Here is a 55,039-nt window from a genome sequence, read left to right as displayed (position 1 = left end):
AGGTCTACGTTTCGCGATCCGCGAAGGTGGCCGTACAGTTGGTGCTGGTGTTGTTGCTAAGATCTTCGCTTAATTCTTATAGAATTATCTGAAGATTTGCACACTTCTTCATTTTTGAAGAACGCACATCTGAGAAAGGGAAGCTTAGGCTTCCCTTTTTCTGTTTTGGTTATAAGCCAATATCTCTCGGCTCTGTTTCTAATCTATTGATAGAATTCAGGAAAGATTTTACGTTTGATGTTTGGCTTAGTGGCTCATCTGTAACGCTTTGAATTGTTGCTTGAGTGGTACCAGCGTTATAACGAAATGATCTTATTATTGTGCCAATACAACTGGTAACGATAACAATTCTTGTTTATATTTATCTTCTGTTAACGGTACTGGAAAGTTTAGATATGTATGTTTGTCTTTGTCATGGTGTTTCGGACAAGAAAATTAGACAGTTAGCCATTGATGAAGGGATCACTGATATCAAGGGGATAAAAAAATGTACGGCGCTGGGTTCGCAATGCGGTAAGTGCATCAAACCAGCCAAAGAAATCCTAGCAGAAACAGAATACCTACAACTCAAACAAGCCAGCTAAGCTATCGCTGAGGCTTTTTTGACAGTTTGCCATTTGGTTCTACATTTAAAAGAGCCAAAGAGGAGGGCTTATGTCATGAAAGGCGATCCAATCATTATCCAGCATCTCAACAAAGTTCTCGGTAACGAGCTCATAGCGATCAATCAGTATTTTCTCCACGCTCGTATGTATAAAGACTGGGGACTCAAACATCTCGCGGAAAAGGAATACCACGAATCTATCGATGAAATGAAACATGCAGATCATCTGATAGAGCGCATTCTATTTTTAGAAGGTCTGCCTAACCTTCAGGATTTAGGCAAGCTTATGATCGGTGAAGATACTAAGGAAATGCTTGAATGCGACCTCAAACTTGAGATGGCCGCGATTCCAGACCTTAAAAACGCTATCGCCTACGCAGAAGATGTCCATGACTATGTTTCTAGAGATCTATTCCAAGATATTCTTGAAGATGAAGAAGAACATGTCGACTGGCTGGAAACTCAATTAGGTCTAATTGATATGTCGGGTATTCAGAATTACCTGCAAGCTCAATATGTTGATGAAGATGACTAGACTCTAACTCGACCTTTTCGGTAGCGAAATGTCACTCCTGAGGTGTGGTGAATTTCGTTGCCGATCCCTATCATATTTCTCTTGCTTAAACTGCTTTCTTTCTGTACTATTCGTGCTCCTTAAACTCGGTCAATTATCTTTAGTTCCTTGCTTCCTCTGGACGACCGGGCCATTTGTGGAAGCTGAATAATCCGTAAGGAGCAACCCATGCGTCATTACGAAATCGTATTCATGGTGCACCCAGATCAAAGCGAGCAAGTTGCTGGCATGATCGAGCGTTACACTGGTTCAATCACTGAAGCTGGCGGTACTATCCACCGTCTAGAAGACTGGGGCCGTCGTCAACTGGCTTACCCAATCAACAAGCTTCACAAAGCTCACTACGTTCTAATGAACGTTGAAGCTGACCAAGCTGTAATCGATGAGCTAGAAACTGCTTTCCGTTTCAACGATGCAGTTCTACGTAACATGATCATGCGTACTAAATCAGCGATCACTGAGCAATCTATCATGCTTAAGCAGAAAGAAGAGCGTGCTCCTCGTCGCGAAGAGCGTGCTGAATTCAAGCCAGAATCAGCTGCTGAGTAATTCAACTTATGACCAATCGAATGGAGCTATCTGGCACCATTGCCAAACCGCCCATTCGTTCTAAAAGCCCTAGTGGTATTGAACACTGTCGATTTTGGTTAGAGCATCGCTCTACCGTTATCGAAGCTGACTTACCGAGACAAGTTTATTGTCGTATGCCGGTAGTAGTCAGCGGGCAAAGGTCACAAGCAGACACTCAGAATTTAGTACAAGGCAGTAGCATTAAGGTAAGTGGTTTTGTCGCTTACCAAACCAGCCGAAATGGCATTGGTAAATTAGTGCTTCATGCCGACAACATTACTCAAATTTAAGATCAGGAGATAGCCCATGGCTCGTTTCTTCCGTCGTCGTAAATTCTGCCGTTTCACAGCAGAAGGCGTACAAGAGATTGATTACAAAGACGTAGCAACTCTTAAAAACTACATCACTGAAGCTGGTAAAATCGTACCTAGCCGTATCACTGGTACAAGTGCTAAATACCAACGTCAACTAGCTCGCGCTATCAAGCGTTCACGCTACCTAGCTCTACTTCCGTACACTGACAAGCATCAGTAATCGGTTCGTTTTATAAAGAGGAATTAAACAATGCAAGTTATTCTACTTGATAAAATCGGTAACCTAGGTGGTCTTGGTGACACTGTAAACGTTAAATCTGGTTACGCTCGTAACTTCCTTATCCCTCAGGGTAAAGCAGTTATGGCTACTAAAGGCAACGTTGAAATGTTCGAATCTCGTCGCGCTGAACTAGAAGCTAAAGTTGCTGAGCAACTAACAGCTGCTCAAGCTCGTGCTGAGAAAGTTGAAGCACTAGAAGCAGTTGTTATTGCTTCTAAAGCTGGTGACGAAGGTAAACTGTTCGGTTCTATCGGTACTCGCGACATCGCTGATGCAATCACTGCAGCTGGCGTTGAAGTTGCTAAGAGCGAAGTTCGTCTTCCTGAAGGCGCACTACGTAACATCGGTGAGTTCGAGATCAGCGTTCAACTTCACTCTGAAGTTTTCGCTACAGTTACTCTACAAGTTGTTGCTGCTGAATAATTCAGTATCAAGACGTATTTTAAAAGCACCTCTTAGAGGTGCTTTTTTTATATCTAAATAAATCCGGCTGTTTAGAAAATGAACAGTAAGTTGACGGAGAAAATACTGTCCGCCTTTTCTAAGCCTTCGGGAACTTTATCGTGATATTGACGAGAGTGGGAAAGCTTCAACGCGATGTCCTCAGTGATGTTGTTTGTCACGCTAATATCTGTATCTGTGCGGATATTGCTGTGACCCGCAACGGTGGTGATATCTGCTGAGACCGCTAAATTGTCGAGCGCTTGCCATTTGGTATTAATGTTACCGCGAAAAATGCCTTCGCGGACGGTCTCAGGAAAAATGATGTCATCGTCATCAATTTCGTCAAGATTGGGTTCTTGGTAGCGAAAACCTGGACCGAACTCGAGCTCTAGCACGAAGGTGTCAGTATTAGAGAACTGATAACCTAGACCACCAGAAAGGGTGTAATCCTTGAAATACGCACTATACCTAGAGTCGACGCCTTTAAAGCTGCCATAGAGATAGGTTTTGGAGCCTAACTTATAGTCACTTTGAGCGGTATAGCTAGACTGGCGCTTATCTTCCTCACCATTTTTATACAGTAGGTAATATTTCCATTCCCCGTTCGTCCGGTGGCGTCCTTCAACGTATTCTGCACTGAGTCGAGAATTAAGCGAGCGCGAGTCAGAATTACCAGTGTGTGCCTGATAACCAAATTCCACCTCACTATTCCATGGTGAAGGAAGATCAATATCCGTTTTACTTAGTCCATTGTCATCGGCATAGACAAACATTGAGCTCATTAAACTTGCACTCATTAGCCAAATTTTAGACACGAACTACCTCGATATTGATGAAAAGAATGGCGCAATAGTAGTTTCAATTGCTCTGTTTACGGTCAGCAATAAGTTAATTCTACATTAGAACCCGACAAACTCACCCAAGGCTACAGACAAAGGCTTCATTCTCGTTATAATTAGCGGTCTATAGCAAGTTGTTGAGCAGACCCATGGCTGAAGCGAAAGTAGATAATCGAAATAAAAAGTTTAGCGACGCACAAGTTGATGCGATAAAAGTCCCTCCACATTCATTGGAGGCTGAACAGTCTGTCATTGGTGGCCTTCTTCTGGATAACGAACGCTGGGATACCGTTGCTGAACGTGTTGTCGCCAAGGATTTCTATAGTCGTCCACACCGATTGATCTTTGAAGCGGTGAAAGCCACGCTAGAAGATAATAAGCCACTCGATCTGATTACTTTATCTGAGTTCTTGGAGCTTCGTGAACAGCTTGAAGATGTTGGAGGCTTTGCTTACCTTGCTGATCTGGTAAAAAATACGCCAAGTGCGGCAAACATCAATGCTTATGCCGATATCGTCGCCGAGCGCGCTTTGGTGCGTGATCTGATTGGGGTTGCAAACGAAATTGCGGATGCTGGCTATGATCCTCAAGGACGTAGCTCTGAAGACTTACTTGATCTTGCTGAAAGTAAAGTGTTCGCGATTGCCGAGGCTCGTACCAATGAGAACGAAGGGCCACAGAATGTTGATAGTATCCTCGAGAAAACGTTAGAACGAATCGAGCTGCTGTACAAATCTCCGCAAGATGGCGTCACGGGTGTTGATACGGGCTTTACTGACCTCAATAAGAAAACCGCTGGTCTTCAAGGTTCTGACTTGGTGATTGTCGCGGCGCGTCCATCGATGGGTAAAACCACGTTCGCAATGAACTTATGTGAAAACGCTGCAATGTCCCAAGAGAAGCCCGTACTTATCTTCTCACTGGAGATGCCCGCTGAGCAGATTATGATGCGTATGCTGGCGTCGTTATCGCGAGTTGACCAGACAAAAATTCGTACTGGTCAGCTAGACGATGAGGATTGGGCGCGTATTTCATCGACGATGGGTATTCTGATGCAGAAAAAGAATATGTACATCGATGACAGCTCGGGTCTAACACCAACGGAAGTGCGCTCTCGTGCACGTCGTATCGCTCGTGATCATGGTGGTCTTTCTATGATCATGGTCGACTACTTGCAGTTGATGCGAGTCCCTGCATTGTCTGATAACCGTACGTTGGAAATCGCTGAGATTTCTCGCTCACTTAAAGCGCTTGCTAAGGAACTTAACGTTCCCGTTGTTGCGCTATCACAGCTTAACCGTTCTCTAGAGCAACGTGCTGACAAACGCCCTGTCAACTCGGATCTGCGTGAATCAGGCTCTATCGAGCAGGATGCCGACTTAATCATGTTTATCTACCGTGATGAAGTCTACAATCCGGACAGTTCAATGAAGGGAACAGCGGAAATCATCCTCGGTAAGCAACGTAACGGCCCAATCGGCTCGGTGAGACTCACCTTCCAAGGTCAATGGTCTCGCTTCGACAACTACGCTGGCCCTGCATTTGATATGGATGATGAGTAACGCTATGAGCTACATGAAAGCAGCGACAGCCTATATTGATTTAGACGCACTTCAACATAACCTACAGCAGATTAAGCTGCAGGCTCCCAACAGTAAGATCATGGCGGTTGTAAAAGCGAACAGCTATGGTCATGGGCTGCGCCACATAGCGAAAAATGCACAGGGTGCTGATGCCTTTGGCGTTGCGCGAATTGAAGAGGCGCTTCAATTACGTGCGTGTGGTGTAGTAAAGCCCATCTTGTTGCTTGAAGGTTTTTACTCATCTGGTGATTTGCCGGTATTAGTCACGAATAACATTCAAACGGTTGTGCATTGTGAAGAGCAGTTAATCGCTTTAGAGCAGGCGGAGCTAGAAACCCCGGTTGTTGTTTGGCTGAAAATTGATAGTGGGATGCACCGTTTGGGCGTGCGTCCTGAGCAGTATGATGAATTTGTTACTCGCCTAAAAGCGTGCAACAACGTCGCAAAACCGCTCCGTTATATGAGCCATTTTGGCTGTGCTGATGAGCTTGACCGTTCAACAACCAATGAGCAAACAGAATTGTTCATGGCTCTGACTGAAGGATGTGAAGGTGAGCGTTCACTCGCGGCATCAGCGGGTTTACTAGCTTGGCCAGATAGCCAACTCGATTGGGTTCGCCCTGGAATTATCATGTATGGGGTCTCTCCATTTAATGACAAAACCGCTCAAGAGCTGGGGTACCAACCTGTAATGACTCTTAAATCACACTTAATTGCTGTACGAGATGTTAAAGCGGGTGAAAGTGTCGGTTATGGTGGTGTATGGACCAGTGAGCGAGATACCAAAGTGGGTGTTATTGCTATTGGCTATGGGGATGGTTATCCAAGAACCGCACCGAATGGCACACCCGTCTTGGTTAATGGGCGAAAAGTGCCTATTTCTGGTCGAGTTTCAATGGACATGCTGACGGTTGATTTAGGTCCAAATGCCCACGATCTCGTTGGCGATGAAGCTATATTGTGGGGACGAGATCTTCCTGCTGAAGAAGTGGCAAGTCATATCGGTACCATCGCCTATGAACTGGTGACCAAACTCACATCACGAGTTGATATGGAATTTTCGAAGTAGTCTAATGTCGTACAAATTATTGCTAAGACTGGCATTGACTGCCAGTCTTTTTGTTTCTGCCTACTCAATGAGTGCAGAAAAAGATTCCGCCTTCCTGCCTTTTTACTTTAGCACTGAAACTCTCGGTCACACCTTTGGTGTTGCAGGTGTCGCTAAAGGTGTTGGTCAGCCTCAGGCCGCCTTGTTTGGCATGGCGCTCTATTCAGAGAAAGAGAGCTATGTTGGCTTTGTGTCTGCGTTCAATTACGCGTTAGCGGATCAACTTCTTTTTAGCACTCAAATGTATCAGGCTCAATTCAATGATAACCCATACTACTTGGGTGAGCAGGGAAGTAATGACTCACAAACAGGGCAAAAAACCATTACGAATGGTTTCGAACAAAACTACCAGTTTGAATTTAAGTACCTGCTGCCATGGGGCAATGTGAAGCGGCATGGCTTAATGGGTGCGTTTCAACCGATTCGAGAGGTGAGCTTTGCGTCTCCGATTGAATCTGGAGTGAGCTCGGTGGTGCTGACTCCGTTTTATTCGTCACGAGAGCTGGATATCTACAGCCAGGCTGACAAAGCCAGTGGTTTCAAGTTTAGTTTTGATTGGGACAACCGTGATAGCGTCAGAAACCCCACTAAAGGCTCACATACCTCATTGGATATTACTGCTGGTGCTGACCGCTGGCAGAGCGAAGATATTTGGACTAAGTGGGAGTTTCAGAATAGCCAATATTATGCGTTAGGCCCGCTCGGTGAGTGGTTTGATCAGCAAGTATTAGCGTTTGATTTCTATACTGCGGATACACCAAGCTGGAGTCGTGTCAAACCACCAGAGCAAGATCAGATACGCTTGGGTGGCTTGTATCGTCTGCGAGGTTACACTAGCGGCCGTTATCATGGCCGTTCAGCGGTGCACTATTCTGCTGAGTACCGAGTGCTGCCTGATTGGCAACCCTTAGATGGCATTCCTTTGATTAACTATTACGATCTGCCTTGGTGGCAATGGGTGGTTTTTGCAGAGGTTGGTCGTGTGGCTGATGAGTACGATGCCAAGACCTTACATAGCGATATGAAGTGGAATTTAGGCGGTGCTGTCCGTTTTCAAGTGGAAGGTATCGTGGTACGAGCAGAAGTGGCTCAAGGAGCCGATGAAGGCACTTTTCGCGTGATGATTAACCAACCTTTTTAGCTATAACAAGACTCTCGCACAGAGAGTCTTATCTTCCCGTATCCCAAGTCAATCGTGATTTCCTTGAATAGTGGCAATAATGGTTCTTGAGCCACCATAGTCACGATGCTCGCCTAAATAGATCCCTTGCCAAGTTCCTAGCGCTAACCGCCCATTTGTTATTGGAATCATCACACTGCAACCGAGTGTCGACGCTTTAATGTGTGCGGGCATATCATCATCACCTTCGTAAGTATGTTTGTAGTAAGGGGCTCGCTCAGGGACAAAGTGATTAAAGTGTTTCTCCATATCGTGTCTTACGGTTGGATCGGCGTTTTCATTGATGGTTAAACTAGCGGAAGTATGCTGGATAAATAACTGTAATAATCCGACGGAATAGTGTTTAAGTTGTGGTATTTGTTGTTCAATTTCATCGGTTACTAGATGAAATCCTCTCTTCTTCGCTGAGATTTGAATTGTTTTTTGTGTCCACATAAGCAGGCCTGTTGCAGATTGATGTTGCTCTAGTGTTAAGCTTAATCAAGGTTAGTGGTAGAATCTTACTTGCAATGAAGGTGTTTGTTTAAAGTTCAAGCAGGGAACGTGACCTAACTCAATGTGAGTGAGAAAGCCCTGCGTCATAATTGGCACCTGAAAAAAAATTACAAAGTCTTGTTTTGTGGCAATTTGCCCTAACATACCTAATATTATTATTTGCTAAATCGGGGATTCCACCAGTTTTCGCTAGGCTGTATGGAATAAAACCTACTGTAACATCGGGATAGTAACCATGTTGAAAAATATCAATCCAACGCAAACACAAGCTTGGAACGCGCTAACAGCGCACTTCGAATCTGCACAAGATATGGATCTAAAAGCATTATTTGCTCAAGACCCAGCTCGTTTTGAAAACTTCTCTGCTCGTTTTGGCAGCGATATTCTCGTTGATTACTCTAAAAACTTAATCAACGAAGAAACATTGAAGCACCTATTTGCTTTAGCAAACGAAACTGAGTTGAAAGCAGCGATCGAAGCGATGTTCAGTGGTGAAGCGATCAACAAAACAGAAGATCGCGCAGTGCTGCACACGGCTCTACGTAACCGTAGCAACAAACCAGTTATGGTCGACGGTGAAGACGTAATGCCAGCGGTGAACGCAGTGCTTGAAAAAATGAAGTCTTTCACTGAGCGTGTTATTGGTGGTGAGTGGAAAGGTTACACAGGTAAATCCATTACAGATATCGTTAATATCGGTATCGGTGGCTCTGACCTAGGTCCTTACATGGTGACAGAAGCACTCGCACCATACAAAAACCACCTAAATCTACACTTTGTTTCTAACGTTGATGGCACACACATCGTTGAAACATTGAAGAAGGTTAACCCTGAAACCACTCTATTTTTGATTGCGTCTAAGACATTTACTACTCAAGAAACAATGACTAACGCGCACTCAGCCCGTGATTGGTTCCTTGAGTCTGCGGGCGATCAAGCTCATGTCGCTAAGCACTTCGCAGCACTGTCTACGAATGCAACAGCAGTATCTGAGTTTGGTATCGATACGGACAACATGTTCGAATTCTGGGATTGGGTTGGCGGTCGTTACTCACTATGGTCTGCAATCGGTCTGTCTATTGCTCTTGCAGTGGGCTATGACAACTTTGTTGAGTTACTTGATGGTGCTCACGAGATGGACAACCATTTCTCGTCAATGGAACTTGAAAGCAATATTCCTGTGATTCTTGCGCTGATTGGCCTGTGGTACAACAACTTCCACGGAGCAGAGTCTGAAGCGATTCTTCCATATGACCAATACATGCACCGTTTTGCTGCTTACTTCCAGCAAGGTAACATGGAGTCTAACGGTAAATACGTTGACCGTGATGGTAATGCAGTGACTTACCAAACAGGCCCAATCATTTGGGGTGAACCAGGTACTAACGGTCAACACGCGTTCTATCAGTTGATTCACCAAGGGACTAAGCTGATCCCTTGTGACTTCATTGCTCCGGCAATCAGCCACAACCCAGCGGGCGACCATCACCAGAAACTAATGTCTAACTTCTTCGCCCAAACTGAAGCGTTAGCGTTCGGTAAATCTGAAGAGACGGTAAAAGCTGAATTTGCAAAAGCAGGTAAGAGTGAAGAGGAAGCGGCTACGCTAGCACCATTTAAAGTGTTTGAAGGTAATCGCCCAACGAACTCAATCCTAGTTAAGAAAATCACACCACGTACCCTAGGTAACCTGATTGCGATGTACGAACATAAAATCTTCGTACAAGGCGTTATCTGGAACATCTTTAGTTTCGATCAGTGGGGTGTTGAGCTAGGTAAACAACTCGCGAACCAAATCCTGCCTGAGCTTGCAGATGATTCTGAAATCACGTCGCACGATAGCTCGACTAACGGTCTAATCAATGCGTTTAAGGCTTACAAAGCGTAGAGCGAGAACGCTTCGCTTCGAGATCGTACGAGATTTTAGAACGGGCTTCGTCCTTTAATAAGTTCTTGTGGTGAGCGAGTCGAAAGTTGCAGGCGGTGTTGGCTAATGTTTAAGCTTAACTGTCTGAATTTAAAGAAAAAGGGTTGACACTGTGTGTCAACCCTTTTTGCTTTTCGCTATACCGTTGTATCCACTGTCGGCTGTATCTCTGTGCTGGCGGTAAATTTCTGACTCAGTAACGCGACGACCTGATCGTAGTACTGCATGTTAGGCTTGTTTCCGAGTAGCTTACAGAGTTCGTTTCCAGTAGGCGTAAAACGGTAATAGAGTAGTCGAACCCCTTTGCTATGAGCCTGTAAAGAGAGTTGTTTGCCTTGGTAGTTGAGTGGAAGAGGTGACTCGAGTTCAATTTCCCCTGATTCCAATTCTGTACCATGCATGAGCCCTAGTTCAAACAGCACCAACAGACTGGAGTATGGGAGTTGGTAATTGCCAACGTTAATATTGCTGGTGGTATTGCGTTTACCAAAACTGAATATTCCCCCTTGGGCACGGTAGCCGACCAATAACTTTCGGCTGTTATCCCCGCCAAAACTACAGGCCAATGAAGCGGATCGCTGTAGAATCTGTGCTTCTTTTGGCGTCATGTCTTGGAGTACTTTCAGCGCTTTCATCGAGGTTGAGCCCGGATTCGTGACCTCGCGTTTGAGTACTTGAGCCCATAAGCGTTGCATAGAGTGGTTGTGAACTTCTTGTGCCATATCGAAGAAGCGGTAGAGCCAGTCTTGGTCGGGATCTCCGGCTGTTTCATCTTTACATGAGATATGTGCCAGTTTCAGGATCTGCTCTAGGTTTTTCTGTCTAAGTTCTTTGCGTTTCCTTTCGCGAATCAAGGCTCGCTCCAGCGTGCTTTTTTCTGGAGTCTCAGCCTGAAGTAACGCATCTAAGCCATAACGCTGGGCGATATTGAGCACACGGCTCGCGCTGTCTTTGATGTAGCTGGATTTCTTTTCTTGGCGTTGAGTGTGCTCAGCTTGATGCTCTATGACAACGGGCTTATTGCTCTCAGACATGCTATTTCCTTAGCCATCATATGCTTAAAGTTAAGTATTAAATGTACCTCGGAACGGCTTTGCTCGCCAGAAAAAGACTGTGAGCCACTTTATAAAAATATCGCTACCATAAATGATAACAAGTTGTTAAAATTGTTATCGTTAGTTTTGAGGAGCTTATGAAGTATTTCAATGAAGATAAACTGAAGAAGCATCTGTCAATTGCCCTTTTATTACTAGTTTACCTAGCGGTGCTAGGTTATTTGTCTAGCTATTTGGCCTAATTAAAGGCAATTAACAGGCTGCGAATTTTTTAACACTTACATATCATCGTACTCGGCGATCTCGGTGCCTTGTATGACATATCCTGTTTCTGCCAACTCATGGCTAATGGTTTCTGTTTTTAGTGTCCCAATCACGTAGATAACATCCCACAGTTGTTGAACGGGTGCGCCTTTAGGGAATTTCACATAGATGATTTGATTTGGTGGTGGTGGTGGTACGTGAATACATGCCCCGAAGTACGGGACGAGTAGAAACTCCGTCACCATGTTTTCATCCCCTTCCAGTGGAATGACAAAGCCCGGGATTTTAACCATACTGCCGTTTAGCTCTTGTCGAACCGTGCCAACCTTTGACTGTTTCATTACATCACCGTCGTGGTCGATGGCGGGCATGCCATATGCGTCAAACTGGTTGCGCTCACTCTCCGGAATCAGGTCAATCCAGTCGAGAGTCAGAGTATCTTCTGCATGAGCAGTTATGCTTGATAACGCCACGGTGATCAGCGTTAGAAATAAAATCGTTATCTTCTTCATTGTTACACTCTAATCGTCATACCATCGCTAAGCGATTGTTTATAAGCTCTTAGTGCGGGAATAAATCCGACTAGGGTTCCCGCAAGTTGTACCGCTCCCAGCAACGTCAGTTCATGTGATGAGAGGGCTAATATCTGTAGATTGATGCCATAGTGTTGCTGAACGAGAGGCGCAGCGAAAGCAAGTGCCGCATAGAGCCCGATGATTCCGATGACTAAGCCGATGAATGTCAGGACACTGGCCTCAAGAATTAACAGACTAAACACATGTCTAGGTCGAGCGCCCATCGCTCTTAAGATTGCCATTTCACGTCGTCTTTCTTGCAAGCTGGTGAGTAAGCTTGAAAGCATACCCAGTAGTCCTGCTATAACGACGAACACGGAAACGGCCATCAATGCCTGCTCCGCTACGGACATCATACCCCAAAGTTCATGTAATGCGACTCCAGGTAGGATGGCACTTAATGGTTCTTTGCCGTAGGTGTTAATTTGCCTCTGAAGAGCGAAAGTTTGAATTTTTGATTTCAGACCGATCAGCATTGCGGTGATCTGTTTGGGTTGGAAATCCATAGCGTTTAACTGTTCAGCGGTCGGATTGTTGCCTAAATTAGCACCGCTTTCCCAGCCAACGTGAATGGCTTCAATGGCTTGTAGAGAAACATGAATGGTTTTGTCTACGGGCGTTCCTGTTGGCGCCAAGATGCCTACAACTTTAAATGGTAATTTATCGTGGCGGCTGAATGCCACATCGCTGATCCCGTGTGCGATGACCATTTCACTGCCTATTGTGTAGTTGAGGGAGCGAGCGACCTCTGACCCAATAACGGCTTCAAATAATCCATTAAACTCTTGTCCGTATTGAAACGAGAGGTTCTGTTTCTTTCCATATTGGTAGTAAGAGAAATAGTCATGATTGGTACCTAAGACTCGGAATCCTTTATGAGAATCGCCAAGTGAGATTGGGATTGTCCATGCGACCGAGCGGTGCTGGCTAAACTCCTGAAAACTCTTCCAATCAATATTATTAGTGGCATTGCCTATGCGAAAAACAGAATAAAGCAGTAGATTGACCTGTCCGGAACGGCCTCCAACAATCAAATCTGTTCCTGAAATCGTGTTGGCGAAACTGCTTTTGGCTTCTGTTCGAATACGTTCAACACCGAGTAAGAGAATGACCGAAATTGCTACGGTCAGGATAGACAGTATCGCAGTGACTTTGCGGTTTCGAACACTTTTCCACGCAAGGCTAACGGTTGGTGTCATGACTTCCCTCCTGCCTGATTAATTTGTTCTAGATCGATGGTTCTGTCGAACAGGGGCTCCAGTGTCGGATCATGGCTGACAAACAGAAGGGTAGAACCTGCTTGATTGACTTGCTCTAAAAGCAGTTCGATAAAAGCAGTGCGATTGTTGTAATCAAGTGAAGAGGTCGGTTCATCGGCAATAATCACTTCCGGTTTACCGATTAAGGCTCTTGCTGCGGCTACGCGTTGCTGCTGACCGATGCTGAGTTCGACCACGGGTTTGTTCATTAGGCTCTCTGGTAAGCGAAGTTTTTTCAACAACGCTTGGGCGTGCAAGATGATGTCACCTTCAACTTGCTGGCGACGTGAGGAAGAAAACTGACATGGCAGCATGACGTTTTCAATCACGCTTAAGTATGGCAATAGATTAAATTGTTGAAAAATATAGCCAATATTGTCAGCACGAAACTTATCGCGTTGGCTACCTGATAGCGCTGAAAGGTCTTTCCCCAACACGCGGATCTGACCAGAGGTAGCACAGTTGATGCCAGTCAGTAGCCCCAATAGGGTCGACTTTCCACAGCCACTAGGGCCTTTAATAAAAAGGTGTTCGCCACGCTTAATCGTTAGTGAGGGAATACTTATTGTCGCGGCTCGGTTGCCTGGCCAGATGAACTCGACTTGATTGAGTTCGACGACAGGCTGATGACTAAGGTTATCCATTCTGGTTTCCAATCAAGAGGTAAGTGGCCCAACAGAGCTAGGCCACTTTAGCATTAGAATGAAATAGTTTTCTGACCCGGTTTAAGCTCCATTGCAGCTTGTTTGGTGTCAGTTAACAGGTTCACTTTGATTGATTCAGTGCTAGGGAACTGAGAGAACCAAGATGTTTCGATGTTGCTGATAGCAGAAACATTGTCACACTGGTAATGATACTCAACGGTGAACTCACCATGGCCACCTGATTCATGATCGTGATTGTCGTGGTCATGATGCTCATCATGATCGTGCTTGTCATGGTCGTGTTTATCGTGGTCATGATGTTCTTCATGATCGTGTTTGTCATGGTCATGATGCTCTTCATGATCGTGTTTGTCGTGGTCATGGTGCTCATCATGATCATGTTTATCTGCGCCTAAAGTGTGAGTAACAGATTGGTGCTCGACTTTACAACCAGCTTCAGAGGTTAGGGTGAAGACATGATCAGCATGGCTCAGTTTGGCTACAGCGTCTTTTAGCTGCTGCTTTTCTGCGTCATTTGTAGGTGCGTGTTCAAAACCAACCACATCTGCACCTGGGGCTGTTATCTCTACAAGTAGCTCATTGCCATCTTGAGCAATATTGAATTCAACCTGACCATGGACATGGGCACCGTGCTGGCGGAAACCTTCTTCTGCATATGCCAGAGAGCTAGTAGCCAGGGCAACACCCAACGCAAGAGGAGTAATCTTGTTCATTTTGATTCCTGAAAATATTTAATAAAGTAACTGTGGTCAATAAAGGGAATAATGTTTAAGTAGTTGTTTTAAATATAATCAAGAAAGAGGCGGAGAGCGCGGTTGATAGGCATAAAACACCACTTCCTGGACACGAGTCGTTAGGGTAACGTCTGGTCGCAAGTTTAGTGGGGCAGCAAGGAGATTGAGAGGTGCCGGACTCGCTCCATGTAATCCACTGGCAAAAAGTTGGCAGTGATGTTCACTATGGTGAGTTGACGAAAGTTCGTACTGGTGCTCGATATAGGCAAAGTTGAGCCATAGCAACAGCGCAGCTGCTAACAGAGCAACCGCCATTGAACGAACTGAAACTGGGCGAGATATCAACACGGCGAGAACAAACAAAAAATGGAATTGTTATACTATAACAACTCCATTCAAAAGGTGAAACCTAACTGCTCAATTGCTAGATGTTTTCTTTGACTAGCTTCAAGACTTGCTCAATCTCAGATTCATTGAGCGCACCTTCTTTTACAAATAGCACTTTGCCTTGTTTGTCTTGAACAATGATCGCCGATGACTCTTTAGCTAAATCCCAATGACTTGCAACGGCTCCCTCTTCGTCTAGAACCATTGATGACCATGGAAATTCTTTTTTGCTGTCTTCCGCTGATGATTTAACAAACGATCCTGTTCCCCAGATAGCATCATCTTGGTTGATGATAGATGTCGTTTGGTAGCTTTGCTGAGGGAACTTCGCTGCTGTGATCGCTGCCATTAAAGGCGCATTGAGTTCTTTTGAACTGCTACGCCCAGCAATCGCTTGGATGACACGAACTTTACCGGTCATATCCTGCGTTGACCATGTCTGAAACGCAGTATCATCCCCTTGAAGAATGATTTCGCCGTAGCTTTTCACCTCAACCGTTGGGACGGCTTGACCCAAGGCGATGTTGTGTGCAAAAGCCAAGGCTGGAGAGCATGCAATTGCTAGAGTAAGAAGGGTTTTATTTTTCATTATGTTATTCCTTTTGATTGTGCGAGAAAAAGTATATACCGAAAATTTTGCTTGGGTAGAGAATTGTGCTGAAGTGTGATGAAATGTGATTATTTTGTTAACAAAATACTGTCTATTAATGCCAAATTAGGTATAATCCACACAGGTTCTAAGGAATGGAACAAAATCAAGGTTTCTCTTGTGTTTAGTAGGAATAGGGGGTGCTATGTTGCGTGAATTTACTACCTATCGTCCACATCAAGTTGCACGATTTGTTAAAACTTTGTTTAAAGGGCAATTTGTAATCTCAGGTGTGGGGAAATTTAAATTTGATAATGGCAAAGTTTTATTACCAGACGTGAAAGACTCTCGAAAACTTATGACCTACAAAGAGATCAATCAGGCCATTGCGGCACTATCTGTGTAGTGCGCACAGGTAAGTTACTGATTTCAAGATATTAAAAAGTCGCCCTTGTGGCGACTTTTTGCTTTTGTTCTTACTGGGGAGGGAAACAGACTCCAGTACCACCCAAACCACAGTAGCCGTTGGGATTTTTAGCCAGATATTGCTGGTGGTAGTTCTCTGCGTAATAGTACTTACCCGCGGGCAGAATCTCAGTGGTGATCGATTGCACATCGTCACCCAGTAGAGCTTGGTAAGCCTGTTTGGAAGCACTGGCGGTTTGATACTGTTCGTCACTATATACATAAATAGCAGATCGGTATTGAGTGCCGAGGTCATTACCTTGACGCCTACCTTGAGTAGGATTGTGTTTTTCCCAAAAAGCATGCAACAGTTGTTCAAAAGAGATCACTTGAGTATCAAAGACAACACGAACGACTTCAGTATGTCCTGTCTGACCACTACATACTTCTTGATAAGTTGGATTCGGTGTGAAACCACCAGAATAGCCGACCGATGTGCTGACCACGCCATCGAGTTGCCAAAAAAGTCGTTCAGCTCCCCAAAAACAGCCCATACCAAATAGAACTTGTTCGCAACCTTGTGGAGGTTCAGCGGTCAAACTGGATTGATTGACGAAATGACTATCGTCGATGATGAGTGGTGTGTTTCTGCCTGGCAGCGCTTCTTGCGCGGTAATCATAGTTTGTTTGTTGAGCATCGTGAGTTTCCTTGCTGTGTATTATGAGATAGACCGCCTAGTTGACTGTTTTCATACAGACTTATTTTTTTTCAGGCGTTATTATTGCCTAACGTTATGGAGATAGATAATTAAGCATGATCATCAAACCTTTACCAGTCCTAATCACCCTAGCTTCACTCACGTTTCCAGTGTGGGCAAATGAAGTTGATCTCAAGATCAATGGTGTCGATGGTGTACTATTGGACAATGTAGAAGCTTATCTATCTTCGATTCCTAAACAAGACTATGAAGTCAGCCTTAGGTTTAAAGCACGTTTAGAGCGCAACTTCACTGAATCACTAAATGCACTGGGTTACTACCATCCTAGTTACGATTTTAAAGTCTCTGATGATCAAAAACTGGTGACCGTTAATATTGATCCTGGCCCAGTAACGACCATAGCGCAGTTGGATATCCATATAACAGGTGAAGCAGAGAATGATCCTGAGTTCCAAGCCTTGATTGAGAAAAGTGGTTTGCAGCAGGGGAGTGCTCTGCAACACAATCATTATGACTCACTCAAAAGTTCGATTCGTAACCTTGCCTTGCAGAGAGGGTATTTCGAAGGCGAGTTTACGCAGAGCCGTCTCGAAGTTGCCCCTAGCCTAAATCAGGCGTTTATCCGACTCGAGTTTAATAGTGGTATTCGCTACCATTTTGGCGCGAATAGCATTACTGGAAGCCAAATTGAAGATGATCGCGTTGAGTCAATTTCACCGTACAAGCAGGGAGAACCTTACTTGGTGGCTAAGGTGGGCGAGTACAATCAAAACCTGTCCAATACCGACTGGTTTTCGTCAGTATTTGTGGAACCAGACTTGACTCAATTAGGCGAGGCAAGAGAACTGCCAATGAAAGTCTCTCTCGCGCCTCAGGCGAGAAACCAGCTTGAAACGGGTCTTGGCTATTCGACGGATGTGGGTGTCCGTGGATCATTAAAATGGAAGAAACCCTGGGTAAACAGCCGAGGTCATAGCTTTGACAGTAGTTTTTCTCTTTCTGCGCCTGAGCAGACGATCACCGCCGGTTATCGCATTCCGTTAGACGACGTATTGAAAGAGTACTACCGAATTCAATATGGTATGAAAAACCTTGATAGCCGTGACACCAAAAGTCTGGAATCCAATCTTGCTTTGGAGAGACACTGGGTGTTGGATAATGGCTGGCATAGAACGCTCTACATAAGATATCTACTGGAGAACTATGAACAGGGCTTACAAGATGACAATGCGCAGTTCCTTTTACCTGGTATCTCCTTTTCACGTAGTCGAATTCGAGGTGGGGCTATGCCAATGTGGGGTGACCGACAGAGCTTAACCGTTGAGTATGGTGACCCTAGCATGTTGTCAGAGACGCGAGTGACGCGTTTGCTGGGCGCGATGACATGGATTCGTGGTGTAGGTGAAAACCACCGAGGCATTTTCCGTATTGATGGTGGTGCTAACTTTGCTGAAGAGTTTGAGAAACTATCGCCATCTCTACGTTTCTTTGCTGGTGGTGACAACAATTTACGTGGTTATGGCTACGAATCTATCTCGCCAAAAGATACCAGTGGCGCTTTGACAGGTGCTAAGTATTTAGCGACCAGCTCACTGGAGTATCAATACCGAGTTTATGGTAACTGGTGGGGAGCCGTCTTCTATGATGTAGGTGACGCATTTAATGACACGCCGGATCTAAAACGAGGAACGGGGGTTGGTATTCGTTGGGCTTCACCCGTCGGACCAATTAGACTCGATTTTGCCTGGGGCTTAGACGCGGCAAAAGGCGATGAATTCGGGATCCACTTTACCTTAGGACCTGAACTATGACCCATGTTGTAATTAAGTGGTCAAAATGGATATCACTGATTTTTGCCGCATTAATGGTAATGATTTTACTGGCATTGGGTGGATTACTTTTTACCAATACCGGATTGAATCTTGCTCTTTGGGGGGCTGAGAAATTTGTTCCTCAGCTAACGGTTTCTTCGACTCAGGGAGCGCTATTCCCTCGCTTTACGTTACATGGCGTCGTATTCAAAGATGACGACTTGCAAGTAGACACAAAGATTACTTCGCTTACTTTGGCCGTAACGCCAACGTGTCTCACTGAACCGAGAGTGTGTATCGATGAGTTAGCCATTAAAGGTCTGAATTTTTCTATGCCGCAGTTGCCTCCTTCAACTCCCGAGACAGAAACTGCGCCAGAAACGGCAACAACAAACATTACGTCACCAGTTCCAATAAAAGTGAGTTGGCTTAAGCTTGAAGATATTAATCTCGATGTGCTTGGAAACCAGATCTCTTGGCGTTTATTTACGTCGAGCGCTTCTTTTCAGGGTAATCGCTTACGCATTAACAAGACCAAGTTTCTCGACCCATTAGTCAAGCTTGCCCCAAGCTCAGATGAAGAAAGTAAGAATCCCCAAGAGTCGCCAGCATCTCCGACGACGGAAGAGGCACAAGCGATCACTCTACCACAAGTGAAATTGCCGCTTCAGGTTGAACTCGTACGTCTCGATGTTGAAAACTTCAAGCTTGATCAAGAGACGCCGATTATTGTCAACCACCTTGGCCTTGCCGCCAAAGCGAAAGGTTCACAGGTCGTTATCGATACTTTAGAACTCGACATGCCTCAAGTTGAGGCGCAATTAAAAACAGACATTCAATTGAGCGGTGACTATCCGTTGTCGCTTGCACTAGATGCAACCATTAAAGAAGAAATTGCTGCGGGACAAAAGATAGATTTAAAAGTGTCAGGTAGTGTCGCGGATTTAGGATTAGCAGCGAACTTAACGGGTTTGGCTCAAGCTCAGTTATCTGCTCAATTACAGCCGTTAGAACCGAATGTTCCTTTTGATATCTCATTGCTAAAAGCTAAAGCACAATGGCCGCTGACTGGGAAAGGTGATTACTTTGTTTCTCTCGACGAGTTAAAGGCTAAAGGTTCATTAGATGGATACCAACTCTCTCTTGTCACCGATGTAAAAGGTAAAGATGTTCCTGATGTTGGGGTGTCATTGCAAGGTGAGGGGGATTTGTCTCATGTTAATCTGAGTAAAATCGATGTCGATACACTCGGAGGCTCCGTGTCTGGCGACATAATGGCTGATTGGAGCGCTCCTGTGAACTGGGCCGCTAACTTATCTCTCTCTCATATACAACCTGGACTGCAATGGTCTGAAGCGGAAGGTGATATAAGTGGTGTTATTTCAACAACAGGTGCACTTACTGAACAAGGTGGCTGGACGATTGAAGTACCTAAGCTCGACATTGACGGTATCTTGCGCGATTACCCTCTCAATATCGAAGGAGCGCTGAGCGCTAAAGATAGCAAGGGCAACGGTGAGTTAAGTTTGCGCACTACCGGACTCGTATTGTCACATGGTCCGAATAGCATTAAAGCAAAAGGTGAATTGGATAAAGAATGGCGTCTTGATCTGGCGATAAACTTTCCTGATTTGATCAAAACCGTTCCCGATTTGCAGGGTAAAGCCGTGGGAAATGTCTCATTGCGTGGTGTGTTGAAAGAGCCGAAAGTTGGCCTTGCGTTAAACGTTTCAGCTGTTGATTGGCAAAAGCAAGCTCAAGTAGCAAAGATGGAGCTCAAAGGCAGTGTAACACCACTTCCCACTCCGAGTGGTCAATTAGCGTTGAAAGTCACTCAAGCTAAATATCAAGACTATCGAGTTGACAATGTCAGCATGAATTTTTTGGGCACACAACAGCAGCATCAGTTGCAGCTTGATGTTATTTCGAATATTGCCTCAACCAGTTTTGCGCTCAATGGTGTTCTGGTGGATAAGCCTGATTTTGTATGGAACGGCACCCTAGAGCGTATGAATATCTCTTCACAACAGGGTGAATGGCGTCTAAACCAAGCCACCAAACTGGGCTTTGAGATGGCGACGCAGCAAGTCGCAGTCGCTGCTCATTGTTGGCTTCAGGCGGATTCTAGCTTGTGTCTCGATAAGGATATTAAGGTCGGTCAAAGCGGCGAAGCAGCGTTGAGCCTGACAAGCTTCAACTTTGAACAGATCAAGGCTTTGCTGCCCAAAGAAACGCTCATCAAAGGTGCCGCCAATGCAAATGTGTGGGCTAAATGGGCTCCGGATAGTGCTCCGCAGCTCAAAGCTTCCGTCGATTTAACTCAGGGACAGGTAACGCAACAACTCGAACAGCCAGTTCAGATCGGTTGGGAGAGTGTTAACCTGAATGCTAACTTAGTCGACAATAAGCTCGAAGCAGACTGGATGTTGGACGTTAGCAACAATGGTGATATCTCAGGTAACGTTACGATTCCTAACGTTTTAGAGAAAGATAAGCAGTTAGATGGTCGCTTTAAATTGAGCACATTTAACCTAGATTTCTTGGCGCCGATAATTGGTGAGTACAGTAAGTTAGAATCCAATCTAAGTACGGATCTACAGATTAGCGGTCCAGCGTTACATCCCAAGGTGAATGGTCAGTTTGTTGTCGATGATATCTTGCTTCAAGGGGACATCTCACCGGTCGAAGTTGATTCAGGACGTGTAGCTATTAATTTTGCGGGTTATGACGCTTCATTGGCCGCGACCATCCATACCCCAGATGGGAACCTAGAAGTTTCCGGTGACGCGGATTGGAATGATCTGAAAGATTGGAACTCCAACATTCGAGTCTTTGCAGAGGAGTTATTGGTTAACGTTCCGCCAATGGTGAAGATCAAAGTGCAACCGGATATGACCATTTCTGCTTCGCCAAAGGTCGTCCGAGTAGATGGAGACATCGCATTACCTTGGGGACGAATTGTGGTTGAAGAGTTGCCGCCAAGTGCGGTCGGAGTGTCCAAAGATCAGGTTTTACTGAACGATGATCTAGAGCCGATTGAATCGGAAAGTAAAGTCCCATTTGCACTAGAAACCAATATCAATATTAAGATTGGCGATGATTTTAAGTTGTCTGCATTTGGTCTTGAAGGTGGTTTGGTTGGTAAGCTCAATGTTGCACAAAAAGACAAAGGACCATTTGTAACGGGTGAAGTTAACATCACTAATGGTTCGTACCGTTCATTTGGTCAGGATCTGATTATCAATGAAGGTAAGATCTTAATGAATGGTCCTGTTGATCAACCGTATGTGCAGATTTCTGCTATTCGAAATCCGGACAACACGCAAGATGATGTGACGGCAGGTGTTAAGGTGACAGGACCAGCCAGCGAGCCGACAGTGACCATCTTCTCTGATCCAGCGATGCCACAGGCAAATGCACTATCCTATTTGCTCAGAGGGCAGGATATTGATGGTGAGGCCGGGGGGAATGCCATGACCACCACTTTGATTGGATTGAGCTTGGCCAAGAGTGGCCGTGTTGTTGGTGAGATCGGACAAGCGTTTGGTGTACAAGATCTCCAACTTGATACAGCAGGCTCTGGCGATGACTCGCAGGTAACGGTGAGCGGCTATATTTTACCTGGGCTACAGGTGAAATATGGCGTCGGTATTTTTGATTCAGTGGGTGAGTTTACTGTGCGATATCGATTAATGCAGGATCTCTACTTAGAAGCAATTTCCGGTGTAGATAGTGCAGTGGATGTACTGTATCAGTTTGAATTCAACTAAGAGCGAAGGAAGGCGATGCAACATCTCGTTTTTGTCTATGGAACCTTACGTCAGGGTGAGAGAAACCATTATCTATTAGAGGACTCTCAATATCTTGGCAAGCATACGACCCCTCCTATTTACAGTTTGTATGATCTTGGTTCGTATCCAGCCGTATCAGATGGACAGAGTGCGATTTTCGGCGAGGTCTATCTAATAGATGAGCACACTCTTGAGCAGTTGGACTCCATCGAAGATGTTCCGGTCATTTATCGACGGGAGCAGATAGAGACAACATTTGGTCTTGCTTGGGTCTATATCTATCAAGATATTAGCCAGTTAGATGTATTAATCGCCTCAGGAGACTGGTGCCAGAAAGTGTAGTAATTTGCTCCAGTCTATATCAAGTAGCGAGGAAACTGCCCACTAAAGGTAAAGGAGGAGAGCATGAGATACATGTTAACACTGGGGTTGTTGTTGCTGGCGGGATGCGCTTCTCAACCGACCCCACTCAGTAGCGTAGAGAGTGATTGGTTCAATTATGGACTCTCTCGCGGAGACAAGGGTTATATACAGCAATCTGAGAAGCAACTTGCCAAGCTAGATAGCGGCAGCTTTTTTAATCAGGCACTTTATGACGCCTACACCAAAGGTTATCAACAAGGGCGTCTTAATTACTGCGGGCAGAATGCTTATATGTTGGGCGTGCGAGGAAGACCTTATCACGGTGTTTGCGATCAGCTCGATCCCTTCTTTAGTCAAGATTATATGTCAGGTCGAAACTCCACTGCGGGGTCGATGTTCTAACCTAGAAAAAGAGCCGACAACTGTCGGCTCTTTTGTGTGCAAAGGTTAGTTTTCTTCGCGATTAAGCTCTAAAAACTCTTCGACCTTTTTCACCATGTTTTTCGACCCGACAAAGAAAGGGACGCGCTGGTGAAGCTCGGTAGGTTTGATGTCCATGATTCGGTTTACACCGTCAGAGGCAACACCGCCCGCTTGTTCAATGATATAAGCCATAGGGTTGCACTCGTACAATAGACGAAGTTTACCGTTTGGGTGGCTTTGCGTACTTGGGTAAAGGTAGATACCGCCCTTGAGTAAGTTACGGTGGAAGTCAGCAACGAGTGAGCCGATATAACGTGAAGTATATGGGCGATGTTCACTTGGGGCGTTTTCCTGACAGTACTTGATGTATTTCTTCACGCCAAGAGGGAAACGAATGTAGTTACCTTCGTTAATCGAGTAGATGCTGCCATCTTGTGGGATCATCATATTCTCGTGAGAAAGGCAGAACGTACCTAGCGATGGATCGTAGGTAAAGCCATTAACCCCGTTACCTGTTGTGTATACCAACATGGTTGAAGAACCATAGATAACATAACCTGCAGCAACTTGTTTGTGGCCTGGTTGAAGGAAATCTTCTTCTGTCGGTGGTGTGCCGATAGGGGACACACGACGGTAGATTGAGAAGATAGTACCAACAGAAACGTTAACGTCGATGTTGGAAGAACCATCTAGTGGGTCCATCAAAACAACGTACTTAGCATTTTTGTTGAGTTCTTTATTAAACGCTACCGCTTCATCTTCTTCTTCACTCGCGACACCGCACACTTGATCTCGAGCTTCAAGAGCGGCTTTAAATTTGTCGTTAGCATAAACATCTAGCTTTTGCTGGTCTTCGCCTTGAACATTCGCAGTGCCAACAGCACCAGTAATATCACCTAGGCCAGCTGCGTTAATTTCTCGGTTAACAATTTTGGCCGCAAGACGAATAGAAGAGAGTAGGGATGATAGATCACCGCTAGCGTGGGGGAAGTCCGCTTGCTTTTCAACAATGAACTCGCCAAGGGTGCGCATTCCAGACATGGTTTTTCCTTTAAAAAGTCGCTCAAAAATATGGGGGGATGGACAGTGTCTATCTCTTACGGATCTTGAATCAGTGCCCGTGTTAATTCTAAAAGTAAGATCTTTTTATTGGTAATGAACTAACTGCTTGAGATCTCAATTTATTTGTCGACTCATCTTCGGCTTGCATTGATGACCGCGCCAGTTTGTGTGGATGAAGAGTAATCAACTGAATGGGTTAACATCATTATTGGTGATCAAAGTAGTTCGCTTTTCAGTGCTTTGTCGCCATAATGAACAGATAATTTTTGCCTAGGACAAAGTCAGTTATGCACATTCATATCTTGGGAATATGTGGCACCTTCATGGGTGGCGCAGCGATACTCGCTCGTCAGCTTGGACACAAAGTGACAGGTAGTGACGCGAATGTTTATCCACCGATGAGTACGTTGCTGGAATCGCAAGGTATTGAAATCATAGAAGGCTTTGACCCATATCAGCTTGACCCAGCACCGGATCTGGTTGTTATCGGTAATGCAATGAGTCGAGGTAATCCGTGCGTTGAGTACGTGCTAAACAGCCAAATTCGTTACACTTCTGGACCGCAATGGTTGCAAGAGTTTCTACTCCATGACCGTTGGGTGCTAGCGGTGTCGGGTACACATGGCAAGACAACGACTTCGAGCATGCTTGCTTGGATCTTAGAAGACTGTGGTTATCAGCCAGGATTTCTTGTTGGTGGCGTACTAGGAAACTTCGGTGTTTCAGCACGTTTAGGCGAAAGTGTCTTTTTTGTCGTCGAAGCAGATGAATACGACAGTGCTTTTTTTGACAAGCGTTCTAAGTTTGTACATTACCACCCACGCACTTTAGTGATGAACAATCTTGAGTTCGATCATGCGGATATCTTTGATGATTTAGAAGCGATTAAGCGACAATTCCATCACCTTGTTCGTACCGTTCCTGGAAATGGTCGTATTCTCGCGCCTAAGCAAGATGCTGATCTTGCCGATGTATTAGAACGCGGTTGCTGGAGTGAGACTGAATTTAGCGGTGAAGAGGGCGATTGGCAGGCTGAGAAGCTGATTGTAGATGGGTCTCAGTTTAAGGTGTTCTTCCAAGGCGAAGAAGTGGGTATTGTTCGATGGGACTTGGTTGGTGACCACAACGTCGATAATGCCTTGATGGCGATTGCAGCGGCGCGCCATGTCGGAGTGACACCAGATTTGGCCTGTGAGTCATTGGCTAAATTTATTAATACTAAGCGTCGTCTGGAACTGAAAGGTGAAGTGAACGGTGTGACCGTCTACGACGATTTTGCTCATCATCCTACCGCAATTGAACTTACCCTAGGTGGATTACGTAACAAGGTCGGCAAAGAGAAAATTATTGCGGTATTGGAACCGCGCAGCGCAACGATGAAACGTGGTGTTCATAAGGAAACCTTAGCGGCATCATTGGCAACCGCTGACGAAGTGTTTCTTTACCAGCCTGACAACATTGATTGGTCGGTGGAAGATGTAGCCAATCAGTGCCACCAACCTGCCCAAGTGAGCGCACAGATTGATGAACTTGTGGAGAAGATCGTGACGAGTGCGAAAGCGGGTGATCACATTCTTGTGATGAGCAATGGTGGCTTTGAAGGTATTCACACTAAGCTGGTGGATAAACTGGCTCAATAACGTAGTTTTAAAGAATGAACAAACAACATAAAGCCATCACTTTAGCTTTTACTGGAGCATCCGGTGCGCCTTACGGATTGCGGCTGTTAGAGTGCTTACTTGCTGCGGACTATCAAGTTTATCTGCTGATTTCGTCTGCCGCTCGTGTGGTTCTCGCTACCGAGCATGATCTGAAATTGCCCGCTCACCCTGAAGCGACACAGCAAGCGTTGGTTGACCATTTTAAATGTGCCCGAGAAAAACTGGTTGTCTGCGGCAAGGATGACTGGTTTTCTCCTGTTGCTTCGGGATCTGCGGCACCAAAACAGATGGTAGTGTGTCCTTGCTCAGCCGGTAGTGTAGCCGCGATTGCACATGGGATGTCGGATAATCTAATCGAGCGAGCAGCGGATGTGGTGATGAAGGAGCGTGGACAGCTTCTTTTGGTGGTGAGGGAGACTCCGTTTTCGACTCTTCATTTGGAAAACATGCTCAAATTGTCGCAGATGGGTGTCACGATTATGCCTGCGGCTCCAGGTTTTTATCATCAACCCAATTCGATAGAAGATCTTGTCGATTTTATGGTCGCACGTATTTTAGATCATCTTGGCATTGAGCAGGGCTTGGTACCGCGTTGGGGATATGACCAACGTAGTTAAGAGTTCTTCTCATCAACTCTAGCTATTGAGTCACATAACTATTACAATTTGTCCGTTACTCATCGGGGAGCGATAGAGGCCATTTATATTGGACTCAGCTGAGATCGAGCTTTGCTCGGGACCCGTGTACCTGAACCAGATAATGCTGGCGTAGGAATTGAGTCTGGACATCCTTAACCACATTGTCCCTCAAGCCTGTGCCGCTCATACAAGGAGAGAGCGAGCAGTGAAAACCACTCTAAATACCATTTCAATCAGTACTCTGGCTGTTGTTAGCCTAACGTCCTTTTCTGCTCTTGCAGCAGACAAAACCTTGACTGTTTACACTTACGATTCCTTCGCCGCAGATTGGGGTCCAGGCCCTACGGTAGAAAAAGCATTCGAAGCACAGTGTGGCTGTGACGTTAATTTTGTCGCGTTAGATGATGGTGTATCGATACTAAATCGCTTACGTCTAGAAGGGGAAAACAGCAAAGCGGACATCGTTTTGGGGTTAGACAACAATTTAATGGCAGAAGCGAAGAAAACGGGTTTGCTTAGCCAACATAATGTCGATACCAGTGCTGTGACTCTGCCGAATGGCTGGGATGACAAGACCTTTGTTCCTTATGACTTTGGCTATTTTGCTTTTGTTTACAACAAGGAAAGATTGGCGAATCCACCTACGAGCTTGAAAGAGTTGGTTGAATCTCGTGAAGATCTTAAAGTTATCTACCAAGACCCACGTACTTCAACGCCGGGACAAGGTTTAATGTTATGGATGAAGTCCGTCTACGGTGATGACGTTTCTCAGGCATGGCAAAAGTTAGCGAAAAAAACCGTTACCGTAACCAAAGGCTGGTCAGAAGCGTACTCGATGTTCCTTGAGGGTGAATCTGATTTGGTTCTTTCGTACACCACTTCACCTGCTTATCATTTGATTGCTGAGAACGACGCGAAATTTGCGGCAGCAGACTTCGCTGAAGGTCATTACACTCAAGTGGAAGTGGCAGCCAAAGTTAAGGGTTCAAAAAACGAACAGCTTGCTGATGAGTTTATGAATTTTATCCTCAGTGACGGTTTCCAATCGGCGATGCCAACGGGTAACTGGATGTATCCAGTAACGGGAGTTGCATTACCGAAAGGTTTTGAGACTCTGACAGTACCAAGCAAAGCTCTCGGTTTTAGTGCTGATGAAGTGGCGGATAATCGCAAGTCATGGATTCGTGAGTGGCAAAGCGCATTAACTTTCTAAGGTTGTCTTTTGCGTAACATTCCCAAAATAGGCATTTGGGTCGCGATATTTATCGCGGCCTTTGTTATTTCTGCCTTAGGTGCATTGCTGGTCAATGCGCCAACTCTCGATGTGAGTCATGTTTGGAGTGATCCTTACTATCGTCATGTTACCAAGTTCAGCTTCTACCAGTCATTCCTTTCGACTGTGATCAGTGTAGGTTTGGCGATTCCTGTGGCGCACGCGCTCTCGCGTCGACAGTTCCTAGGCAAAGCGTTATTACTCAAGCTGTTTGCGACCACGCTCGTTTTACCTGTGCTGGTTGGTGTTTTTGGGCTACTGGCTATTTATGGTAATAGTGGTTTAGTGGCTCAGTTATTTACCAGTTTAGACAGTAAACTCCCATTTTCGATTTATGGGTTGAATGGTATTTTGCTTGCCCATGTGTTCTTTAATCTTCCTTACGCAACCCGTCTGTTATTACAAGCTTTAGATTCGATTCCTCAGCAACAGCATAAGCTTTGTGCTCACCTCGGGATGGGGCACTGGGACAAATTTCGTTGGGTTGAATGGCCCCGTATTCGACAACAGCTCCCACATGTCAGTGGTTTGGTCTTTATGCTTTGCTTTACGAGTTTTGCAACAGTAATGGCATTAGGGGGAGGCCCAAAATCAACCACTATTGAGCTTGCCATTTATCAAGCGATTAAATTTGATTTTGACTTACAGGCCGGTGCTCTGCTGGCGATCTGGCAGATGATGTTGTGTGGTGTTATGGCTTTGGCTATTCAACGCTTAGCTAAACCTATGGCGGTGACGCCAGGTAGCCAGTCTAGATATGTCTATCTATGTAAAGACACTCGGGCATCTAAGTGTTGGGACTGGGGGTGGATATGTGCTGCGATGTTACTTGTTTTGCCTCCGTTACTGATGGTGGTGTTGAGTGGTCTCAATCAGCAGGCGCTAGAGATATTTAGCGATGGCCGTTTTTGGTTGGCGTTATGGGCATCGGTAAAAGTTGCAACGCTGGCTAGCTTTGTTGCGGTGATAGCGGGTGTCTCGATATTGATTACTAGCCGTAGGTTAAGGCTCAATAAACGGGAAAAGAGCGCGGATCATATAGAGTTGATCGGGACGATTATTCTTGTCACACCAGGGCTAGTGATTTCAACAGGTGTGTTTCTATTACTGCGCAGTTTTACCGATGTGTTTAGCCTTGCGTTCTTTGTTGTCGTAGCTGTGAATGCCTTGATGGGGCTGCCTTATGTGATAAAAACATTAGCTCAGCCGATGCTGCATATAGAACAGCAATACCAATATGTATGTGCCAGTCTAGGAATGAAAGGGTGGCAACGTTTTCGGGTTGTCGAATGGAAAGCGCTCAAGAAGCCGCTCGCCCATGCATTTGCAATTAGCTTTATGTTTGCCATCGGTGATCTAAGCGCGATTGCCTTGTTTGGTAGCCAAGAATTTCGCACACTACCACTGTATCTTTTCCAACTCCTTGGTAGCTATCAAATGGACGCTGCAGCGGTAGTCTCCTTAACGTTATTAATGCTCAGTGTCGGTTGTTTTGCTGTGATTGAGAAACTGCTTAAAGCGAATTCAAAGGTAAATTATGTTAGCGCTGACTAAAGTCGATTATTACTACCATGATGAGTTGTTTCATTTTGATGTGAGTGTCGCACAAGGTTCTGTTGTGGCTTTGATGGGGCCTAGTGGTGCTGGTAAATCGACACTGTTGGCCTTAGTTGCGGGTTTTATTGAGCCTAGTAGTGGGCGGATTGAAGTAAACGGTGCCAATCTTGTGGGGCAAGAACCTCATCAACGTCCTTTTGCTATGTTGTTTCAAGAACACAACTTATTTGCTCATTTAACAGTAAGGCAGAATATTGCATTGGGCTTACACCCTGGCTTGAAATTGACTGCCGAGCAGAATAAACAGGTGGAACAAGCGGCTAAGCAGGTTGGCGTTGAGGAGTACCTTGAGCGTTTACCAGAGCAACTCTCCGGTGGTCAACGTCAGCGAGTTGCGTTGGCTCGTAGCTTCGTCCAGCCTCATCCCATCTGGTTACTTGATGAACCTTTCTCAGCTCTCGATCCGATTCTACGTGAGGAAATGCTGGGACTGGTTAAAACCTTAGCAAGAGAGCGACAAATTACCGTACTGATGGTGACTCATCATATTAGTGATGCCAGAGCAATTGGTAGTGATTTTATCTATGTTGCTAATGGAAAAGTGGAAGTGACGGGCAAGATAACGGAGTTATCGTCACAGCATCAAAATGTATCGTTGAGTGATTTTGTTAGAGCAGGGGAATAGCTCTAACAAAAAGGCCGATGGATGACATCGGCCTTTAGAGTGCGTTTAATTGCAGAGGCTAATTAGCTCGCCGCTTCATTTAATGCTTTTAACATTTGAAAAATTTCGCGAGATGCCTTTGGTGGTTTATTCGCTGATTTTTCCTTTGTTGCCTGACGCGCTAGCTGACGAAGACGCTGACGATCCGCATCGGGATATAGTTCTACTGCATCATTGATAGCAGCATCCCCTTTCTCGATGATACGGTCGCGCAACAGCTCAAGTTTGTGTAACTCTGCGGTTGCTTGAGAGTGTTTGTTTCGTACTTTATCCAGTGCAGCTTGCAGCGGCTCTGGATCTTCTAAACGCATCAGTCTACCAATGTACTGAAGCTGACGACGACGAGCTTCATTTTTGAAACGTTGCGCGTCTTTGATTGCGTCTGCAAGGTCTTCACTGAGTGGAAATTTTTCAAGCACCGAAGGTTTCAGGCTAACGAGTTCTTCACCCAGCTTTTGAAGCTCGTCCATATCGCGTTTCATTTCGGTTTTACTAACCCAAATGATCTCTTCTTCCTCTTCCCATGGCGCTTTTTGATTCTTACGTGCCATCTTTCTGCCTTATTTGAACATCTATTTCTCTATTTTAACAAGAATCGTGGGGAGAAAGCGAAATTCTTGTTATTCTAATGGCAATTGATTTTGAGAAATTAAGTAAATATGGACGTAAGACAGCAAGTTGCTCAACAAAGAGTTGAGTTAGAAGCAGCAGTGGCAAAAGCGCTGGAAATGGCAGCAGAGAAATCTGATGCTGCAGAAGTGGCCATAAGCAAGACGACGGGCTTAAGTGTATCGACTCGTATGTGCGAAGTGGAGAACGTTGAGTTTAATAGCGATGGTGCTCTAGGTATTACGGTATATCGCAATCAACGCAAAGGCAGTGCGTCAACATCTGACTTGAGCGAAAAGGCGATTCAACAGACCGTACTTGCTGCGCTTGATATTGCTCAGTACACATCGGAAGATCCGTATGCAGGGCCAGCGCCTAAAGAATTGATGGTTAAAGAAATCCCAGATCTTGACCTGTTCCACCCTGATACGCCTGATCCTGATGTTGCTGCGCAAATCGCGATTGCTGCTGAGCGACAGGCTTTGTCTTACAGCGATAAGATTAAACAGAGTGATGGTGCAAGCTATGACAGCCACTACGGCTTGAAAGTTTATGGTAACAGCCACGGCCTATTGGCGAGTTATGCATCTAGCCGACACAGTACGAGCTGTTGCGTGATTGGACAGGGGCGTAATGGCGAAATGGAACGTGATTACAGCTATACCGTCGCCCGCCATAAAGATGATTTATGGACGCCAGAAGTGGTTGGCCAGAAAGCGGCTGAGAAAACGGTCAGCCGTCTTGATGCACAAAAAATGAAAACAGGTAAATACCCAGTTATGTTCGCTGCTGACGTTGCCACTGGATTGTTAGGGCATCTCGTGATGGCGATCAGTGGAGGCAATCTTTACCGTAAATCGTCATTCTTACTTGATCATCTTGGCAAACAGATTCTTCCTGAGTGGTTTAGTGTCTCGGAGCGCCCTCACGTTCTTCGAGGTCTTGCCTCGACGCCATTCGATAGTGAAGGGGTTTTCACTCAAGATCTTGAAATCATTACCGATGGTGTACTTGCAACATATCTTCTTACTAGTTACGCAGCACGTAAGATGAACATGACGCCAACAGGCCATGCTGGTGGCATCCATAACTGGTTTGTAAAATCGACAGGTCAGAACTTCGATCAAATGCTGAAAGAGCTAGGCACGGGGTTATTGGTCACCGAAGTAATGGGTCAAGGCGTGAATGTTGTCACTGGCGATTACTCTCGTGGTGCTGCGGGCTTCTGGGTTGAAAACGGTCAGATTCAATATCCGGTGTCTGAAATCACCATTGCGAGCAACTTGAAAGAGATGTTTAACCAGATTGTTGCGGTGGGCAATGATGTTGAAACTCGCTCCCAAATCCAGACTGGGTCAATCTTGCTTGAATCGATGAAAGTCGCGGGCGAATAAGGTAAACCTTTGAGCTTGAAGGGTTGGTATAGTGTGCCAACCCTTCAAGATTTCCTCGCTACTTTTCAAACAACTCCGCATGCAGTTTTTGAATGGCGAGACGTGATACGGATTCATTGACCAAGAAACATAAATTGTGCGGGCTTGCGCCGTAACAAATCATTCGTAAGTTCAAGTCCTCCAAAGTACCAAATACCTGCTTCGCGTAACCTTTACTTTCACTCATGTTATTACCGATCAGAGCGACGACACTAAGATTATGCTCAACCTCTACACTACAAAGCTCTTCCAGTTCAACACGCGCTGATTCGGGTAATTGTGGTGCGCCACCCGATGTTCCCGTTTGATCAAGAGTTAGAGAAACACTGATCTCTGATGTCGTGATGAGATCGACGGATACCTTATGCTTCGCCAGTATTTCGAATACTTTCGCCAAAAAGCCGTACGCGTGGAACATTTGGGCACTGCGCAGCGTGACCATGGTTTGGTTGTTGCGCAAAGCCAATGCACGGAATAGTGGTGAGCTTTCGACTTGATGACGTATCCAGGTGCCGCCCTTCTCTGGCTCTTTCGATGAACCGACGAAAACAGGGATATCGTGGCGCAAAGCGGGTACCAGTGTTGATGGGTGCAGGATCTTGGCACCAAAGTTCGCCATCTCTGAAGCTTCACTAAAGCTGATCTCTGGGATTGGCGATGCTTTTGGCGCGATTCGTGGATCAGTGGTGTAAATTCCTGGAACGTCTGTCCAGATTTCCAGCCCTGACGCCTCTACGGCCTCGGCAATCAATGCTGCACTGTAGTCACTGCCACCTCGGCCTAATGTCGTGGTGTTACCTTCGTCATCGGAACCGATAAAGCCTTGTGTGATCACAACAAAATCTTGGCATAGCGGAACCAGTAACTGTTTGGCTAAGGCGCTGATTTGTTCCAATACCGGTTCTGCTTTTCCAAAATGGTTGTCTGTACGAAGAACATCACGAATATCAAAACGAACCGCATTGATGCCGCGCTCTTTCATCAGTTGAGTGAGCAGATGTGTTGACATCAGCTCACCACAAGCCACGAGGTGATCGGTAAGTTTGTGGCTAGATTGAATCGATGCCGCTTCAGCCAAGCTAGTAATCGTATCGAGGATTGAATAAACCTCAGTCGCAGTCTGAGTTGCATCTTCTAGCTGGCTTAGAATGGCGTCGTGAATTTCAGCGAGTTCAACAAGAACTTGATTGCGTCGACTTTGGTCTTGAACGCCGTTGGCAAGTTCAACTAATAGGTTAGTCACACCAGAACATGCGCTGCTTACAACGAGTTTGGTGTTTGGATTGTTTTCGATAATTGCAGCACAGTGGCTCATCGCCTCAAAGTTAGCGACACTTGTCCCACCAAATTTAGCTACATTAAAACTGCTCACAGCATTTCTCCCAAGGCTTCCTGAAATAAAAAATTTTGGTAGCTATACCAACATCCAATGTTTTGCTTTGATGAAGAGATTCGAGCGAAAGAGAGGTCTATATTTGAATGATTTACCTCAGAAGCTCATCATCAGACAGGGCTGATGACAGTTGCAGGGATTCAACCCTAACAACCGATAGATTCAAACCGACAATTTGAATCCATCTCGGCACTGCTCCCCCTCAAAGCGTTGTTTTGGAGTTGTGGCTCCACAACACATCTACCTGGGCAGTGCTCCTCTTCTGCAAAATAATTTGCTATGTGGCATAAATATCCACCACATAATCTGCATTGAACGTGTTTCTGTGAGTTATGTCAATGACTATCTGTAACTTTATGGCATTTATAATTTAACAAACTTGTGACACTGGTTTGACCTCACGACTTTGGGCTAATTGTCGCAGAGCCAGAATTGGATTAAGGTGGTTTGATGAGTAAAGATAGAACGAAAAATATAATTCAAAAGGAGCTGCCAATGACGATTCAAAGTTTTATTCCTCCCCACCGTATTCTGATGGGACCAGGCCCTTCAGATATCTCACCACAAGTTTTACAAGCCTTGAGTCGTCCAACCGTTGGGCATTTAGATCCATTGTTTGTCGCGATGATGGACGAGCTTAAATCACTACTTAAATATGCGTTTCAGACGGAAAATGAGTTTACCATTGCCGTTTCTGCTCCGGGCAGTGCGGGAATGGAAGCCTGTTTTGTCAACTTAATCGAAGCTGGCGAGAAAGTGATTGTTTGTCGAAATGGTGTGTTTGGCGAACGTATGCGTGAAAACGTTATTCGTGCTGGTGGTGTAGCCGAAGTTGTCGATGATGAATGGGGGGCGCCTGTTTCTATCGATAAAGTCGAGCAGGCATTGAAAGCAAACCCTGATGCTAAGGTGCTAGCGTTTGTTCATGCTGAAACTTCCACAGGAGCATGCAGTGATGCTGAAGCTTTAGGTAAGCTCGCTAAGCAATATGGCGTGCTAACTATTGTTGATGCCGTGACTTCCCTTGGTGGCGTGCCACTTAAAGTGGATGAATGGCAGCTTGATGCCGTGTATTCGGGAAGTCAGAAGTGTCTCTCATGTGTACCTGGATTGTCTCCCGTGACTTTTTCACCGGCTGCTATTGAGAAGATTCAGTCACGCACGACGCCAGTGCAAAGTTGGTTCCTTGATCAAAGCTTAGTGTTGGGCTATTGGAGCGGAGAAGGTAAACGCAGTTACCATCATACAGCGCCAGTAAATAGCTTATATGCACTTCATGAAGCATTGCTGATCCTGAAAAATGAAGGGTTGGAATCAGCATGGGCTCGTCACCGTGCTATGCACGAAAAGTTGAAACAAGGTTTGGAAAAACTTGGTTTCGAATTTGTCGTCGAGGAAAGCTCTCGCCTTCCTCAGCTCAACGCAATCTATGTTCCTCAAGGCATTGATGAAGCAAAAGTTCGTACCCACCTTCTAGACACCTACAATTTAGAGATTGGTGCAGGTCTGGGTGCTTTGGCTGGTAAAGCGTGGCGCATTGGTTTGATGGGCTATGGGGCTCGTGCTGAGAATGTAGCTCTGTGTTTACGAGCACTTGAAGAGGCTCTTACTCAGTAGCAGCCATCTTTATTTAAGGCGACCTCGGGTCGCCTTTTTTATTGCGGCTGGTTTGTTCGGTCTGCTTTTAGTGCGTCTATGTCTGGTGGAATATAGTGAACGTCGGAGAAATTTATGTCAGGGAACAAAAACTGAGCTTCGCTACGAATTTGCTCTGCTTTGATCGTTTCCCCTAAGCCCAAATATGCCAAGATCAGGTTGTTGTAAAAAGCAGGTCTAGGTTTATCTCGAATGATTTTCAGTGACCAGTCAACATAAGCTTGAATGAGTTCATCTTGCTGCGTCATCAAACCAATATTGAGAAACGTGCTGTAGATGTCCCAGTTATACCTGTCTTGCCACACCACTGGGTTAGACACCTGATTAAGAATATCAGGGTTCTTTGGTTGAGAACGCTCAAAACCAGTAAGGACATAATTGGTATGAAGAGTTGTGGTTAAGTAAAACCCAGACACGATGGGCATGACTAAACTTAAAACACGCAGCGTGCTTTGGGAGATGATACTCAACGAAGCTTGTCGATAATGACATGCGCGTTGATCAACCCAGTAGAGCAGAATGATGAATGCGATCCAGTGAATCGCCGAGTGATAAAAAGGGTATTCCAGCTGGCTGTGCAACACGATGGGCACGAATAGGGCAAACATAGCTAAACGAGTCCCTTTCTTTGCCTGATATAGGCGTGCCAGAACGAAGAGAGCAGCAAGAAGAATCGCAAGTAGCGGCAATAAGCCCCCCTCCACCCCCCAATACAAGAGTTCGTTGTGTGGGTGAACCATTGAAGCTAACCCAGGTTTATAACTGAGATTGAGTTGATGCTGGCGGGCGGTGTAAACAAGATACTCAGGCTCGAATCGACCGTAGCCATAGCCAGTAAATGGCTTTTCAATCAGCATGTCCAAAGCTTGTGGAAAGGTATATTGTCTTGGGCTTTGCAGATGCATTTTTTCAAGAGCAATTGGCGCTTGTTCTGATGGGATCGTCAAACAACTAAATCCTAGACCTACCCCCAATAAAATGGATACAGTCCAACCTATAAATCGCTTTTTAGTTGCAAAACGATAAACATAAGGAAGAACCAGCAGCGTTGATAAAAGCGCGGCTAGCCATCCTGTTCGTGAACCGAGCACGATAAGCAGTGGCACGCAAAGTAGCGGCATGAGATAGAGTAACGTTACTTCGCTAATGTGGCGTTGGTATTTGGTTGGCTGGCGAGTGAGTAAATAGCCAGAAAGAGCTAAGCCTGTAGCAAGGAAGCTCGCCATCACATTGGGTTGCTGAAAAATCCCATATGGACGATTTATTTCAGTGTCATAGCCGAAAATATTGCCCGGTTGTAGCAGCAAAAATTGAGCCCAACCGAATAGGGATTCAATAAAAACAGCAATCGTAATAAACCAGAGTAAACGTTGTTTCTGCTTATTACTGAATCGAAACTGTTGCAGGACAAAAAAGAGTAAGAAACCAGCCCAAAGCCCCGCTAACCTAATGGCGACAAGAGCGGGCTTAGACCCTGTATAAAAGATGGGCACAGTCATCATTACACAGCAAATAAATAATCCAATAGTGAGCTTGTTGTATCTTAGGTAGCCCGTAGTGCCTAATTGGTATAAACCGATAGCGAGTGAAACACTGATTGCCAGCCAAGTTGTTGCGTTGAAGGACAAGGCGAGGCCTGAACCACCAGGATTCGGCATAAAAAAATGCATAGCTACGAGAAATACAAATCCTAGTGATACTAGGAAAGGCTTGATTAATGGGAGTTTAGGTGCCTTGATCTCAAGTTCTGTCCCTGTTACGTGTACCGTCGCCATAAATCATAACACCTCAAATAATAGACCAGTGATGCAAGGTCACTGCTCTATCAATCTCACAATTAGTGGTTATTTTAACATAGGTTTTAGGAATCTAGCAGTATGAGAGCCTTCGACAAGTGCCACATCTTCTGGTGTCCCTGTAGCGATAATTTCACCACCCCCTTGACCACCTTCAGGACCGAGGTCGACAATCCAGTCGGCGGTCTTGATGACATCTAGGTTGTGTTCGATGACAACCACAGTATTGCCATGGTCACGTAAACGGTGCAATACATTCAGCAGTTGCTGAATATCATGGAAATGAAGGCCTGTCGTTGGCTCATCGAGAATGTAGAGCGTTTTCCCGGTATCTCGCTTCGAGAGTTCACGCGCCAGTTTGACTCGCTGAGCTTCGCCGCCAGATAAAGTCGTGGCAGCTTGCCCTAAACGGATGTAGGAGAGTCCCACATCCATCAAGGTTTGGAGCTTACGGGCGATAACAGGAACAGGGTCGAAGAACTGGCGAGCATCCTCAACCGTCATCTCTAGCGCTTCATCAATGGTTTTTCCTTTATAGCGCACTTCTAAGGTTTCTCGGTTATAACGTTTCCCTTTGCACACATCACATGGAACATAGACATCTGGAAGGAAGTGCATTTCAACTTTAATTACCCCATCTCCCTGACAGGCTTCGCAGCGACCTCCTCGCACGTTAAAGCTGAAGCGTCCTGGTTTATAACCACGAGCACGTGATTCCTGAGTACCAGCGAATAGCTCACGTATTGGCGTAAAAATCCCAGTGTAAGTCGCTGGATTTGAACGAGGAGTTCGTCCGATAGGGCTTTGGTCAATATCAATCACCTTATCAAAATGCTCTAACCCTTTTATTTTTTTGTAGGGAGCAGGGGTTGCAGTCGTAGCTCCATTGAGTTGCGTATGAGCAATTTTAAAGAAGGTGTCGTTAATCAGGGTAGATTTACCTGACCCCGAAACCCCAGTGATACAGCTAAATAGACCCACCGGAATTTCTAGAGAAACGTCTTTCAGATTGTTACCCGATGCACCAATCAACTCGACAACTTTTTTCGGGTCTCTTGGGGTACGAGTTTGAGGTAGCGCAATCTGTTTTGCGCCACTAAGGTATTGACCTGTTAAAGAGTCTGGGTTGGCAAGAATTTGCTCCATGGTACCTTCTGCCACCACGTTACCACCATGAACGCCAGCCCCTGGACCTATGTCTATGACGTGGTCAGCCATGCGGATAGCATCTTCGTCATGCTCGACAACTAATACGGTATTTCCTAGGTCACGCAGATGTGTGAGCGTTTTAAGCAGGCGTTCATTATCTCGCTGATGTAGACCAATCGAAGGTTCATCAAGAACATACATGACACCCACAAGCCCAGCGCCAATTTGGCTAGCGAGTCGAATACGCTGTGCTTCTCCCCCAGAGAGCGTTTCCGCACTGCGGGATAAGTTGAGGTAATTCAGTCCGACATTCACAAGGAATTGCAGACGGTCGTTAATCTCTTTCATTACCTTATCGGCAATTTGTGCTCTTTGTCCGGACAGGGTTAGACCTGCGAAGAACTCCAATGCTTCAGCGATACTTAACTCAACGATTTCAGGAAGGGTGGTATCACCAATAAAGACATTGCGAGCTTCCAGTCTTAGGCGGCTGCCATCACAACTTGAACATGTTTTTGTCGAAATGTATTTCGCCAGATCTTCACGGACTGCATTCGATTCAGTATCACGATAGCGACGTTCAAGGGTATTGAGAATGCCCTCAAACGGATGACGTTTCACGCGAATATCACCACGATCATTGATGTACTTAAATTCGACTTCAGTTCGACCTGAGCCAGTTAAAATAATGTCCCGGGTCTTTTTCGGCAGAGAATTAAATGGTGCGTGCAGATCGAACCCATAGTGATCTGCAAGTGATGAAAGCATCTGGAAGTAATAGTAGTTTTTCTGATCCCAACCACGAATAGCGCCCTGAGCCAAACTTAGTGAATCATCAACAATGACTCGAGCTGGGTCGAAATATTGCTGTACACCTAAACCATCACAGGTACCACACGCACCAGCTGGGTTATTGAATGAGAACAAGCGTGGTTCAAGCTCTTGCATGCTATAGCCACAATGTGGGCAGGCAAAGTTAGCCGAAAAGACAATTTCCTCACCGTCTCCATCCATTGAAGTAACCACGGCAATGCCGCCAGAGAGTTCAAGGGTAGTTTCGAACGATTCAGCCAGTCGTTGCTGAATATCATCACGGACTTTAAAGCGGTCTACGACGACTTCAATGGTGTGTTTTTTATGCAGTTCAAGAGTCGGAGGATCGGAAAGATCACAGGTCTCTCCATCGATACGAGCTCTGATAAAACCTTGTGCCGCCAAATTCTCCAGCGTCTTGACGTGTTCGCCTTTACGCTCTTTGACGATAGGAGCGAGTAGCATCATTTTTGAGCCAGTAGGAAGTTCTAAAACCTTGTCCACCATCTGAGAGACGGTCTGTGCCGTTAGAGGCGTTTTATGCTCTGGGCAGCGAGGTTCACCTACTCGCGCGTAAAGGAGTCTGAGGTAATCATAGACTTCCGTAATCGTACCTACGGTAGAGCGAGGGTTATGTGACGTTGATTTTTGCTCAATCGATATCGCAGGTGATAGCCCTTCGATGTGGTCGACATCGGGCTTTTCCATCAGGGATAAGAACTGACGAGCGTATGCAGAGAGTGACTCGACATATCGACGTTGACCTTCGGCATAGAGTGTATCGAAAGCTAAAGATGACTTACCGGAACCAGATAGACCAGTAATCACAATCAACTTGTCACGTGGAATCGTTAGGTTAATGTTTTTTAGGTTATGGGTGCGGGCACCACGGATTTCAATCTGATCCATCTTGATTACTCTATGCAAAAACAAGTCGGCTAAGTATTACATAGAGTGAGAAATGTGCAAAGAAAAATACTGGATAAAAAAACAGTAACAAAAAGGCAGCTACCGATAGCTGCCTTAATCTTTGTAAAAGGCGGGTTATACGTCTTCTTTGGTGGTGTGTTGCTTACCAAGCTCAGATTTTTTTGTGTCTTTCAGATAAAGATTCTCAAAACAGTAATTCGTTGCTTCGATGTAACCCTCAACGCTTCCGCAATCGAATCGTTGACCTTTGAATTTGTATGCCAGAACACAACCTGCTTTTGCCTGTTTAAGCAACGCATCGGTGATTTGAATCTCACCACCTTTGCCTGGTTCGGTATTTTCAATCAGCTCAAAAATATCTGGCGTAAGAATATAACGGCCAATGATGGCTAAATTACTTGGCGCTGTTCCTGGCTCAGGTTTTTCAACCATGTCATCAACTCTGAAGATGTCGTCTTTGATCATTTCACCGGAAATCACACCATACTTGTGAGTTTCGCTTTCTGGCACTTCCTGAACGGCAACGATAGAACAGCGGAACTGCTTGAATAGGGCGACCATTTGCGCGAGAACACCTTCTTGTTCATTGACACACAGGTCATCGGCGAGTACGACGGCAAAGGGTTCGTCACCAACCAGTTCTTTACCAGTAAGGATGGCATGGCCAAGGCCTTTCATCTCACGTTGACGAATGTAAGTAAAGTTGGCGGTCTCAATAATGTCACGGATATCGATCAATAAATCTTCTTTATTGGTACCGCTGATCTGATGCTCTAGCTCATAGTTTTTATCAAAGTGATCCATGATGGAGTGTTTGCCACGTCCAGTGACGATGCACATCCCGTTCATACCTGCTTGAATCGCTTCTTCGACGCCATATTCAATCAGTGGTTTATTGACCACTGGCATCATTTCTTTTGGCATTGATTTCGTCGCTGGTAGAAAGCGTGTACCGTAACCGGCGGCCGGAAAAAGGCACTTTTTGATCATGATTAAACCTTTCAATTTTTTTACTGAATTCCTGACTGGCGCAACAATACCATGCTTTAACTAAATAGATAATGAATACGCCAGTATTCGTATTGAATTCGTTTTAACTATGTGACTTAGTAGTTGGGATTCATATGTTGTCTAGCCCACGATGCAGCCTGAGCACGATTTTTCACACACAATTTTTTGAAGATCTTTTGCAGATGAGACTTTACGGTAAATTCACTAATAAACATATCTTCAGCAATTTGTATGTTAGACGCTCCAGAGATCAGGCAGCGTAAAATTTGCAGTTCACGAATCGTGAGATCAACCGTTGCGGGTGCGGTCTGACTGTCGACGACACTGCGATAGTAATAGAGCAGTTGTGCAGATACTTTGCTTGGCAAGCAATTCTCGCCATTGATGATATCTTTGCAGCGTTTGGCGATGTGCTCAATAGAATCCTGTTGATAGAAGAGGCCTTTAAGGTGACCAAAAGCAAGAACTTCATCGGTTGAAAGCGGATGTGTCACATTGAAAATGATCGTTTCAAATGACTTATCGGCTAGTGGAAGATCGCGAATCTGGCTTTTGAGCCTAGTATAAGCGTAGTGATCAATTAATAAAATTCGGTGTTTGTGCCGTTGAAGTGCGATAAGCAGATCATTAGGTTGCATTCGAGGTATGGTCAATTCTAACTGTTGCTCAAGCTTATCAATAAATGGATTAGTGGCAGTGACGTCTTCAGATAAAAAGTGAATGGTTCTGGTGTATATTTTTTTGTTCATTTTTTAAATCCTGTGTATTTGCATTAGTGCACACATAGAGTGCTGCAACGAAACCATCAGTGCGAATCGAGGTGTGCAGTTTGCGTTAAAATTCATGACAAAAAGTAATTCATGAATTACTCAGGAGAAGGGGAGCTGAAGAGGGGTCTAAAAAAAGACTTAGAGTTGTTGGACTTAGAGCGACGACGATACATTGTCAGTCGAGGAATTTGTCCCGAGCGTAAAGCGTGTTATCCTATTGCGCTATTTATCTATCATTACCAATTTAGACGGAGCGAAACATGGCTAGCCGTGGAGTTAACAAAGTTATTTTAGTAGGTAATCTGGGTTCAGACCCAGAAATACGTTACATGCCTAGCGGCGGTGCAGTAGCAAATATCACTATCGCAACGTCTGAATCGTGGCGCGATAAAGCGACTGGCGAACAGCGTGAGAAAACGGAATGGCACCGTGTTTCGTTATTTGGCAAACTTGCGGAAGTGGCGGGTGAGTATCTTCGTAAAGGTTCTCAAGTTTATGTTGAAGGTCAACTTCAGACGCGTAAATGGCAAGATCAAAATGGTCAAGACCGTTACACAACTGAAATCGTTGTTCAGGGCTACAATGGCGTAATGCAAATGCTTGGCGGTCGTGCTCAAGGTGGTGCTCCTGCGCAAGGTATGGGTCAATCACAGCCACAACAAGGTGGTTGGGGACAACCACAGCAACCTGCAATGCAACAACAGCCTGCATATCAGCAACAGTCACAGCCACAACAAGCTCAGCCTCAATACAATGAGCCACCAATGGATTTTGATGACGACATCCCATTCTAAGTGCTTGTTATTGAAAAAAAGCCGCGCAAGTCGCGGCTTTTTTATATAGTAAATAATATCACATACGAAATCCCCCTAATTGCTGGGTAAGGAATGCTAGCTAAGTGACTGTTTATCTATTAGCATCCTGAAAATTTGAATCATACGTTGAGAAAAGGAATTCTTTATCCATGAGGTACACGCCTACCTTAAAATTGAGTACTCGACTCGTTGCCTTTGTGACTGTCATTGTCACGAGTGCGATGTTTATTCTATTTCTTGGTGGGACACTGTCGTTTAAACAACTGGGTCAAGAATATCTAGAGCACTCATTGAAAGGCATTGTTGAAGTTGTCGATAAAGAGATGGAAGACCCAGATGCGGCCTATTCTCTCCAGCGATGGATGCCAAAAATGCTTCAAGCCTCGAACATTGTCGAGATGGAGTTGCACTCGTCTTACGGTGTGATTTATCGATTCAAAGACACAACTTCTAAAATAGACGCCTCTCTGCTATATCAGACTCAATACACCTTGGATCGCAATGACGGCTATAGCATTCGTTTTAAAGCGGTCCCACCGTATATTGGTTATGGATACTCAATGCAAGCACTGTGGTCGATTACCTTAGCTGTTGCACTGATCGTCTTCTGTCTGCATCGTGGTCTTAAGTGGCTTAAGGAGCAACTGCATGGCTCTGAACTGCTTGAAGAGCGTGGCCGAATGATATTAGCGGGTCGAGTAGAGGAGTATGCGCAAGGCGATGTCAAAGAGTGGCCTTATACTGCTAGTGAAGCACTCGATCGACTTATAGAAGAACTTCAAGATGCGCGTCAGGAGCGAAGTCGTTTTGATACCTTTATTCGCTCGCAGACCTTCTTGGATCAGTTAACGGGGGCGGCCAATCGAGTGCTATTCGATAGCAAATTGGAAGCGGCTTTGTCTGAACATGGATCCCATGGTGGCGTGTTGATCATTCGGGTAGATGACTGGGAAGTGATTCAAGTTGAGCAAAGTAAGCAGGTGGCGAACGACTTTCTCATTGAAGTGGGTGAAGGACTGAATAATGTGATACAGAGATATCCAGATGTGATCCTCTCTCGTTATTACAGTTCGGATTTTGCTATTTTTGCGCCTAATTTGTCGACTAAAGAAGTGTCAAATATGGCTGGCCATTGTTTAAAACAGTTAGCCAAACTTGATCCTCCTTCTCCTCTTGAAACCGATAATTGGGTGCATATTGGTGTCAGTATGTACCGTGAGGCAGAGAGCCAAGGGCGAATTATTGATGAAGCTGAAACAGCGTTAAAAAGTGCACAATTGCAAGGCATCAATACTTGGAGTCGTTTTCAAAAACACATTGAAGCAGACGAAGAACGAGGCAGTGTCCGTTGGCGAACTTTGTTTGATGTAGTGCTAAAGCCTGAGAACCTGTACATATTCTCCCAGCCTTGCTATCTCCTGAACCAGCAGCAAGATAAGAAAGTTGACCATTTTGAGCTGTTTGCACGCATTAATGACCCAGATAAGGGAGTGATTAAGGCGTCGCGATTTAATTCAGCAATAGAATCAGTGGGCTACGAAGCTCGACTTGATACGGCGACAATCACGACAATTAGGCGCTACCTCGCTCAGTCAAACGATTCAGCAACTTACGCCATCAATTTGCATGTTGTTCCATTTGCCGACCGAGGTTACTTCAAGTGGTTCAGAGATGAACTCCTGCAATTGCCGTCGGAGCAAAGAGCGAGGCTAATATTTGAATTTGCTGAAGCCCGTTTGGTTAAGCATCTGGATTACATGCGTCCAGTGAGCAAGATGATTGCCGGTTTAGGGTGCCAAGTGGCAGTAGGGCAAGCTGGCCGTTCAATTGTCAGTACCCATTACCTTAAAGAGCTACCTGTCAGTTACTTGAAGCTCCATCGAAGTTTAATTAAAAAGATCGATCAACGGCATGAAAACCAGTTGTTTGTCCGCAGTCTAATGGGGGCGTGTGATGGACTTAAAACTCAGGTAATCGCCGTTGGTGTCGATAATAAGCAAGAACATAAAACGATTTTAGATTTGGGCGTGCACGGTATACAGGGTCGCTACTTATGTGCTGAGAAACAGATGCTGCCACTTGCAGCTAGCAGCATGAATGTCAGTCCATCTTCGAACAAAGTACAAGCTGGTCGGCGCAATCGCTGGAGAAGAACATAGAGCAGAATGAACATTCAATCACTGATTAGCAAATTTAAGCGCAGTAAAGAAACGGCAAAGCGTCTGAGCGTTGTTGTTCAGCCGAGTGCACTCTATTTTTCATCATTGCCTGGTGTAGAGTTAGCATTGTCGGTTCCTTATCAGGGCTCTACGTGGCATGAAACATTATTGGATGCTTTGCGAGATGCGAATGTGTCTGAGGTTGTGCTTGATGTCGTGCTCGACTCCAACCTGTACCAAACCTACCAGATAGAAAAGCCAAGTGTTCCAGAAAACGAACTTGCTGGGGCTTTGCCATTCTTACTCAAAGATCTTGTTAGCGAACGAGTGACCGATATTGTGGCAGACGCTGTGGCTCTGCCTAACAGCAGTAAACTGCAAGTCTATGTATTTTCGCGCAGTGCAGTAGTCAACTTATATCACGGTCTCAAATCACTCAACATAGAGTTGTCGAGAATTATGGTTGAGGACGAAGTCTGGGGGCATGCGAGTGAGAATAAAAACTTCTTATTACTTCAACGCAGCAGGCAAAGTCAGTTCAGAGTCAGTGCATTTGTGGAGTCGCAATGTGCATTCCAACGTACAATACGAGGCATTGCCTCACCATTGACGGGCGTTGCCAGTAGTATCTTACAGCTAGATGGTATCGCACTAGAGTTGCAACGTTCGATTGATTACCTTTCGTCACAGTTACGCACTGTTTCTCTGCACCAAATGTACATCTGTTGTGATGATGAAGAGCAGCAGCAAATCGTTGACGCTTTAAACGACACGCTTAGCGTAAAAGTCTCGCAGCTGTCGGAGTTGGGACAGCAATCCGGAGAAATTCTGGTTGGAATTGTTCAAAATTTTCAAAATGCACAGATCAACCTGTTCCCTGAAGAGTTCAAAACGAAGCAAGACTATTTCACCCTACGCAATGTTGTGCTCATCTGGGGAGTGTTAAGTGCCTTTCTTTTGCTCAGCAGTGCCGCATTGGTGTACCAGAAAACGCAGTTAACTCAAGAACTGCAATTATATCGGTCACAAGTCGCAGAGTTTGAAAAACAAACCGCGGTGTTGAACCAACGCCTTAGTCAGCATAAACCGACCCCGGCCAAAGTTGCTGCGGTAGCAAGGTTAAAGCTAGAAATAGAAGCAAAACGAAACTCTCTCAAAGCGGTCAGCGAGTTTGATGAAACTCAGCAAGTTGGTTATTCGGGTGTGATGCGTTCTTTGGCGGCTTTAGGTCGCAACGATATTTCGTTGAGTGAGATCTCCATTGATGCCGTCACGCTTGATCTGGTTGGTTTAGCCAGAAATCCGCAAGCGATCCCTAATTGGGTAAATCAATTCAAATCTGAGTTAGACCTCGTAGGGAGGACGTTTGAAAAACTCAAAATAGGTCGCAATGAACAAGGCATTATCACGTTTGAACTAAAGACGACTCAGGAGAGCGAATAATGCAGCAGTATTGGCAACAGTGGCAAGACAAGTTTGCTCAGTTAAGTCAGCGGGAGAAATGGCTGGTCGCTCTATGTGGCGTCGTGGTGTTTGGACTAGGAATATATGTTGTATTGGTTGAGCCGGTCTTAAAAAACAATCAAGCGGTGATGAAACAGATCACTGCCACTAAGCTCGATGCACAACGTTTAGAGGCCGACATATTATTAATGACGGCTAAACTTAAAAAGGATCCAGACCAAGAACTCAATCTGGAGTTCAAGCGTTTGATGTCTGAAAGCCAGAGTTTATCTGAGCAACTTGCAGAGATCGTTGAGAATCTGATTTCACCGAGCGAGATGGCGCTACTGCTAGAAGATGTCTTATCAGAGACAAAAGGCTTAAAGCTGGTCGCGCTCGAATCAATGCAAGCTGAGCCAATAGTAAGTAATGAACAATCAGAAACCCTGTCCAGTTACTACTTACATCCAGTCAGACTCGAAGTGACGGGGAACTATTTTGCCATCGTTGAGTATTTAGATACGCTAGAGAACTTACCGATGAAATACTACTGGCGAAGCTTTCGATACACGGTTGAAGCGTATCCTGAAGCCCGTTTAGTGCTTGAAGTGTATACCCTAGGTTCCAGACAGGAGTTTATTGGTGGATAGAAAGTGGCTGTTTGCAGTATGCATGCTTATTTCAACGACTGTTTGGTCAGCACAAGATCCGACGGCACCTCTGGGTTGGGAAGCTCAACGGCCTGCGGGTGAGAAACCTAAGCAAAAGGTGCGACCACCCCTACCGGAGCTTCAAGCTATCGTCTGTTCTGGTGAGCAAGATTGTTTAGCGACTCTTGCTGGTCAGGTAAGAGGGATGGGGGAGAAAATTAATGGCTACCGAATTAATCAAGTCCAGTCAGATGCTGTCATTTTGTCTCACGGTGAACAGCAATGGAAATTAGAACTCTTTTCTATGGAAATTAAACAGTAAGGTCAGTGGAAACATATGCGTAAACTCGCTATCGCAATTACGATTACATCTATATTGGCTGGTTGCTCCATGGGACATCGCGATCCGATAGAAGCGAAAAGCACTCTCAATCAAGCGATCAATGAGCAAAATAGCCGCAGCCTTGAAACTCTGCCGCCTTCTGTTGAGGCTGACTTGATGCCGGAACTTGCCAATGACGACATAACAGAAAGCAAGACCATAAAACGTTTTCGAATCAAGGCTAATGGCGTCGAAGCAAAAGCTTTTTTTACCAGCTTGGTTAAAGGAACGGAATTTAGCGCCGCTATCCACCCCAAGGTGACCGGTTCTATCACAGTTAATCTGAGTGATGTTTCTCTTGATGAGGTGCTATCGGTAGTTCAAGACATGTATGGCTACGAAGTGACTAAGTCAGGTAACGTAATTCAGGTTTATCCTGCGGGGTTACGAACGGTGACTATTCCGGTTGATTACTTACAGTTCAAGCGTTCTGGTCGTTCACTTACCTCGATTTCAACCGGTACGATTACGAATACCGATAACAGTTCGTCGAACAACTCATCCAATTCTAATTCAAACTCGAACTCATCAAGCAGTAACTCGACTAACTCGACTCGAGGTGGAACGGAGATTGAAACGACTAACGAAAGTGATTTTTGGCCTCAATTAGAAAGTGCGGTTTCACAACTTATTGGTTCTGGTAATGGACAAGGTGTTGTGGTGAGCCCTCAGGCGAGTGTGATTACCGTCAGAGCTTATCCTGATGAGATTAGAGAAATTCGCAACTTCTTAATGGTCTCCCAGCAACGTATGCACCGACAAGTTATTTTGGAAGCAAAGATTTTGGAAGTGACCTTGAGTGATGGCTATCAACAAGGAATAAACTGGTCGAAAGCCTTTACATCAAACGGGACGAATTACACTTTAGGTCAGGGCTCTACGGTCAAAGACTCGAATGGTTTGCCTTTTCCTTTGCCCGGCTTAGATACGATTGGCACCTTGTTAGGCGGTCAGTCTAATTTGGTTATTTCGAGCGGTAGCTTTGAAGCCGTATTGAGCTTTATGGCAACGCAAGGTGATCTGAATGTTCTTTCAAGCCCTCGGGTGACGGCCTCCAACAACCAGAAAGCGGTTATTAAAGTAGGCACGGACAGTTATTTTGTCACTGATTTCTCAGCAAATACGGATTCGAACAGTTCGACATCGAATACCACAACAGACATAGAGCTAACTCCTTTCTTCTCCGGTATTTCGTTAGATGTCACTCCGCAGATTGATGACCAAGGTAATGTGTTATTGCACGTTCATCCTGCTGTTATTGATGTGACTCAAGAGCAGAAAGAAATTGATTACGGTTCGAGACGGCTAACCTTGCCATTGGCAACAAGCTCGATTCGAGAATCGGATTCGGTGATTCGTGCTCAAGATGGCGATGTCGTAGTGATTGGTGGCTTAATGAAGTCGAACACGGTTGAGCAAGTGTCAAAAGTGCCATTTTTAGGTGATGTACCCGCATTAGGGCATCTGTTCCGCAATACGACTCAACTGACGCAAAAAACCGAATTGGTGATTCTTTTGAAACCATCAGTCGTTGGTATCAACACTTGGCAAAAAGAGCTGGAACGTTCTAGAGATTTGCTGCAAGAGTGGTTCCCTGACGGGCAGTAGTATATATGTACCTCGAACACTTTGGTTTTGAGCACTTGCCGTTTCACCTCACTCCAGATACAGACTTGTTTTTGGGGTTAGAGCCTCATTATGAGGCGATTCAGACAGTCATGGCGGCACTGGCCATGGGGGAAGGGCTAATCAAAGTGACAGGGGAAGTGGGCACAGGTAAAACCATGATATGTCGAGTCATGGCAAAGCTGTTTGAACCCCATATCCAATTGGTATTTGTACCTAATCCCGCTTTGGATGGAGAGCAGTTGCGAAAGGCGGTCGCCAGTGAACTGGGTATCGATAATAGTGAGTCAGCATCGATTGTTGATGATATTCAGGGGCGTCTGATTGAGCTGACGGCGCAAGGCAAGCAGGTTGTTGTGATGATTGATGAAGCACAAGCTCTTAGTGATGATGCTTTGGAAGTGCTGAGGTTGTTCGGCAATCTAGAAACTGAACGGTGTAAGCTGTTGCAAACGGTCATATTTGGTCAGCCTGAATTGGATGAACGTCTGTCACAGCATCATTTACGTCAGTTTCGCCAGCGGATTACTTTTAGTGCCCAGTTACGCGGACTGACTCTTGACGAGACCGTGGCTTACATTGACAACCGACTAAGCAAAGTCGGTGGTCAAACTTCTCTATTTTCTCTCAATCATAAGAAGGCTATCTGGCGAGCAAGCAAAGGTTATCCAAGATTGATTAATCAAATCTGCCATAAAGCACTGCTGTTGGCTTGCAGTCAACAGCTAGCAATTGTCACTAATCGGCAACTATTTGCTGCCATTCATGACACTTATGACAGTTGTAAACCTAAATTTAAGAGCCCGCTATTGTGGGGGTGGAGTTAAATCATGAGTGCAATTAATAACGCGCTTGCCAAGTTAGCTAAAGAGTCGCCATCGAAAGTGACACTTACCAAAGCTGATATCGCCCCAGTGAAACAACGTCCTGTTTTACCTTGGGTGGTAGGAAGTTTTGCGCTGAGTTTAGCGGTTGGTGGCTGGGCAATATCTCAGCAAGCACCGATGAGCGATCGACTTGAGACCATCGAATTTGCGAGCGAGCAAATTGAGGTTGCTTCACCCACTCAGAAAGTGACGCCCAATCACTCTGCCCTGTATCGGACGGATCGCCAAGATAAGCCGTCCCAATCCGCTATAGAAACGCAAAAGGTGAGTAAAAAAACGCCACATTTACAGCAAGCTCCGACTGTTTTGCTGGCTCAAAATAAAGCGACAAGCAACCAAGCTTCTCAAGTGACACAGGCTCAACTAGGCGAAGTGGTCATTGAGCAAGTCGATTTAACGCCACAGCAGTTGTCGGATAAAGCACAACAGCGCGCAAAAAAAGCACTGGATGGCAACAATCTATCAGAAGCACTCAATCATTATAGTGAGGCATTGCGTTATACACCGGCCGATGCCTCAGTTAGAAAACGCTTATCTGCGCTTTACTATGGTAAAGGAGAAGTAAGAAAAGCCGCTGAAATTTTGCAAAAAGGTATCGCCCTCAACCCAGAGGATGTTGATTTACGCTTAGCTTTGGCAAGAATGCTGATGAAAGAGCAGCAGAACGGCGTGGCTTTAACGGTACTCAGTGCCCTACCAAAATCTGTCTCAGTGGAGTACTTAGCTTTACGTGCTGCTTTAGCGCAAAAAGAAAAGCAAGATGAGATGGCTCTGCAAAGTTACCAGCAGTTAGTTGCCATCGAGCCTGATAGTGCTCGCTGGTGGTTAGGACTGGCTATTCAACAAGAGCGAGCTTTTGATTTAGCATCGGCAAAAAGCGCCTACCACCAAGCGTTGACTAAGCTTGGACTCTCTAGCCAGTCGCAGCAATTTATCCGAGACCGACTAACTCTGATTAGCAGTTTAGAGGAATCCAGTAGTGAAAATTAAATTAAGAAAGCGCTTGGGTGATTTGCTAGTCGAAGAGGGCATTATCACTGAACACCAAGTTGAACAGGCGCTAAATGCACAGCAATCAACGGGTCGAAAGTTAGGTGCGACATTAATCGAGTTAGGATTCTTAAGTGAGCATCAGATGCTGACATTTTTGTCTCAGCAACTTGATATTCCCTTGATCGATCTCAGTCGAGCCAATGTCGATATCGATGCAGTCCAACTTCTGCCTGAAGTGCATGCTCGCCGTTTGCGGGCATTGGTCATTGCTCGTCAAATGGATACCTTGCGAGTCGCAATGAGCGATCCTGCCGACCTGTTTGCTCAGGAGGCACTACTCGGTCAATTATCGCAATACGCGATCGAGTTTGTTATCGCACCAGAAAAACAACTGGTGGAAGGGTTTGATCGCTACTATCGTCGAACTAAAGAAATTGCTTCGTTTGCAGAGCAGTTACAGGCGGAGCATCAGGTAACCGAAGCCTTCGATTTTAATATTGAAGGTGAAGACAGTGACGAAGTGACTGTGGTTAAGCTGATCAATTCACTGTTTGAAGATGCCATCCAAGTGGGAGCATCGGACATCCACATTGAACCAGATTCGAATGTTCTGCGTCTACGCCAGCGTATCGATGGTGTCTTGCATGAAACATTGCTCAATGAGGTCAACATTGCCTCGGCGTTAGTGCTGCGTCTAAAACTAATGGCTAACTTAGATATTTCTGAAAAGCGTTTGCCGCAGGATGGACGCTTTAATATCCGAGCCAAAGGGCAATCGGTAGACATTCGTATGTCTACTATGCCAGTGCAATACGGTGAGTCGGTGGTTATGCGTCTGCTCAATCAGTCTTCTGGCGTAAGAAAACTAGAAGAGTCAGGTTTGCCCGATGATCTACTCGTCAGGTTAAGGCGTCAATTGCGTCGACCTCACGGCATGATATTAGTGACTGGCCCAACTGGTTCGGGAAAAACAACGACTCTGTATGGTGCACTCAATGAACTCAATGAGCCAGGCAAAAAAATCATTACTGCTGAAGATCCCGTTGAATACAGATTACCGCGAGTCAATCAGGTTCAGGTTAATCCTAAGATAGACCTCGATTTCTCTACTGTGTTGAGAACATTTCTACGTCAAGACCCTGATATCATCTTGGTCGGTGAGATGCGTGATCAGGAAACGGTCGAAATTGGCCTTCGTGCAGCACTTACTGGGCATTTAGTGCTAAGTACATTGCATACCAATGATGCGGTCGATAGTGCGCTACGAATGATGGACATGGGGGCGCCAGGCTATCTTGTTGCGAGTGCTGTTCGTGCGGTCGTCGCTCAGCGATTGGTGCGAAAAGTATGCCCTGATTGTAAAACGGAAGATGAGCTTGATGCGGCAGACAAGCAATGGATCGCTCAACGCTTCCCTAATCAGGTTGAAAGTCGTTTTGTTAAAGGCCGTGGTTGCCAAAACTGTAACCTAACGGGTTACAGAGGGCGTATTGGTGTATTTGAAATGCTTGAGCTTGAGCAAGATATGATGGATATGCTGCGCGCAAATGATGCCGTAGGCTTTTCACGCGTGGCACGTAACGCACCCAACTACAAACCGTTGCTTGCTTCTGCCATGGAGTTAGCTTTGCAAGGCATTGTCAGTTTGAGTGAAGTGAAGACCTTGGGAGAAGGTGACTCTTCAGGTTCTGCACAGGCGATCTACATCTAGGAATCACTATGCCACATTTTCGATATCAAGGCAGACACTCAGATGGCTCAGCGACGTCTGGAACGATAGAAGCACCGACTCAGGATGCGGTTGCCGAACAGTTGTTGAATAAGGGAATCATTCCGACCCGTATTCAGGCTGGCGGTGGTCAGGCTGCGTTCAATATTGATGTCAAATCGTTACTCACTCCAACGATCCCTTTGGAAGTACTGGTCATTTTCTGTCGTCAGCTATACAGCTTAACTAAAGCCGGAGTTCCCTTGCTGCGCTCGATGAAAGGGTTGAGTCAAAATAGCGCCAACAAGCAACTTCAGCAAGCGCTTGAAGCGGTCACTCAAGAGCTAACCAACGGTCGCAGCTTGTCGAATTCAATGCAGATGTATCCTAAAGTGTTTAGCTCACTGTTTGTCTCTATGGTCCATGTCGGGGAGAACACAGGTCGTCTTGATCAGGCCTTGTTGCAACTGGCGAACTACTATGAGCAGGAAGTTGAAACACGTAAGCGTATTAAAACAGCGATGCGTTACCCGACGTTTGTGATCAGTTTTATTGTGGTCGCGATGTTTATTCTCAACGTTAAAGTGATCCCTCAGTTTACCAGTATGTTCGCTCGCTTCGGTGTCGATCTGCCACTGCCAACACGAATCCTCATTTCAACGTCAGAATTCTTTGTTAACTATTGGTTGGTTCTGGTCGCTATCATGATAGGTGCCTTATTTGCCCTGAAAGCTTGGATCGGGACTGCCAATGGTCGTGAGCAGTGGGATAAGTTTCGCTTGAGAATGCCTGTGGTCGGAGAGTTGATCAATCGAGCTCAACTGTCACGATTTTCAAGAACCTTTGCCTTGATGCTTAAGGCGGGGGTACCGCTCAATCAATCATTGGCTTTATCTGCGGAAGCGTTAGGAAATCGATTTCTAGAAAACCGACTTCTTGAGATGAAATCCTCTATTGAAGCGGGCAGCCCTATATCATCGACAGCAATAAATAGCGGCATCTTTACACCATTGGTTATTCAGATGATTTCTGTCGGTGAGGAGACGGGGCGAATAGATGAACTGCTACTAGAAGTAGCTGACTTCTATGACAGAGAAGTGGACTATGACCTAAAAACACTAACAGCACGCATCGAGCCGATATTGTTGGTGATTGTCGCCAGTATGGTGTTAGTGCTTGCGCTGGGTATCTTCCTGCCGATGTGGGGCATGCTTGATGCTATCAAGGGTTAATGCGGCACTGTTCCTTCAGCGCTCAAGATTAATCACTTGGTTGTTGGTGGTGATGGTTCTGACTCTCAGCTTGCTACTCGCGTGGCAGAATGTAGAAGTTAAGGCCAACGATTCTGCTTTTTTGCTGGCGACGCAAAGAGTGATTGAACGAGCGAGTTACTTTAAGCAGCAGTGGTTATTGGCAAAGAGAAATACGCCGTTAGAGGTTGATGGTAGGGTGTTGAACTACACTAATAGTGGGTGGATTGAACCGCTTGATAGTGACCGACAGAATAGCTGTATTTTTTGGTTAGAGGTTCTATACCCAGAGAAAGAAATCCTAGGTAAAGAGCCATGGAAGATAGTCGATGATTCAATAGGCACCAGCTACAGTTGTAGCTATTTTTATCAGCAAGGCAGAGTGTTCACTATCAATCTGATCGGTAACAAGTTTTCTGCTAAAGTTGGATTCTTAGCTGAGTCTCATAATTGAAGTTTGGCTTCTAGCAGAAGTAAGAAAATTCCGTATAATACGGTGTACTAAATAGTAGGTTATTAATTTATGGCTAACAAACAGTCTGGTTTTTCATTGGTTGAGTTGGTCGTGGTCATTGTCGTGGTAGGTTTACTTGCCGTGGCGGCGTTACCGCGCTTTTTAGACGTGACTGATGAAGCAAAAAAAGCCAGTGTTGAAGGTGTTGCTGGCGGATATGCGACGGGCGTGTTATCGGCTAGAGCTCAGTGGGAAGCAGAGGCGAGACCCTCGGTGACCATTGATGGTACAACACGTAATACAGTGAACTATGACGGTGTTGATTTTTGGCTTACAAGTTCTGACCAAGCTGGTGGGGATTTTAGAGATGGCTATCCGTATGCCATCAACAACGGTGACAATAGTTTTCCTGCCGGACTGACCAATGATATTTGTATCGAACTCATGTCTAACCTACTTCAGAATCCGCCAAGAGTGGGCACAACTGCTCAAGCTGAGGCCGATTCAAATATTAAGTATTCAGCCCAGGCTGATGACGCGGCTTCAACTTGCACCTATATTCAGCAAGAGGGTAATAGCGAAAATCAGTTTGTTTATGAAATTGAAACGGGTCGTGTGACCGTAACTCTGCAGTAATGCGCTATAAAATAGAGAGATAGAACGATGAAAAGACAAGGCGGTTTCACCCTTATTGAACTTGTGGTAGTCATTGTTATTTTGGGTATTCTTGCCGTCACTGCGGCACCACGTTTTTTGAATATTCAAGACGATGCGAGAATTGCTACGCTTGAGGGTTTAGCTGGAGCTATGCAGGGTGCGGCAGGTATTGTATATGGTAAGTCAGCGATTGAAGGACGCGAAGCTCTTGAAGATTCCACGGTTACTATGAGTGGAACTACAATTAATACCGCTTATGGTTATCCGAAAGCAACTGATGCAGATTTGTCTGCAATTGTTACTGGGTTAGGGACTGGTGAGGATTTCGAATATATTAAAAGTTATACCGTAGTTAGTGCGGCGGCATCTTCATTTGGTATCCCATCATACACAACTAACTGTGTTCAATATGTACAGTCGACAAGTGATACTATTGCAGCTAGTGTCTCAGTTGTCAGTGGTGCTGTGTGCACTAACAACTAGAAGTTAAAAAAGGCCAGCAACGCTGGCCTTTTTCTTACGTTATACCATCATCTTTCAGTCCTCATCACGCAGCTCTTTTGCACCAACTGATATACTTTA

General features: G+C 45.3%; 52 protein-coding genes, 1 pseudogene and 2 riboswitches. Of the genes and pseudogenes, 36 read left to right on the top strand and 17 right to left on the bottom strand.

The features are described from left to right. The 7 genes and pseudogenes from ACQEXT_RS10810 to rplI form a co-directional block, all read left to right on the top strand. A pseudogene (locus ACQEXT_RS10810) lies at positions 1-73 on the top strand (elongation factor Tu); the annotation flags it as partial. A gap of 322 nt (positions 74-395) precedes the next feature. Further along, entirely contained in the window at positions 396-584 is a 189-nt protein-coding gene (locus ACQEXT_RS10805; RefSeq protein ID WP_269377905.1) for a bacterioferritin-associated ferredoxin, read from the top strand. Between the two features lie 75 nt (positions 585-659). After that, positions 660-1,139, top strand: a complete 480-nt coding sequence (bfr, locus tag ACQEXT_RS10800; RefSeq protein ID WP_138971617.1) for a bacterioferritin — start codon at positions 660-662, stop codon at positions 1,137-1,139. Positions 1,140-1,346: 207 nt separating this feature from the next. After that, entirely contained in the window at positions 1,347-1,727 is a 381-nt protein-coding gene (gene rpsF, locus ACQEXT_RS10795) for a 30S ribosomal protein S6 (protein WP_426952016.1), read from the top strand. An 8-nt stretch (positions 1,728-1,735) separates the two neighbouring features. Beyond that, the gene (priB, locus tag ACQEXT_RS10790; protein WP_426952015.1) at positions 1,736-2,038 is read left to right on the top strand and encodes a primosomal replication protein N; all 303 of its coding nucleotides are present in this window, start codon (positions 1,736-1,738) and stop codon (positions 2,036-2,038) included. 16 nt (positions 2,039-2,054) lie between these two features. Next, entirely contained in the window at positions 2,055-2,282 is a 228-nt protein-coding gene (gene rpsR, locus ACQEXT_RS10785) for a 30S ribosomal protein S18 (RefSeq protein WP_000090472.1), read from the top strand. Between the two features lie 30 nt (positions 2,283-2,312). Next, positions 2,313-2,765 (top strand): 50S ribosomal protein L9, encoded by a 453-nt coding sequence (gene rplI / locus ACQEXT_RS10780; protein ID WP_138971615.1) that lies wholly within the window; start codon positions 2,313-2,315, stop codon positions 2,763-2,765. 71 nt (positions 2,766-2,836) lie between these two features. Here rplI and ACQEXT_RS10775 read toward each other — a convergent pair whose 3' ends face one another. After that, positions 2,837-3,601 carry a DUF481 domain-containing protein gene (locus ACQEXT_RS10775; protein WP_171052164.1) on the bottom strand — a complete coding sequence of 255 codons (765 nt, stop codon included), beginning with the start codon at positions 3,599-3,601 and terminating at the stop codon, positions 2,837-2,839. Positions 3,602-3,774: 173 nt separating this feature from the next. Between ACQEXT_RS10775 and ACQEXT_RS10770 the strand changes: the two genes are divergently transcribed. From ACQEXT_RS10770 to ACQEXT_RS10760, 3 genes are read left to right on the top strand one after another with little or no spacing between them, the layout of a single operon-like run. Continuing rightward, positions 3,775-5,187, top strand: a complete 1,413-nt coding sequence (locus ACQEXT_RS10770; protein WP_138971614.1) for a replicative DNA helicase — start codon at positions 3,775-3,777, stop codon at positions 5,185-5,187. Positions 5,188-5,200: 13 nt separating this feature from the next. After that, the gene (gene alr, locus ACQEXT_RS10765; protein ID WP_269378002.1) at positions 5,201-6,277 is read left to right on the top strand and encodes an alanine racemase; all 1,077 of its coding nucleotides are present in this window, start codon (positions 5,201-5,203) and stop codon (positions 6,275-6,277) included. Between the two features lie 4 nt (positions 6,278-6,281). After that, positions 6,282-7,457, top strand: a complete 1,176-nt coding sequence (locus tag ACQEXT_RS10760) for a BamA/TamA family outer membrane protein (RefSeq protein ID WP_426952013.1) — start codon at positions 6,282-6,284, stop codon at positions 7,455-7,457. A 48-nt stretch (positions 7,458-7,505) separates the two neighbouring features. On the opposite strand, the gene ACQEXT_RS10755 is transcribed toward ACQEXT_RS10760, so the two are convergent. Continuing rightward, positions 7,506-7,931 (bottom strand): secondary thiamine-phosphate synthase enzyme YjbQ, encoded by a 426-nt coding sequence (locus tag ACQEXT_RS10755; RefSeq protein ID WP_426952011.1) that lies wholly within the window; start codon positions 7,929-7,931, stop codon positions 7,506-7,508. 295 nt (positions 7,932-8,226) lie between these two features. Here ACQEXT_RS10755 and pgi point away from each other — a divergent pair, with 295 nt between their 5' ends. Continuing rightward, positions 8,227-9,879: a glucose-6-phosphate isomerase gene (gene pgi / locus ACQEXT_RS10750; RefSeq protein ID WP_138971611.1), complete on the top strand. Its 1,653-nt coding sequence runs from the start codon at positions 8,227-8,229 to the stop codon at positions 9,877-9,879. A gap of 176 nt (positions 9,880-10,055) precedes the next feature. Here the strand turns inward: pgi and ACQEXT_RS10745 are convergent, their stop codons facing one another. From ACQEXT_RS10745 to ACQEXT_RS10715, 7 genes are all read right to left on the bottom strand, one after another. Then, positions 10,056-10,952 (bottom strand): TIGR03899 family protein, encoded by an 897-nt coding sequence (locus ACQEXT_RS10745; protein WP_426952009.1) that lies wholly within the window; start codon positions 10,950-10,952, stop codon positions 10,056-10,058. A 299-nt stretch (positions 10,953-11,251) separates the two neighbouring features. Next, positions 11,252-11,749, bottom strand: coding sequence for a DUF3299 domain-containing protein (locus tag ACQEXT_RS10740; RefSeq protein WP_331417688.1), 498 nt, complete (start codon positions 11,747-11,749; stop codon positions 11,252-11,254). A gap of 2 nt (positions 11,750-11,751) precedes the next feature. After that, positions 11,752-13,011 carry an ABC transporter permease gene (locus ACQEXT_RS10735; protein WP_331417689.1) on the bottom strand — a complete coding sequence of 420 codons (1,260 nt, stop codon included), beginning with the start codon at positions 13,009-13,011 and terminating at the stop codon, positions 11,752-11,754. Then, positions 13,008-13,715, bottom strand: a complete 708-nt coding sequence (locus ACQEXT_RS10730; protein WP_426952007.1) for an ABC transporter ATP-binding protein — start codon at positions 13,713-13,715, stop codon at positions 13,008-13,010. The genes ACQEXT_RS10735 and ACQEXT_RS10730 overlap by 4 nt, the downstream gene beginning before the upstream one ends. A gap of 53 nt (positions 13,716-13,768) precedes the next feature. Then, positions 13,769-14,449, bottom strand: a complete 681-nt coding sequence (zrgA, locus tag ACQEXT_RS10725; protein ID WP_426952005.1) for a zinc uptake protein ZrgA — start codon at positions 14,447-14,449, stop codon at positions 13,769-13,771. Positions 14,450-14,527: 78 nt separating this feature from the next. Beyond that, positions 14,528-14,818 (bottom strand): DUF2607 family protein, encoded by a 291-nt coding sequence (locus ACQEXT_RS10720; RefSeq protein ID WP_138971604.1) that lies wholly within the window; start codon positions 14,816-14,818, stop codon positions 14,528-14,530. A gap of 76 nt (positions 14,819-14,894) precedes the next feature. Next, a complete protein-coding gene (locus tag ACQEXT_RS10715; protein WP_138971603.1) occupies positions 14,895-15,446 on the bottom strand; it encodes a YtfJ family protein in 552 nt (183 codons plus the stop codon). Positions 15,447-15,651: 205 nt separating this feature from the next. On the opposite strand from ACQEXT_RS10715, the gene ACQEXT_RS10710 reads away from it, so the two are divergent. Beyond that, on the top strand, positions 15,652-15,852 hold the full coding sequence (locus tag ACQEXT_RS10710) for a DUF1107 family protein (protein WP_138971602.1): 201 nt from the start codon (positions 15,652-15,654) through the stop codon (positions 15,850-15,852). 70 nt (positions 15,853-15,922) lie between these two features. Here the strand turns inward: ACQEXT_RS10710 and msrA are convergent, their stop codons facing one another. After that, complete coding sequence (gene msrA, locus ACQEXT_RS10705) at positions 15,923-16,549, bottom strand: peptide-methionine (S)-S-oxide reductase MsrA (RefSeq protein ID WP_426952003.1); 627 nt, start codon at positions 16,547-16,549, stop codon at positions 15,923-15,925. 116 nt (positions 16,550-16,665) lie between these two features. Between msrA and tamA the strand changes: the two genes are divergently transcribed. From tamA to ACQEXT_RS10685, 4 genes are all read left to right on the top strand, one after another. Beyond that, positions 16,666-18,381, top strand: a complete 1,716-nt coding sequence (tamA, locus tag ACQEXT_RS10700; RefSeq protein WP_426952001.1) for an autotransporter assembly complex protein TamA — start codon at positions 16,666-16,668, stop codon at positions 18,379-18,381. Continuing rightward, positions 18,378-22,151, top strand: coding sequence for an autotransporter assembly complex protein TamB (tamB, locus tag ACQEXT_RS10695; protein WP_426952000.1), 3,774 nt, complete (start codon positions 18,378-18,380; stop codon positions 22,149-22,151). Before tamA ends, tamB begins: the two co-directional genes overlap by 4 nt. A 15-nt stretch (positions 22,152-22,166) precedes the next feature. Further along, positions 22,167-22,514 (top strand): gamma-glutamylcyclotransferase family protein, encoded by a 348-nt coding sequence (locus tag ACQEXT_RS10690; protein ID WP_426951998.1) that lies wholly within the window; start codon positions 22,167-22,169, stop codon positions 22,512-22,514. Positions 22,515-22,577: 63 nt separating this feature from the next. Next, on the top strand, positions 22,578-22,937 hold the full coding sequence (locus ACQEXT_RS10685; RefSeq protein WP_426951996.1) for a DUF2799 domain-containing protein: 360 nt from the start codon (positions 22,578-22,580) through the stop codon (positions 22,935-22,937). A gap of 45 nt (positions 22,938-22,982) precedes the next feature. Here ACQEXT_RS10685 and fbp read toward each other — a convergent pair whose 3' ends face one another. Beyond that, positions 22,983-23,999 carry a class 1 fructose-bisphosphatase gene (fbp, locus tag ACQEXT_RS10680; RefSeq protein WP_138973855.1) on the bottom strand — a complete coding sequence of 339 codons (1,017 nt, stop codon included), beginning with the start codon at positions 23,997-23,999 and terminating at the stop codon, positions 22,983-22,985. A gap of 308 nt (positions 24,000-24,307) precedes the next feature. Between fbp and mpl the strand changes: the two genes are divergently transcribed. The 5 genes from mpl to thiQ all read left to right on the top strand — a co-directional run bounded on the left by mpl (position 24,308) and on the right by thiQ (position 29,834). Next, positions 24,308-25,660, top strand: a complete 1,353-nt coding sequence (gene mpl / locus ACQEXT_RS10675) for a UDP-N-acetylmuramate:L-alanyl-gamma-D-glutamyl-meso-diaminopimelate ligase (protein ID WP_426951994.1) — start codon at positions 24,308-24,310, stop codon at positions 25,658-25,660. A 14-nt stretch (positions 25,661-25,674) separates the two neighbouring features. Further along, the gene (locus ACQEXT_RS10670) at positions 25,675-26,298 is read left to right on the top strand and encodes a flavin prenyltransferase UbiX (RefSeq protein ID WP_426951993.1); all 624 of its coding nucleotides are present in this window, start codon (positions 25,675-25,677) and stop codon (positions 26,296-26,298) included. A 53-nt stretch (positions 26,299-26,351) separates the two neighbouring features. After that, positions 26,352-26,472, top strand: a riboswitch (TPP riboswitch). A gap of 52 nt (positions 26,473-26,524) precedes the next feature. Further along, complete coding sequence (gene thiB, locus ACQEXT_RS10665) at positions 26,525-27,532, top strand: thiamine ABC transporter substrate binding subunit (protein ID WP_426951991.1); 1,008 nt, start codon at positions 26,525-26,527, stop codon at positions 27,530-27,532. Between the two features lie 9 nt (positions 27,533-27,541). Further along, positions 27,542-29,146: a thiamine/thiamine pyrophosphate ABC transporter permease ThiP gene (gene thiP / locus ACQEXT_RS10660; RefSeq protein WP_426951990.1), complete on the top strand. Its 1,605-nt coding sequence runs from the start codon at positions 27,542-27,544 to the stop codon at positions 29,144-29,146. Next, positions 29,130-29,834 carry a thiamine ABC transporter ATP-binding protein gene (thiQ, locus tag ACQEXT_RS10655; protein ID WP_426951988.1) on the top strand — a complete coding sequence of 235 codons (705 nt, stop codon included), beginning with the start codon at positions 29,130-29,132 and terminating at the stop codon, positions 29,832-29,834. Before thiP ends, thiQ begins: the two co-directional genes overlap by 17 nt. 62 nt (positions 29,835-29,896) lie before the next feature. Here thiQ and yjgA read toward each other — a convergent pair whose 3' ends face one another. Then, positions 29,897-30,424, bottom strand: coding sequence for a ribosome biogenesis factor YjgA (gene yjgA / locus ACQEXT_RS10650; protein ID WP_426951987.1), 528 nt, complete (start codon positions 30,422-30,424; stop codon positions 29,897-29,899). 108 nt (positions 30,425-30,532) lie between these two features. Between yjgA and pmbA the strand changes: the two genes are divergently transcribed. Then, entirely contained in the window at positions 30,533-31,876 is a 1,344-nt protein-coding gene (gene pmbA / locus ACQEXT_RS10645) for a metalloprotease PmbA (RefSeq protein WP_426951986.1), read from the top strand. 58 nt (positions 31,877-31,934) lie between these two features. Here the strand turns inward: pmbA and lysC are convergent, their stop codons facing one another. Then, positions 31,935-33,287: a lysine-sensitive aspartokinase 3 gene (lysC, locus tag ACQEXT_RS10640; RefSeq protein WP_426951985.1), complete on the bottom strand. Its 1,353-nt coding sequence runs from the start codon at positions 33,285-33,287 to the stop codon at positions 31,935-31,937. A 113-nt stretch (positions 33,288-33,400) separates the two neighbouring features. Continuing rightward, positions 33,401-33,578, bottom strand: a riboswitch (Lysine riboswitch). Positions 33,579-33,803: 225 nt separating this feature from the next. On the opposite strand from lysC, the gene ACQEXT_RS10635 reads away from it, so the two are divergent. Continuing rightward, positions 33,804-34,925 (top strand): alanine--glyoxylate aminotransferase family protein, encoded by a 1,122-nt coding sequence (locus ACQEXT_RS10635; protein ID WP_331417564.1) that lies wholly within the window; start codon positions 33,804-33,806, stop codon positions 34,923-34,925. Between the two features lie 38 nt (positions 34,926-34,963). Here the strand turns inward: ACQEXT_RS10635 and ACQEXT_RS10630 are convergent, their stop codons facing one another. The 4 genes from ACQEXT_RS10630 to ACQEXT_RS10615 form a co-directional block, all read right to left on the bottom strand. Next, positions 34,964-36,739: a PglL family O-oligosaccharyltransferase gene (locus tag ACQEXT_RS10630; protein ID WP_426951984.1), complete on the bottom strand. Its 1,776-nt coding sequence runs from the start codon at positions 36,737-36,739 to the stop codon at positions 34,964-34,966. Between the two features lie 69 nt (positions 36,740-36,808). Beyond that, on the bottom strand, positions 36,809-39,631 hold the full coding sequence (uvrA, locus tag ACQEXT_RS10625) for an excinuclease ABC subunit UvrA (RefSeq protein WP_426951982.1): 2,823 nt from the start codon (positions 39,629-39,631) through the stop codon (positions 36,809-36,811). 135 nt (positions 39,632-39,766) lie between these two features. Next, positions 39,767-40,642 (bottom strand): UTP--glucose-1-phosphate uridylyltransferase GalU, encoded by an 876-nt coding sequence (gene galU / locus ACQEXT_RS10620; RefSeq protein WP_138973843.1) that lies wholly within the window; start codon positions 40,640-40,642, stop codon positions 39,767-39,769. A 116-nt stretch (positions 40,643-40,758) separates the two neighbouring features. Then, on the bottom strand, positions 40,759-41,412 hold the full coding sequence (locus tag ACQEXT_RS10615) for a response regulator transcription factor (RefSeq protein WP_138973842.1): 654 nt from the start codon (positions 41,410-41,412) through the stop codon (positions 40,759-40,761). A gap of 281 nt (positions 41,413-41,693) precedes the next feature. Here ACQEXT_RS10615 and ACQEXT_RS10610 point away from each other — a divergent pair, with 281 nt between their 5' ends. From ACQEXT_RS10610 to ACQEXT_RS10550, 13 genes are all read left to right on the top strand, one after another. Continuing rightward, positions 41,694-42,227 (top strand): single-stranded DNA-binding protein, encoded by a 534-nt coding sequence (locus tag ACQEXT_RS10610; protein ID WP_269377940.1) that lies wholly within the window; start codon positions 41,694-41,696, stop codon positions 42,225-42,227. Between the two features lie 170 nt (positions 42,228-42,397). Next, entirely contained in the window at positions 42,398-44,407 is a 2,010-nt protein-coding gene (gene csrD, locus ACQEXT_RS10605; protein ID WP_426951981.1) for an RNase E specificity factor CsrD, read from the top strand. A 6-nt stretch (positions 44,408-44,413) separates the two neighbouring features. Continuing rightward, positions 44,414-45,850 carry an MSHA biogenesis protein MshI gene (locus tag ACQEXT_RS10600; protein WP_426951979.1) on the top strand — a complete coding sequence of 479 codons (1,437 nt, stop codon included), beginning with the start codon at positions 44,414-44,416 and terminating at the stop codon, positions 45,848-45,850. After that, positions 45,850-46,500, top strand: coding sequence for a type II secretion system protein GspM (gene gspM / locus ACQEXT_RS10595; protein ID WP_426951978.1), 651 nt, complete (start codon positions 45,850-45,852; stop codon positions 46,498-46,500). Before ACQEXT_RS10600 ends, gspM begins: the two co-directional genes overlap by 1 nt. Next, the gene (locus ACQEXT_RS10590) at positions 46,493-46,822 is read left to right on the top strand and encodes an MSHA biogenesis protein MshK (protein ID WP_426951976.1); all 330 of its coding nucleotides are present in this window, start codon (positions 46,493-46,495) and stop codon (positions 46,820-46,822) included. Before gspM ends, ACQEXT_RS10590 begins: the two co-directional genes overlap by 8 nt. 15 nt (positions 46,823-46,837) lie before the next feature. Next, positions 46,838-48,490 carry a pilus (MSHA type) biogenesis protein MshL gene (mshL, locus tag ACQEXT_RS10585; RefSeq protein ID WP_426951975.1) on the top strand — a complete coding sequence of 551 codons (1,653 nt, stop codon included), beginning with the start codon at positions 46,838-46,840 and terminating at the stop codon, positions 48,488-48,490. A gap of 5 nt (positions 48,491-48,495) precedes the next feature. Continuing rightward, positions 48,496-49,335: an ExeA family protein gene (locus ACQEXT_RS10580; protein ID WP_426951973.1), complete on the top strand. Its 840-nt coding sequence runs from the start codon at positions 48,496-48,498 to the stop codon at positions 49,333-49,335. Positions 49,336-49,338: 3 nt separating this feature from the next. Further along, entirely contained in the window at positions 49,339-50,385 is a 1,047-nt protein-coding gene (locus ACQEXT_RS10575) for a tetratricopeptide repeat protein (RefSeq protein ID WP_426951971.1), read from the top strand. Beyond that, positions 50,375-52,099 carry a GspE/PulE family protein gene (locus ACQEXT_RS10570; RefSeq protein ID WP_426951970.1) on the top strand — a complete coding sequence of 575 codons (1,725 nt, stop codon included), beginning with the start codon at positions 50,375-50,377 and terminating at the stop codon, positions 52,097-52,099. The genes ACQEXT_RS10575 and ACQEXT_RS10570 overlap by 11 nt, the downstream gene beginning before the upstream one ends. Before the next feature lie 8 nt (positions 52,100-52,107). Beyond that, positions 52,108-53,328, top strand: coding sequence for a type II secretion system F family protein (locus tag ACQEXT_RS10565; RefSeq protein ID WP_331427243.1), 1,221 nt, complete (start codon positions 52,108-52,110; stop codon positions 53,326-53,328). Continuing rightward, positions 53,312-53,800 (top strand): MSHA biogenesis protein MshF, encoded by a 489-nt coding sequence (locus tag ACQEXT_RS10560; RefSeq protein WP_426951968.1) that lies wholly within the window; start codon positions 53,312-53,314, stop codon positions 53,798-53,800. The genes ACQEXT_RS10565 and ACQEXT_RS10560 overlap by 17 nt, the downstream gene beginning before the upstream one ends. A 69-nt stretch (positions 53,801-53,869) precedes the next feature. After that, on the top strand, positions 53,870-54,436 hold the full coding sequence (locus ACQEXT_RS10555; protein WP_426951966.1) for a prepilin-type N-terminal cleavage/methylation domain-containing protein: 567 nt from the start codon (positions 53,870-53,872) through the stop codon (positions 54,434-54,436). Between the two features lie 27 nt (positions 54,437-54,463). After that, the gene (locus tag ACQEXT_RS10550; RefSeq protein WP_426951965.1) at positions 54,464-54,940 is read left to right on the top strand and encodes a type II secretion system protein; all 477 of its coding nucleotides are present in this window, start codon (positions 54,464-54,466) and stop codon (positions 54,938-54,940) included. Positions 54,941-55,039: the final 99 nt, after the last annotated feature.

Origin of the sequence: Vibrio sp. TRT 29B02, from assembly GCF_050113655.1 — a bacterium.
GTDB lineage: Bacteria > Pseudomonadota > Gammaproteobacteria > Enterobacterales > Vibrionaceae > Vibrio.
This window is presented reverse-complemented; position numbering and strand designations above follow the sequence as displayed.

What these genes read in the sequence shown, in the direction of transcription:
- ACQEXT_RS10805 (WP_269377905.1), top strand. Translation starts at nt 396, where the DNA reads ATGTATGTTTGTCTTTGTCATGGTGTTTCGGACAAGAAAATTAGACAG.
- bfr (WP_138971617.1), top strand. Translation starts at nt 660, where the DNA reads ATGAAAGGCGATCCAATCATTATCCAGCATCTCAACAAAGTTCTCGGT.
- rpsF (WP_426952016.1), top strand. Translation starts at nt 1,347, where the DNA reads ATGCGTCATTACGAAATCGTATTCATGGTGCACCCAGATCAAAGCGAG.
- priB (WP_426952015.1), top strand. Translation starts at nt 1,736, where the DNA reads ATGACCAATCGAATGGAGCTATCTGGCACCATTGCCAAACCGCCCATT.
- rpsR (WP_000090472.1), top strand. Translation starts at nt 2,055, where the DNA reads ATGGCTCGTTTCTTCCGTCGTCGTAAATTCTGCCGTTTCACAGCAGAA.
- rplI (WP_138971615.1), top strand. Translation starts at nt 2,313, where the DNA reads ATGCAAGTTATTCTACTTGATAAAATCGGTAACCTAGGTGGTCTTGGT.
- ACQEXT_RS10770 (WP_138971614.1), top strand. Translation starts at nt 3,775, where the DNA reads ATGGCTGAAGCGAAAGTAGATAATCGAAATAAAAAGTTTAGCGACGCA.
- alr (WP_269378002.1), top strand. Translation starts at nt 5,201, where the DNA reads ATGAAAGCAGCGACAGCCTATATTGATTTAGACGCACTTCAACATAAC.
- ACQEXT_RS10760 (WP_426952013.1), top strand. Translation starts at nt 6,282, where the DNA reads ATGTCGTACAAATTATTGCTAAGACTGGCATTGACTGCCAGTCTTTTT.
- ACQEXT_RS10755 (WP_426952011.1), bottom strand. Translation starts at nt 7,931, where the DNA reads ATGTGGACACAAAAAACAATTCAAATCTCAGCGAAGAAGAGAGGATTT.
- pgi (WP_138971611.1), top strand. Translation starts at nt 8,227, where the DNA reads ATGTTGAAAAATATCAATCCAACGCAAACACAAGCTTGGAACGCGCTA.
- ACQEXT_RS10745 (WP_426952009.1), bottom strand. Translation starts at nt 10,952, where the DNA reads ATGTCTGAGAGCAATAAGCCCGTTGTCATAGAGCATCAAGCTGAGCAC.
- ACQEXT_RS10740 (WP_331417688.1), bottom strand. Translation starts at nt 11,749, where the DNA reads ATGAAGAAGATAACGATTTTATTTCTAACGCTGATCACCGTGGCGTTA.
- ACQEXT_RS10735 (WP_331417689.1), bottom strand. Translation starts at nt 13,011, where the DNA reads ATGACACCAACCGTTAGCCTTGCGTGGAAAAGTGTTCGAAACCGCAAA.
- ACQEXT_RS10730 (WP_426952007.1), bottom strand. Translation starts at nt 13,715, where the DNA reads ATGGATAACCTTAGTCATCAGCCTGTCGTCGAACTCAATCAAGTCGAG.
- zrgA (WP_426952005.1), bottom strand. Translation starts at nt 14,449, where the DNA reads ATGAACAAGATTACTCCTCTTGCGTTGGGTGTTGCCCTGGCTACTAGC.
- ACQEXT_RS10715 (WP_138971603.1), bottom strand. Translation starts at nt 15,446, where the DNA reads ATGAAAAATAAAACCCTTCTTACTCTAGCAATTGCATGCTCTCCAGCC.
- ACQEXT_RS10710 (WP_138971602.1), top strand. Translation starts at nt 15,652, where the DNA reads ATGTTGCGTGAATTTACTACCTATCGTCCACATCAAGTTGCACGATTT.
- msrA (WP_426952003.1), bottom strand. Translation starts at nt 16,549, where the DNA reads ATGCTCAACAAACAAACTATGATTACCGCGCAAGAAGCGCTGCCAGGC.
- tamA (WP_426952001.1), top strand. Translation starts at nt 16,666, where the DNA reads ATGATCATCAAACCTTTACCAGTCCTAATCACCCTAGCTTCACTCACG.
- tamB (WP_426952000.1), top strand. Translation starts at nt 18,378, where the DNA reads ATGACCCATGTTGTAATTAAGTGGTCAAAATGGATATCACTGATTTTT.
- ACQEXT_RS10690 (WP_426951998.1), top strand. Translation starts at nt 22,167, where the DNA reads ATGCAACATCTCGTTTTTGTCTATGGAACCTTACGTCAGGGTGAGAGA.
- ACQEXT_RS10685 (WP_426951996.1), top strand. Translation starts at nt 22,578, where the DNA reads ATGAGATACATGTTAACACTGGGGTTGTTGTTGCTGGCGGGATGCGCT.
- fbp (WP_138973855.1), bottom strand. Translation starts at nt 23,999, where the DNA reads ATGTCTGGAATGCGCACCCTTGGCGAGTTCATTGTTGAAAAGCAAGCG.
- mpl (WP_426951994.1), top strand. Translation starts at nt 24,308, where the DNA reads ATGCACATTCATATCTTGGGAATATGTGGCACCTTCATGGGTGGCGCA.
- ACQEXT_RS10670 (WP_426951993.1), top strand. Translation starts at nt 25,675, where the DNA reads ATGAACAAACAACATAAAGCCATCACTTTAGCTTTTACTGGAGCATCC.
- thiQ (WP_426951988.1), top strand. Translation starts at nt 29,130, where the DNA reads ATGTTAGCGCTGACTAAAGTCGATTATTACTACCATGATGAGTTGTTT.
- yjgA (WP_426951987.1), bottom strand. Translation starts at nt 30,424, where the DNA reads ATGGCACGTAAGAATCAAAAAGCGCCATGGGAAGAGGAAGAAGAGATC.
- pmbA (WP_426951986.1), top strand. Translation starts at nt 30,533, where the DNA reads ATGGACGTAAGACAGCAAGTTGCTCAACAAAGAGTTGAGTTAGAAGCA.
- ACQEXT_RS10635 (WP_331417564.1), top strand. Translation starts at nt 33,804, where the DNA reads ATGACGATTCAAAGTTTTATTCCTCCCCACCGTATTCTGATGGGACCA.
- ACQEXT_RS10630 (WP_426951984.1), bottom strand. Translation starts at nt 36,739, where the DNA reads ATGGCGACGGTACACGTAACAGGGACAGAACTTGAGATCAAGGCACCT.
- uvrA (WP_426951982.1), bottom strand. Translation starts at nt 39,631, where the DNA reads ATGGATCAGATTGAAATCCGTGGTGCCCGCACCCATAACCTAAAAAAC.
- galU (WP_138973843.1), bottom strand. Translation starts at nt 40,642, where the DNA reads ATGATCAAAAAGTGCCTTTTTCCGGCCGCCGGTTACGGTACACGCTTT.
- ACQEXT_RS10615 (WP_138973842.1), bottom strand. Translation starts at nt 41,412, where the DNA reads ATGAACAAAAAAATATACACCAGAACCATTCACTTTTTATCTGAAGAC.
- ACQEXT_RS10610 (WP_269377940.1), top strand. Translation starts at nt 41,694, where the DNA reads ATGGCTAGCCGTGGAGTTAACAAAGTTATTTTAGTAGGTAATCTGGGT.
- csrD (WP_426951981.1), top strand. Translation starts at nt 42,398, where the DNA reads ATGAGGTACACGCCTACCTTAAAATTGAGTACTCGACTCGTTGCCTTT.
- ACQEXT_RS10600 (WP_426951979.1), top strand. Translation starts at nt 44,414, where the DNA reads ATGAACATTCAATCACTGATTAGCAAATTTAAGCGCAGTAAAGAAACG.
- gspM (WP_426951978.1), top strand. Translation starts at nt 45,850, where the DNA reads ATGCAGCAGTATTGGCAACAGTGGCAAGACAAGTTTGCTCAGTTAAGT.
- mshL (WP_426951975.1), top strand. Translation starts at nt 46,838, where the DNA reads ATGCGTAAACTCGCTATCGCAATTACGATTACATCTATATTGGCTGGT.
- ACQEXT_RS10580 (WP_426951973.1), top strand. Translation starts at nt 48,496, where the DNA reads ATGTACCTCGAACACTTTGGTTTTGAGCACTTGCCGTTTCACCTCACT.
- ACQEXT_RS10575 (WP_426951971.1), top strand. Translation starts at nt 49,339, where the DNA reads ATGAGTGCAATTAATAACGCGCTTGCCAAGTTAGCTAAAGAGTCGCCA.
- ACQEXT_RS10565 (WP_331427243.1), top strand. Translation starts at nt 52,108, where the DNA reads ATGCCACATTTTCGATATCAAGGCAGACACTCAGATGGCTCAGCGACG.
- ACQEXT_RS10560 (WP_426951968.1), top strand. Translation starts at nt 53,312, where the DNA reads ATGCTATCAAGGGTTAATGCGGCACTGTTCCTTCAGCGCTCAAGATTA.
- ACQEXT_RS10555 (WP_426951966.1), top strand. Translation starts at nt 53,870, where the DNA reads ATGGCTAACAAACAGTCTGGTTTTTCATTGGTTGAGTTGGTCGTGGTC.
- ACQEXT_RS10550 (WP_426951965.1), top strand. Translation starts at nt 54,464, where the DNA reads ATGAAAAGACAAGGCGGTTTCACCCTTATTGAACTTGTGGTAGTCATT.